This is a genomic window from Marinisporobacter balticus (genome assembly GCF_004345705.1).
GTDB lineage: Bacteria > Bacillota > Clostridia > Peptostreptococcales > Thermotaleaceae > Marinisporobacter > Marinisporobacter balticus.
This window is the reverse complement of record NZ_SLWV01000028.1, coordinates 1-48,291: the sequence shown is the minus strand read 5'-3', so window position 1 is coordinate 48,291 and position 48,291 is coordinate 1. Positions and strand designations below refer to the sequence as shown.

40 protein-coding genes, 1 rRNA gene and 1 riboswitch are annotated in these 48,291 nt (G+C 33.9%); of the genes, 6 read left to right on the top strand and 35 right to left on the bottom strand.

All coding sequences use genetic code 11. The annotated features are described in order from the left end of the window. The 32 genes from EV214_RS15290 to EV214_RS15135 all read right to left on the bottom strand — a co-directional run. Positions 1–91 (bottom strand): 16S ribosomal RNA (locus tag EV214_RS15290); the annotation flags it as partial. 553 nt (positions 92–644) lie between these two features. Further along, a complete protein-coding gene (locus tag EV214_RS15285) occupies positions 645–800 on the bottom strand; it encodes a zinc-ribbon domain-containing protein (RefSeq protein ID WP_132247287.1) in 156 nt (51 codons plus the stop codon). 164 nt (positions 801–964) lie between these two features. After that, a complete protein-coding gene (locus EV214_RS15280) occupies positions 965–1,444 on the bottom strand; it encodes a flavodoxin family protein (RefSeq protein ID WP_132247285.1) in 480 nt (159 codons plus the stop codon). A 268-nt stretch (positions 1,445–1,712) separates the two neighbouring features. After that, entirely contained in the window at positions 1,713–3,860 is a 2,148-nt protein-coding gene (locus EV214_RS15275) for a DNA gyrase/topoisomerase IV subunit A (RefSeq protein WP_132247283.1), read from the bottom strand. A gap of 12 nt (positions 3,861–3,872) precedes the next feature. Next, positions 3,873–5,861, bottom strand: coding sequence for a toprim domain-containing protein (locus EV214_RS15270; protein ID WP_132247281.1), 1,989 nt, complete (start codon positions 5,859–5,861; stop codon positions 3,873–3,875). 252 nt (positions 5,862–6,113) lie between these two features. Continuing rightward, the gene (locus EV214_RS15265) at positions 6,114–8,867 is read right to left on the bottom strand and encodes an EAL domain-containing protein (RefSeq protein WP_132247279.1); all 2,754 of its coding nucleotides are present in this window, start codon (positions 8,865–8,867) and stop codon (positions 6,114–6,116) included. 124 nt (positions 8,868–8,991) lie between these two features. Continuing rightward, positions 8,992–9,077, bottom strand: a riboswitch (cyclic di-GMP riboswitch). 271 nt (positions 9,078–9,348) lie between these two features. Then, the gene (thrC, locus tag EV214_RS15260; protein ID WP_132247299.1) at positions 9,349–10,836 is read right to left on the bottom strand and encodes a threonine synthase; all 1,488 of its coding nucleotides are present in this window, start codon (positions 10,834–10,836) and stop codon (positions 9,349–9,351) included. Between the two features lie 162 nt (positions 10,837–10,998). After that, the gene (locus tag EV214_RS15255) at positions 10,999–13,926 is read right to left on the bottom strand and encodes an EAL domain-containing protein (protein WP_132247277.1); all 2,928 of its coding nucleotides are present in this window, start codon (positions 13,924–13,926) and stop codon (positions 10,999–11,001) included. A 641-nt stretch (positions 13,927–14,567) separates the two neighbouring features. Continuing rightward, positions 14,568–15,575 carry a 5-dehydro-2-deoxygluconokinase gene (gene iolC, locus EV214_RS15250; RefSeq protein WP_132247275.1) on the bottom strand — a complete coding sequence of 336 codons (1,008 nt, stop codon included), beginning with the start codon at positions 15,573–15,575 and terminating at the stop codon, positions 14,568–14,570. 44 nt (positions 15,576–15,619) lie between these two features. Then, complete coding sequence (gene iolG / locus EV214_RS15245) at positions 15,620–16,621, bottom strand: inositol 2-dehydrogenase (protein ID WP_132247273.1); 1,002 nt, start codon at positions 16,619–16,621, stop codon at positions 15,620–15,622. A gap of 33 nt (positions 16,622–16,654) precedes the next feature. Continuing rightward, positions 16,655–17,554 carry a myo-inosose-2 dehydratase gene (iolE, locus tag EV214_RS15240; RefSeq protein ID WP_132247271.1) on the bottom strand — a complete coding sequence of 300 codons (900 nt, stop codon included), beginning with the start codon at positions 17,552–17,554 and terminating at the stop codon, positions 16,655–16,657. 26 nt (positions 17,555–17,580) lie between these two features. Beyond that, on the bottom strand, positions 17,581–19,515 hold the full coding sequence (gene iolD, locus EV214_RS15235; protein ID WP_132247269.1) for a 3D-(3,5/4)-trihydroxycyclohexane-1,2-dione acylhydrolase (decyclizing): 1,935 nt from the start codon (positions 19,513–19,515) through the stop codon (positions 17,581–17,583). Positions 19,516–19,548: 33 nt separating this feature from the next. Next, positions 19,549–20,340, bottom strand: coding sequence for a 5-deoxy-glucuronate isomerase (locus EV214_RS15230; RefSeq protein ID WP_132247267.1), 792 nt, complete (start codon positions 20,338–20,340; stop codon positions 19,549–19,551). A gap of 16 nt (positions 20,341–20,356) precedes the next feature. Further along, the gene (locus EV214_RS15225; protein ID WP_132247265.1) at positions 20,357–21,196 is read right to left on the bottom strand and encodes a class II fructose-bisphosphate aldolase; all 840 of its coding nucleotides are present in this window, start codon (positions 21,194–21,196) and stop codon (positions 20,357–20,359) included. A gap of 9 nt (positions 21,197–21,205) precedes the next feature. Continuing rightward, positions 21,206–22,591 (bottom strand): aldehyde dehydrogenase family protein, encoded by a 1,386-nt coding sequence (locus EV214_RS15220; protein WP_132247263.1) that lies wholly within the window; start codon positions 22,589–22,591, stop codon positions 21,206–21,208. 169 nt (positions 22,592–22,760) lie between these two features. Continuing rightward, a complete protein-coding gene (locus EV214_RS15215) occupies positions 22,761–23,732 on the bottom strand; it encodes an ABC transporter permease (RefSeq protein WP_132247261.1) in 972 nt (323 codons plus the stop codon). 44 nt (positions 23,733–23,776) lie between these two features. Further along, entirely contained in the window at positions 23,777–25,273 is a 1,497-nt protein-coding gene (locus tag EV214_RS15210; RefSeq protein ID WP_132247297.1) for a sugar ABC transporter ATP-binding protein, read from the bottom strand. Between the two features lie 84 nt (positions 25,274–25,357). Next, positions 25,358–26,323, bottom strand: a complete 966-nt coding sequence (locus EV214_RS15205) for a sugar ABC transporter substrate-binding protein (RefSeq protein WP_207669706.1) — start codon at positions 26,321–26,323, stop codon at positions 25,358–25,360. 177 nt (positions 26,324–26,500) lie between these two features. After that, positions 26,501–27,514, bottom strand: coding sequence for an inositol 2-dehydrogenase (iolG, locus tag EV214_RS15200; protein WP_132247259.1), 1,014 nt, complete (start codon positions 27,512–27,514; stop codon positions 26,501–26,503). A 294-nt stretch (positions 27,515–27,808) separates the two neighbouring features. Continuing rightward, positions 27,809–28,801, bottom strand: coding sequence for a LacI family DNA-binding transcriptional regulator (locus EV214_RS15195; protein WP_132247257.1), 993 nt, complete (start codon positions 28,799–28,801; stop codon positions 27,809–27,811). A gap of 348 nt (positions 28,802–29,149) precedes the next feature. After that, positions 29,150–30,328, bottom strand: a complete 1,179-nt coding sequence (locus tag EV214_RS15190) for an NAD(P)-dependent malic enzyme (protein ID WP_132247255.1) — start codon at positions 30,326–30,328, stop codon at positions 29,150–29,152. A gap of 14 nt (positions 30,329–30,342) precedes the next feature. Continuing rightward, on the bottom strand, positions 30,343–30,894 hold the full coding sequence (locus tag EV214_RS15185; RefSeq protein ID WP_132247253.1) for a Fe-S-containing hydro-lyase: 552 nt from the start codon (positions 30,892–30,894) through the stop codon (positions 30,343–30,345). A gap of 12 nt (positions 30,895–30,906) precedes the next feature. After that, positions 30,907–31,749, bottom strand: coding sequence for a fumarate hydratase (locus EV214_RS15180; protein WP_132247251.1), 843 nt, complete (start codon positions 31,747–31,749; stop codon positions 30,907–30,909). Next, a complete protein-coding gene (locus tag EV214_RS15175) occupies positions 31,742–33,382 on the bottom strand; it encodes an FAD-dependent oxidoreductase (protein ID WP_132247249.1) in 1,641 nt (546 codons plus the stop codon). The genes EV214_RS15180 and EV214_RS15175 overlap by 8 nt, the downstream gene beginning before the upstream one ends. Before the next feature lie 28 nt (positions 33,383–33,410). Further along, positions 33,411–34,091 (bottom strand): 4Fe-4S dicluster domain-containing protein, encoded by a 681-nt coding sequence (locus EV214_RS15170; RefSeq protein ID WP_132247247.1) that lies wholly within the window; start codon positions 34,089–34,091, stop codon positions 33,411–33,413. 54 nt (positions 34,092–34,145) lie between these two features. Further along, positions 34,146–34,991 (bottom strand): FAD/NAD(P)-binding protein, encoded by an 846-nt coding sequence (locus EV214_RS15165; protein WP_207669705.1) that lies wholly within the window; start codon positions 34,989–34,991, stop codon positions 34,146–34,148. After that, positions 34,991–36,022, bottom strand: coding sequence for a 4Fe-4S dicluster domain-containing protein (locus tag EV214_RS15160; protein WP_132247243.1), 1,032 nt, complete (start codon positions 36,020–36,022; stop codon positions 34,991–34,993). The genes EV214_RS15165 and EV214_RS15160 overlap by 1 nt, the downstream gene beginning before the upstream one ends. Then, positions 36,022–37,005, bottom strand: a complete 984-nt coding sequence (locus tag EV214_RS15155) for a 4Fe-4S dicluster domain-containing protein (RefSeq protein WP_132247241.1) — start codon at positions 37,003–37,005, stop codon at positions 36,022–36,024. Before EV214_RS15155 ends, EV214_RS15160 begins: the two co-directional genes overlap by 1 nt. Beyond that, on the bottom strand, positions 36,993–37,430 hold the full coding sequence (locus EV214_RS15150; RefSeq protein ID WP_132247293.1) for a hydrogenase iron-sulfur subunit: 438 nt from the start codon (positions 37,428–37,430) through the stop codon (positions 36,993–36,995). Before EV214_RS15150 ends, EV214_RS15155 begins: the two co-directional genes overlap by 13 nt. Before the next feature lie 17 nt (positions 37,431–37,447). After that, positions 37,448–39,433 (bottom strand): CoB--CoM heterodisulfide reductase iron-sulfur subunit A family protein, encoded by a 1,986-nt coding sequence (locus tag EV214_RS15145; protein WP_132247239.1) that lies wholly within the window; start codon positions 39,431–39,433, stop codon positions 37,448–37,450. A gap of 62 nt (positions 39,434–39,495) precedes the next feature. Further along, positions 39,496–39,906 (bottom strand): 4Fe-4S dicluster domain-containing protein, encoded by a 411-nt coding sequence (locus EV214_RS15140; RefSeq protein ID WP_132247237.1) that lies wholly within the window; start codon positions 39,904–39,906, stop codon positions 39,496–39,498. 20 nt (positions 39,907–39,926) lie between these two features. Further along, the gene (locus tag EV214_RS15135) at positions 39,927–40,721 is read right to left on the bottom strand and encodes a CoB--CoM heterodisulfide reductase iron-sulfur subunit B family protein (RefSeq protein ID WP_330571324.1); all 795 of its coding nucleotides are present in this window, start codon (positions 40,719–40,721) and stop codon (positions 39,927–39,929) included. A gap of 322 nt (positions 40,722–41,043) precedes the next feature. On the opposite strand from EV214_RS15135, the gene EV214_RS15130 reads away from it, so the two are divergent. Next, positions 41,044–41,934 (top strand): LysR family transcriptional regulator, encoded by an 891-nt coding sequence (locus tag EV214_RS15130; protein ID WP_132247235.1) that lies wholly within the window; start codon positions 41,044–41,046, stop codon positions 41,932–41,934. A gap of 83 nt (positions 41,935–42,017) precedes the next feature. Here the strand turns inward: EV214_RS15130 and EV214_RS15125 are convergent, their stop codons facing one another. The 3 genes from EV214_RS15125 to EV214_RS15115 form a co-directional block, all read right to left on the bottom strand. Further along, positions 42,018–43,244 carry a dicarboxylate/amino acid:cation symporter gene (locus EV214_RS15125; RefSeq protein WP_132247233.1) on the bottom strand — a complete coding sequence of 409 codons (1,227 nt, stop codon included), beginning with the start codon at positions 43,242–43,244 and terminating at the stop codon, positions 42,018–42,020. 118 nt (positions 43,245–43,362) lie between these two features. After that, on the bottom strand, positions 43,363–44,214 hold the full coding sequence (locus EV214_RS15120; RefSeq protein WP_207669703.1) for a DNA-binding domain-containing protein: 852 nt from the start codon (positions 44,212–44,214) through the stop codon (positions 43,363–43,365). After that, on the bottom strand, positions 44,189–45,481 hold the full coding sequence (locus tag EV214_RS15115) for an ATP-binding protein (RefSeq protein WP_132247231.1): 1,293 nt from the start codon (positions 45,479–45,481) through the stop codon (positions 44,189–44,191). Before EV214_RS15115 ends, EV214_RS15120 begins: the two co-directional genes overlap by 26 nt. A 217-nt stretch (positions 45,482–45,698) precedes the next feature. On the opposite strand from EV214_RS15115, the gene EV214_RS15110 reads away from it, so the two are divergent. From EV214_RS15110 to EV214_RS15090, 5 genes are read left to right on the top strand one after another with little or no spacing between them, the layout of a single operon-like run. Further along, entirely contained in the window at positions 45,699–46,235 is a 537-nt protein-coding gene (locus EV214_RS15110) for a GNAT family N-acetyltransferase (RefSeq protein ID WP_165916406.1), read from the top strand. A gap of 24 nt (positions 46,236–46,259) precedes the next feature. Continuing rightward, on the top strand, positions 46,260–46,565 hold the full coding sequence (locus tag EV214_RS15105; RefSeq protein ID WP_132247227.1) for a DUF6916 family protein: 306 nt from the start codon (positions 46,260–46,262) through the stop codon (positions 46,563–46,565). 18 nt (positions 46,566–46,583) lie between these two features. After that, positions 46,584–47,084, top strand: a complete 501-nt coding sequence (locus EV214_RS15100; protein WP_132247225.1) for a phage tail protein — start codon at positions 46,584–46,586, stop codon at positions 47,082–47,084. 27 nt (positions 47,085–47,111) lie between these two features. Further along, complete coding sequence (locus EV214_RS15095) at positions 47,112–47,630, top strand: phage tail protein (protein ID WP_132247223.1); 519 nt, start codon at positions 47,112–47,114, stop codon at positions 47,628–47,630. A gap of 20 nt (positions 47,631–47,650) precedes the next feature. Next, positions 47,651–48,169 carry a phage tail protein gene (locus EV214_RS15090; RefSeq protein ID WP_132247221.1) on the top strand — a complete coding sequence of 173 codons (519 nt, stop codon included), beginning with the start codon at positions 47,651–47,653 and terminating at the stop codon, positions 48,167–48,169. Positions 48,170–48,291: the final 122 nt, after the last annotated feature.

The following is a 48,291-nucleotide window of genomic DNA, read 5'->3' as shown; positions in this document are numbered from 1 at the left end:
TAAAGCAAGCTCTAAAACAACTTCGCTCGACTTGCATGTGTTAGGCACGCCGCCAGCGTTCATCCTGAGCCAGGATCAAACTCTTAAAATAAAAAGTTTATCAACTTTTTTATCTCGCCAACAAAGTTATTCGCTATCGCTCATAACTTCCGTTGCTCAAAATAAAAAAACTAAAATGCTCATTTTTGTTTCTTATAAGTTCTTAGAACTTATTGTACTTGACTTAAGTCAAGTGCTGGCTTAAATTCTTACACTGTGTAGTTTTCAAAGATCAAAACTTTTTTCATCACCATTTGGCGACTTTATCATCTTATCATTTTTTGTCGAATCTGTCAACTACTTTTTCGAAATAGTTTTTTCAGATTTCTTCAATCTCCTCAGTTTCCACTGAGTTTTAAAAACTATCGCCGTTTAGCGACTTGTCTATCTTACCATGTTTCTTCTTCACTGTCAAACACTTTTTTTATTCTTTCTCTGTATCCTTCAGCGACGACAAATTATCGTTTTCTTAAGCAACGTTTATTATCTTACCATCCATTTCTATGAAAGTCAAGAGTATCTCCACAAAAAAAATCAAAGGTTCCTGATCTATTTATCAGCAACCTTATTCCCCTTACCATTTATGCATCCTTTTATCTATATATCTATCTTGGTTTTTTTTGTTGTCTTCTAGCTTTCCTACATTCCATACATCTTTTGGGCTCACTCTCAAACCCTTTTTCCTTGAAGAATTCCTGTTCCCTTTCTGTGAATACAAATTCTTTCTTGCAATCTTGGCAAACCAATGTTTTATCTGCCATTTTTACACCTCCTAATTCATTTAATTTAAACATGCGCACACAATTTCTTCTACGGATCAGAGGGCATTGTTTTCATATGTTAATTCTGTACAACTTCAATATATCATTTCAAAATAGCTTCGTCAATATATTTAAAATATTTGAAATTGTCTAACTCTTATTTTTTAACCTCTCGTATTTAAAGTATCTATCCACGCCTTTATTCTCTTTATATTCTCTTCTGTTTTGACAGGTTCTTTGCATTCTAGTTCTCCTATGATCTCATTACCTTCTAAATTTTTAGAAAAATTTTTAAAGATACTTCCAAGCCCCCCCCTATGGCAACAAAATAATGCGATTCTTTTATTTTTTAGACTAATAGCAGAAAAAAACGCGTTGACACTTGCTGCAAAACTTCCTGCCCATACAGGACTACCTATGTAAATCACATCATAAGCTGCTGGGTCTTTGTCTAAAGGAAGTAGTTCAGGTTTTTTCTTCAAAACAACTTGTTTTCCTCCCTTTAAATATCTCATAAAACCTTTTGAAGGAATATCTTCTTTTGGTTTTAATACTAAAAGATCCGCACCCATTTCGTTCGCTATTGTCTCTGCAACAAACCTTGTATTTCCTTCTAAAGAATAATAGATTACTAAGCTTTTCATCGTATATACCCCTTTCATAATCATTCTAAGGGATCACAAAAATAAGTTCACGCATCTTGCTCTTTATTTTTTTCTTATCCCTACATACATTTTACCAAATATCCATGTAAAAATATGTAATATTTATTTATTTTATTCTTTGCACACACTTCATTTAATTTTTATAGATTTGCTATTTGAAAATCTACGCTTAAATTTAAGATCATTTAACCTTTTTATCCAATACAAAACCCCTTAAGGAAGTTTCTTTTTCTTAAGGGGTTCAATTTCACTTATCTTTTTTCTTCAAAGAAGTACCTACAGCAGGAATATGATCTCTATAATCATCTAATTTTTTGTATTGTACCTCTGTTAGTGTTTTGATTTCTGTAAGCGTACTCCCTCTTTGGCATATTAGTACCCCTACTCCTTGAGATTTTCTTGTTGTCTTTACTTCTATTTGATCCGTGTTGAATATAAGCACCTTATTTTTACTACTGATTGCAACTAATTCCAAATCCTCTTTTATTTCCATAAGCGTTACCAATTCTTCCGAATCTGCATACGCATTAAGCAGTTGTGTTCTATTCGTCTTTGTTTTATAGCTTGATAATGGGTTTTTTGCACATTTTCCATTTTGAAAGAAAAATAGCATATATCCAGAATAGTCTGCGGTGGCTACCATGTAAATAATTTTTTCATCCTCACTAAGTCCCAAGAGGTTTTTTAAATAATCCCCTAAGCTACTACTTTTACAATCCTCTATTTCATATACCTTTTTTTTGTATACCTTGTGTTGATTGCTAAAGAGTAATATTTCAGACTTATTATTTGCCTCAATTTCCTGTAGGATCCCATCTCCATCCTTTAATTTTTGTTCATTATTTCCTCTTAAGCTTATCATAGAAATCTTTTTCAAATAGCCTTCTTTTGTTAAAAACAGCTTTAAATCATAGTTTTCAATCAAATCTTCATAGCATATCTCTTCTATATGCGTCTCTTTCGTAATTTTTGTCTTTCTTGGTTTCCCATATTTCTTTGAAACATCCAAAAGCTGTTTTACAATCATTCTTTTGATTTTTTTATCACTCTTTAGTGTTTTATCGAGTGCCTCTAATTCTTTCTCAAGATCTTTAATATCCTTTATTTTTCCGAATATATACTCTTGATTAAAATTTCTTAATTTGATCTCTGCAATAAATTCAGCCTGCACCGCATCTACCTCAAAGCCCTTCATCAAGTTCGGAATAACTTCCTTGTCTTTCTTTGTATCTCTCACAATCTGTACTGCCCGATCTAAATCCAACAATATTTTTTCTAAACCTTTTAGTAGATGTAGTTTTTCTAATTTTCGTCCATAATCAAATTGTAGTCCCTTTTTAACACAACCCATTCTAAAGGCAATCCACTCAAGTAATATACTTCTAACCCCTAGTACCTTTGGATAACCTCCTACTAAAATATTAAAGTTACAGCTAAAGCTATCTTGTAGTTTTGTATATTTAAAAATCTTTCGCATCAGTTGTTCAACATCTGTAGATTTTTTAATATCTATGGTAATCTTTAATCCATTTTTATCTGTCTCATCCCTTACATCGGTAATATCCTTTATTTTACCGGATTTCACTAAATCGGTAATTTGATCAATAATGGTTTCTGCATTTGTTGTATATGGAATCTCTAATATATCAATGCACCGATTATCACAATCATAAGTATACCTTCCTCTTAAGTAAAAGGTACCCTTCCCTTCTTCATAAATCTTTTCCATAACCTTTTCGTTATAAATAATTTCTCCACCAGTAGAAAAATCAGGCGCTTTTAAAGAATCCATCAGATTTATATTTTCATCTTCAATCAAACCAATGGTGGCATCACAGATTTCTTTTAGATTAAAACTACAAATATTACTTGCCATCCCTACAGCAATTCCTAGATTTGGATTGACCAAAATATTTGGAAATGTTGTCGGCAATAATGTAGGCTCATCCATTGTATTATCATAGTTTGGTATAAAATTTACGGTATTTTTGCCGATCTCGCTAAAAAATTCTTCGCAGATTTTATCAAGCTTCGCCTCTGTATACCTTGGCGCTGCAAAAGCCATATCCCTCGAATAGCATTTTCCAAAATTCCCTTTACTCTCTACATAAGGGTGTAATAGTGATTCATTTCCCCTTGCAAGCCTTACCATCGTTTGATAGATTGCCATATCTCCATGGGGGTTTAGCCGCATGGTTTGGCCTACAATGTTTGCACTTTTAGTCTTCTGTCCCTTTAATAATCCCATTTTATACATGGTGTATAGCAACTTTCTATGCGATGGCTTTAGTCCATCAATCTCAGGTAATGCTCTTGATACAATTACCGACATAGAATAAGGCATATAATTACTTTCTATAGTGTCAATCACATTCATTTTTTTTACATTCGTCATTATTTTTCTCTCCTAGCTCACATCAGATCGATCTAAATATTTATATCCATATTCTTCTATAAACTGCTTTCTTCCAGCAAGATTCTCCCCTAAAAATAGCTCAAATGCATCCTTTGTAGCTTTTGCATCAACTGGTGTCACTTTTATAAGTCTTCTTGTATTTGGACACATGGTCGTCTCCCACATCATTTCTGGCTCATTTTCTCCAAGTCCCTTAGACCTTTGGATTCTAAAATTTCCTCTTAACTTCTTAATGATCTTGCTTTTCTCTTCTTCTGTATAAGCAAAATGATTATTCCCTTTTCCATCGATGATCTCATACAAAGGCGATTCAGCAATATATACATATCCATCTTCAATCATCGTAGGGGTGAGTACATATAGCATGGTAATGATCAAACACCGAATCTGATACCCGTCCACATCTGCATCTGTACAGATAATCAATTTGTTCCATGACATCTTCTCCATATCAAAATCCATTAAATCCTTTAAATGCTTTGACTTTACTTCTACCCCACAGCCAATCACACGAAGGAGATCTGTAATAATATCATTTTTGAAAATCTTTTCATAATCACTCTTTAAACAGTTTAAAATCTTCCCACGAACCGGCATAATGGCTTGAAAGTTTGCATCCCGGCCCATTTTCGTACTGCCAAGAGCCGAATCCCCTTCTACAATAAAAAGTTCCCGTATATTTTTATCCTTACTTCTACAATCTACAAACTTCTTTACCCGATTGCTAATATTGTCTATTTTTTTACTAAGCTTCTTTCTTATATCAATCCGTGTCTTCTCTGCTTTCTCACGGCTTCTTTTATTGACTAATATTTGCTCTAATACTTTTTCTGTCTCTATTTTGTTTTCAATAAAGTAAATTTCAAGATTTTCCTTTAAGAAATCATTCATCACTTCTTTTATAAATATATTGGTAATCGCCTTTTTGGTTTGATTCTCATAAGAGGTAATGGTACTATACGTATTACTAACCAATATTAAACTGTCCTCAACATCTTGAAAAGTAATTTTCTTTTCGCCCTTATTATATTTTCCAACCTTATTGATCTCTTTATCAATCGCATAAACAAAAGCATTCTTAACCGCCTTATCAGGAGAACCGCCATGCTCTAAGAAAGATGAATTATGATAGTATTCTAAAAGGTTCTTTTCATTATTAAAACAAAAGGCAAGCTCTAACTTCACCTTATACTCCGGTTTATCTTCTCGATCACGACCAGTAGTTTCTAATTCAAAATAAGAAAGGTTTGTAAAACTAGTTTCTTCGCTAAATTCATCTACATAGTCTGAAATCCCATTTTCATAAAAATAGGTGTAAGTTTCTCTACTTTCCTCATCATAAAGTTTAAAAGTAATTCCTTTATTCACAATGGCTTGCCGCTTCAATACTCTTTGAAAAAAATCTAGCGATATATGAATATCATTAAAAACATCTAAATCTGGTTTCCACTTAATATGGGTTCCTGTATGCCCATCGTCAGATTTTGTCTTCCTATATCCATTCTTACGATCTGTTACATTCTCTCCCTTTTGAAAATGTAAATCATATTCGTACCCATCTCTAAAAACAGTTACATCCATATATTCAGAAGCGAATTGGGTTGCAGCCGTACCGAGTCCATTGAGTCCAATACTAAACTGATAATTGCTTCCCCCATTGTTTTCATATTTTCCACCACCATATAAAATACAAAACACAATCTCCCAATTATATTTTTTTTCCTTTGGATTCCACTCAATCGGGATCCCTCGTCCCTGATCTTTTACCTCTATCGATTGGTCCTTAAAACGAATAACCTCTATCAAATCACCAAAACCTTCTGTAGCTTCATCTCGGCTATTTCCTATGATCTCCATCACTGTATGCTGACATCCGTCGATGCCATCGCTACCAAATATTACGCCCGGTCTTAATCTAACCTTATCTTTTTCCTCTAGTGTTGAAAGGCTTTCATTGCCATAATCGTGGTTTTTCTTCATACTGTTCCTCCTGCTAATCTCTTATGTACCTTTTATCAATAGAACAACCGTATTATACCATTTTTAAAAATTTAGTCAAACATTTGTTCTGTTCTATTTTTTATAAAACTTCTTTTTTAAAATTAATTTACAAATAAAAAAAGAAGCATTCGATTAAATCTCACTTTGAATACTTCTTTTTATCTATAAGATATCACATACTTTATTATTTATTCAAGACTATAGTACAAAAATTTCTTACTTGAATTTTCACTATTTTTCTTTTAAACTCTGCAAATGGAGTATTCTCTCAAAGGAATCTTTATCAACAGGAGGACTCAATAAATACCCTTGTCCAAATTCACACGCAAGATCTTTTAGGCATTCTAATTGTTTTTTTGTTTCAATCCCTTCTGCTACAACTTTTATATTTAAACTTTTTGCCATTGCAATAATTGCTGAAGGGATTTGGATGTTTGTGAGTTGATCATCAATATCGCTTATAAAACTTTTATCTATTTTTAGTTTTGAAATCGGTAGCTGTCTAAGCTTCGCTAAAGAAGAATACCCTGTGCCAAAGTCATCAATAGAAAGGCTTATGCCTAACCTTTTTAAATCATATAATATATTTTCAATATTCTCTACATTCTCAGTGGAAATGCTTTCTGTTATTTCTAATTCTAAATACTTTGGATCAAAATTTATTTCATTTAGAATATTTCCAACTAATTGAGGAAATTCTTTTTGTTTTAATTGATTGACAGATATATTCACACAAATGGTTAACGAAGAATACCCCTGATTTTGCCACCTTTTATTTTGTATACATGCATTTTTAAGTACCCACTTACCGATTTCATTAATAAGTCCAGTTTTTTCAGCTACTGGTATAAATTCTTCAGGAGATATTAGTCCAAACTCAGGATGTTTCCATCGAAGTAAAGCTTCTGCCGCAACGATTTTTTCTGTATGTACCTCTACTATTGGTTGGTAATATATATAAAGTTCTTTTTTTTCTATGGCATATCTTAAATGATTCGATAGTAAAAACTCTTGGTTGACTTCTTTATCCATGCTCGGGTGAAATAACATGCTATGCTTTTTATCCGTATTTTTATTTTCTTTTGCTTTATACATGGCAATATCCGCATTTTTTATTAATGTTTCTGCGTCCTTCCCATCCTTAGGATACTGTGATATTCCGATACTAACTGAAATCCGTAATGATTTTTTATCCACGCGAACGGGTTCGTTTAACGCATTTATAATGTAATTTGCTATATCACTAGGCATTGTTTTATTTTGAAGCTGTGACAGGAGGATCATAAATTCATCTCCACCTATTCTAGCAACCCAATCTATTTCTCTAACGCATTTTTTGATTATTACTGAAACTTCCTTTAAAACCTTATCTCCAACAGAATGCCCTAAGGTATCATTGATCCTTTTAAAATCATCTAAATCTAAAAATAAAATGGCTATATTTTCATTTTGAGTTTTTGATATTTCATGATTCAGTTGATTTATAAAAAAGGTTCTATTATAAAGACCTGTAAGCGCATCTCGAAATGCCATATACTCAATTTTTTCTTCCTTTTTCTTCCTTTCAGTAATATCACTAATAATTGCTGTAAAATGCGTGATCTGATTATTTTCATCTTTAATAGAATATATATTTAACCACTGAGTATAAATCTGCCCATTTTTATGCTTATTAAATATTTCGCCCTTCCATTTCCCTTCTTTTAGGATTGCATCCCACATTTGTTTATAAAATTTATTCGTATGTTTATCTGATTTTAATATTCTAGGATTCTTACCGATAACTTCATCAAAGCAATAACCTGTTATTTGCGTAAATGCAACATTAGCCCATGAAATACTTCCTTCTTTATCTGTAATCATGATTCCTTCTGTATTATTCTCTAGTGCTTTTGCAAATAACTTTAGTTCCCTTTCATATTTCATTTTCTCTGTTTTATCCGTATATATAACAAATATCCCTATTCGTTGCCTATTATTAATGATCGGATAGATTAATATATCCACATCTATCATCGTATTATCCTTTTTTTTCCTTTTCCCAGTTCTTCTTACAAAAATTCCTTTCTCCAGCATCTTGCAAAAATTAGTATTATCCACATCTTCATAATATAATACTTCTCGAATCTGCTTACTTTTAACATCGTTCAAATCATATTGAAAAAGCTTTTTAAAATTTTCATTAATATCGATTATCCTATATTTATTATTCAGCATAACGATTGCCAAAGGAGAGTTTTTAAACAGATGCTCAAAAAATGTTTTTTGAAGTCTCATTTCTGTTACATCATAAACAATGGAATACAATAACTGCTTATCTTCTAATTTTATAGGTACACTATAAACTTCTGTATCCCGTATTTCTCCATTCGCTAGTCTATGCGAAAAGTAGAAAAGATTCCTTTCTTCTCTTTTTGCAATTTGCATTTCTTTATAAATTTCATGATCCTCTAGCATATTTATATCTTGAATTTTCATACCTAAAAGTATTTCTTCCTCATATCCATAATATGAAACTGCGCTTTTATTACATTCAATAATACTTCCTGTTTCAGGGTCTATTAAAAGCATCACATCTCTATGGTTTTCAAATAAATATTTATACCTATCTTTCATTTCTCTACTCGTATCCTGTATTTGATCATCTTGATCTATCCGATTCATAACAATATATATGGATGTTCCTTTTGTAAAAACTTTTGTATTCACTAAAAATTTTTCATTGTTCTTACGAAAGTAAGTACATTTAAACGCTTTTGTTATGTTATTTGTTATATTCCTTTTAAATCGTTTTCTATCAAATTCATCAAAAACTAATTGGTAAAACTTTAACCCTATTAGCTCTTCTTTTGAAGTATACTGAAATAAATTTAAAGCTAAATCATTACAGCTTAAAATATACTCATCTTTTAAAATAACAAAAGGATGATCTTCTATATTCATGGGAGGACTTAATACATGATGTAGCTTTGATTTTTTATCCATATCTTTAATTCCCCTTTATAATTTTTCATTTTTTTCACTGTAAGATTTAATGCGTTGAATTATACTAAAAAAGACATCTATTCAATATAGGTGCCTTTAAAAAATTGCAAACATAAATATATTTTTTGGCAACCTGGCTATCATAGAATCATATCCCTTAGATCCGTGGCTTTGCGTCCTTATTTTTCAATAAGTTTGCTATTATCATTTATTTAATTTATCTTCTTTATTAAAATTATAGACTATATTTATTGATACACAATTATATTTTTATAAGCAAACATCTTATCTTTATCATTCTGTATTAATTTCATTATACTGGAAAACCGTAATTATGTCAATATATGTAATTAACTGAAGATTCTTTAACTTTTCTGTATGTTTTTGTTCCACGCTGTAATGCTTCAATCAATAGGTATCGCGCATTGACGCACAAAACAAAACCACTCAATTCGCTAGTAATTCAAGTGGTTTTAAACTACTAAATATTTAAGATCTTCTTTACAATCTCTTTCATGCCATCTTTTTCGCATTTTAGATCATGTAAAATTTCTTTTTTATCTAGATCCTTTATTGATTGTGGGATGTTTAGTCCTGTAAGGGTTGATAAATTCTTTACAAGTTCAAATTCATCATTTTCAGTATTTCCTTCTTTTAAACCCTCAATCACGCTCTTTGTAAACTTATAAGGACTTGCAGTAGATACAATCACTGTTTTGCTTGCATCCTTTGTCTCTTTCTTATATTGTTCATATACATGATAAGCCACTGCCGTATGCGTATCCATCACATAATTTGCATCATTATATACTTTCTTAATCGCTTGTAATGTTTCATCCTCTGTGCTAAACCCTCCATAGAAGTCTTCTAGATTCTTTTTCATGCTAGGGGTAATGGTATATTTCTTCTTCCGCTCAAGATCATGCATCATACTACGAATCAAATCTTCATCATGATCTGAAAGCTCATACAACAGTCTTTCCAAATTGCTCGAAATCAAAATATCCATAGATGGCGAATTTGTAATTAAAAAGTCTCTCTGAATATCATATATGCCCGTTTTTAAAAAATCCGTAAGCACATTGTTTTCATTAGATGCACAGATTAATTTATTGATCGGTAATCCCATTTTCTTCGCATAATAACCTGCCAATATATTTCCAAAATTCCCTGTAGGCACAACAAAATTAATCTTTTCATCTAAGGCTATTTCTCCTTGCTTTAATAACTGTACATAGCTATAAACATAATACACAACCTGCGGGATTAATCTTCCTATATTAATAGAATTTGCAGATGAAAAGACATGATTGTTTGCAGCCATTTCTTCTCCAAATGCATCATCATTAAATATTTCTTTTACACCCCTTTGAGCATGATCAAAGTTTCCGTTTATATCTACAACATGTGTATTTTTCCCTTCTTGGGTGATCATTTGTCTCTTTTGGATTTCACTAACCCCTTTTGCTGGGTAAAATACGATTACTTCCGTATTATTCACATCTGAAAAGCCTTCTAAGGCTGCTTTTCCTGTATCTCCTGAAGTTGCTGCTAAAATAACGATTTTCTTTTGTTCTCCTAATTTTTTTGCAGCCTTCGTTAATAGATGCGGAAGGATAGAAAGTGCCATATCTTTAAAAGCTAAAGTCTTTCCGTGATAAAGTTCTAGAAAATACATACCGCTTTTTTTTACTAAAGGTGCAATTTTCTTATTTTCAAATTTATCATCATAAGCTTTTTCGATGGCATCTTTTAATTCTTCTTCCGTGTAATCACTCAAAAACTTGTTTAAGATATAAAAAGCAACTTCTTTATAATTCATATCCTTTATTGCCTCTAAGTTTTTGTCGATTACTGGAAAATCTTGAGGAACATATAACCCCTTATCCTTTGATAACCCTTTTAAAATGGCTTCTGCTGATGTGATATTCTCATTATTGCCTCTTGTGCTTTTATATTTTACAACCATTACTTCTTCACCCCATACTTTCAACATTATTATATTTAGGTAATAGTATACCAAATAATATTGCCTATGTGTTCTGAAAATTTAAATTTATTGACATTTTTAATATAATTATAGGCTTGCTCTATGATTCGATAAAAACTTTTATTTCTGCTACTACGCTTTTTATGCCTTATCGTTAATCTTCTCTAAAAAATTATCACCATATATTTTCTCTGATTCTAAAGCTTCCACTGGCTTACTAAATAAATATCCTTGAATGTAATTGCACTTAGCCACTTTCAACCGTTTATATTGCTCCATATCCTCGATCCCTTCTGCTGTTACTTCTAAATTTAAACTATGCGCAAGGGAAATAATATTATCCATCACTGCAATATTTTCTATTTCTAAGAACTTATCACATAAAGATTTGTCTAGTTTTATTTTATCCACTGGCAAAAATGTTAAATAACTAAGAGAAGAATAGCCTGTTCCAAAATCATCTAGCGCAATTTTTATCCCCAACTTCTTTAATCGATTCAAAAATACAATCGTTTCTTCTTTTTCATCTAAAAATATACTTTCTGTAATCTCAATTTCAATATACTTCACTTCTACATTCTTTTCTTTTAGTGTATTTTCTAAAAATGCAATATAATTTGTATCCTTTAACTGTTTTGCTGAAAAATTAATGGCAATAGGTTTTACAGGCAAACCCTTATTTTTCCATGTTACAATTTGGCTGATGGCTTCCTTTGTAACCCATCTTCCAATCTCAATAATCATACCATTTTCTTCTGCTGCCTCTATAAACACATCAGGTGAAATATTATGATTTTTTAGCCTTATCAAGGCTTCAAATCCTATAATTTTTCCAGTATATGTACACACTTGCGGCTGGTATACCAATTTAAATCCATCTTCTGTTATGGCCTCTCTTAAAATTTTTCCTATATGAATCTGTTCCTTTAAATTTTCTATCATTTCTTTATTAAAAAACATATAGTTGTTCTTTCCAATATCCTTTACTTTATACATAGCCATATCTGCATTCATAATCAATTGACTCACTTCATTGCTATCAGAAGGATATCGGGTAACCCCTAAACTCGCACTTATATAGATTTCATCGCTTTCTATCATGCATTTATCTTTAAATATCTGGATTATTTTCTTTGCATAATTTTCGATTTCTATAATATCCTCTTCCCCTTCTATCAGAACAAGAAATTCATCTCCACCTAACCTTGATAGAAACATTTTTTCATCTCTTATATGTTTCAAACCTCGTGCCACTTTTTTCAGTACCTTATCCCCATATGTGTGGCCTAAGGTATCATTAATCTCTTTAAAGTTATCTAAATCTAGTAACATAACTGCACCTGATTGATCTTTGTGCAAGGCTTTCTCAAGCTTTTCTAAAAAACTTCTGCGATTAGGTAGCTCTGTTAAAGAATCATTATAAGCAAGCTTTTTTATGTATGCTTCTTGCTCCTTTAACTCTGTTATATCCAGAAGAATGCCACTAATCTTCTTCAAGTTTTGTTGTTCATCATAAATTCCTTTTCCACGCACTAACAGCCATTTTAACCTATCATCCTGATTTTTTATCCTTACTTGGGTATATATTTCTTCGCTATCACCATTTTTATATGCTAAAAATGCTTCCATTAAATTTTGTTGGTCTTCTATTGTAAAAAGCGCTTTAACAATTTGATCGATCTCTACTTTTTCGCTAAAAGTTCTTCCTACGATCTCTTTAAATTCGTGAGAAAAATAAACCGTTTGATCACTTATATCCACTTCCCATACAGCACTATTGGTCCCTTTAATGGCAATGGCATATCTTTGTTTTAAATTTTCTAATTTCTCTGTGTAGCTTTGTATTTCATCATATTGCGCCCTTAGTTCTTCCTCCGATGCGGTTAACTGTTCATAAGCTGCTACAAGTTCTTCATTAGATGCCTCTAATTCTTCTTGATTTTCTTTTAATTGGAACAAATAGCTAGCCATTTTGTCTAGTAGGTTGTTCATAGAAATGGTTAATCCAAAAAAAGTACCCTTCTCTACTAACTGAAGCCTATACGTTATATCTTTCTCCACATCTATTTGATTGATCTTTTGGTTTAACCGATTTACAGGTTTGATAATATTTCTATTTTGTACCCATAAAAACAATAAAAACATAATCAAAGCAATCATGAATGATATGATAAAAATCCTATAAACCGCATCATGAACCCTTTTCATAGAAAGGCCTATGACAAGTACGCCTATAATTTCTCCATTCTTATTCACTGGGGCTAAAATTTCTAGTACTTTCGCATCGATCTTATCATAGCACCACTCAATCATGCTTATTTTCCCTTTTAGTGCTTCCTTCAGCTCTTTTTCTTTATTCGTATCATAGCACATTCTAATTTCTTCCCGGTCTCCATCTGCAATGACTTTTAGATTTTTATCTACAAGGGTTGCATAAACAATATTTTCTTTTTTCATCAATGCTTCAATTGAAGTTTGATAACTGAATGTTTTTGTTAATTTTTGTACATTCTCTGCTAAAATGCCTGCCTGAACCAAATAACCGGCGCTATTCTTCATCGCCCCATATTTCTTAGGAATTCCACTCTTTACATCTGGTCTTATAGCCTCTATCAATTCTCGGTCTTTACTATGTATAAAATCATGTAATGCATGTCCCTCAAAAGGAATCCACCCTCTATACGCTTCAATCGTTGTATATAAAATTTCTCCCTTTTCGTTCATCCAGTTCAATTCATCTATATGTAAATCTTTACTTATTTCCATTAAAAATTCATCACTTAAATTCTTTTCATTTTTTATGATCATTTCCTCAGCTATTTTAATTTTTTCTTCTAATATTTCATTGATTACATCTAAAGCGATATCACTTCCTTCTATTTGATTTGTTACTTGCTTTACAAGATTCACGCCATCCTGTTTCATTTGTGCTAATAATAAATTTCTGCTTATATAAAAACTTGAAATACTCATCGTAAAAGTAGTGAATAAGACAATCAATAAGGGCAAATATATCAATTTGAATTGATTTACTACATTTTCTTTTATAGGCTTTTTTGATTTCTTCATAAAATTCCCCTTATCCCTTATTTTTTTCAATGCACATGCTATATTTTTACAATTAATCCAATCCTATACTTATTCAGTATATCATTTTTCTCCTGTTTTTTCAATGTTTTTTGACAAAATTTGCATGCTACTATCTCACCTTCTCAAAGTAACAAAAAACTTACCCTGTAGGGTGTTTTCATGTATCATACTCTAAATGAGCAAATTATATGGTAAATATTAACACTTCAGGCGATCTAGACGGATATTTAAAGGATATGTTTAAAGATTTAATTTCGGAAGACTAGAAGCGAAGACAGAGGACTAAAAGATCTGATGAGTCCTTGGAGAATATGCTATATCTAGCAACTATGGAAGTATGAAGAAAGGCTTACACCGTATATTATATAACGGTAAACACCTTAATATATCAAAGATTAATGGCAACATAGTGGATCTAAAATCTTTTATATTGCGATTTAGGGTAAAATATAGCCCAATTTATATGAAAGTACGTATACTTTCATATAAATTGGACGAATATACTAATAGATACAACTATTTTATAGCTTTCATCATCTAGCTAATTCTTATCAGATAGGAATATTATTTTTCTTAAAGCACAAAGCCATTTATACCCTCTTCTTATGAATCATTCAGGTTTATTCTATCGCTTTATATTTTCCATAATTTAAAATAAATTCTTCTATTTGTGTTGTAGTTGGCATAGCATCTGAACAACTATGGCTTGAAACTACAATAGCTGCTGATCCTGCACCAAATTTCATTGCTTCTCCTATATCCCACCCTTGCATTAATCCATAAATGAAGGCTCCTGCATATGAATCTCCTGCTCCAAATGTCTTAAGTGGTGTTACAGGGAATACGTCGCCTACAATTTCTTCCCCTTTTTTTGTATAAGCAATTGAACCTTCTTTTCCATGCTTGATAACTACAATCTTTGCATTAAAATTAAACCATTTTTGTGCTGTAGCATGATCATCTTTATTTCCTTTCATTGTTAACATTTCCATCATGTCAAATTCTTCTCGGGTTCCCACAATCACATCACATTTTTCTGCTACAAGATTATAATAAACACTTATTTCTTCTACTGATTTCCAAGTATATGGACGATAATCTATATCAAAGAATACTACCGTATTATGCTTTCTAGCATAATCTAATGCTAAGAAAACAGCCTCTCTTGATGGACTAGCAGCTAACGCTGTACCTGAAACTAAAATGGCTTTTGCATTTTTGATATATTCTTCATTCACATCTGTTGGCTGAAGCTTTAAATCTGCCACATTGTCTCTATACATTAAAATACTACAATCTGTGGGGCTTTTAATTTCTGTAAAAGCAAGCCCTGTTACACTACCTGATTTGTCGGTGATCACATTCGATATATCAATATTGCTTTTTTTTAGGTAATCTACAATATATCTACCCATTTGGTCATCTGCTACACGGCCGATAAAGCCTGTGTTCATTCCAAGCTTTGACATTGCTATTGCTATATTTGCAGGAGAGCCCCCAAGATATTTTGTAAATGTCAATGTTTCTTCCATAGGTCTATTGATTTCATTGGCATTTAGGTCTATGCACAATCTACCGATAGCAATAAAATCAATAAGTCTTTGATTATCAAATTTAAGATTATTCAATTGACTACCTCCTTTATGGAACTAATATATTCCGAAATCAGTTTTTATAGCTTAATAGTTCTTCCTTCTTCTACTGATTTTTTTGCAGCTACGCCGATTAGTACTGGTTTTAATCCATCTATCCCGGTAACAGGGACTGGTTTATCATTTAATACTGCATCCATAAAGTCTTTCATTTCATCAACAAAAGAATCCATATATCTTTCTAGGAAGAAATATTTTGGCTTATCACTAAATACACCTTCTTCTGTACTTAACATCGCAGTAGATGGTGTATCATTAGCTACTTCAACTTTTCCTTTTGAACCAAATACTTCTACTCTTTGGTCATAGCCATATGCCGCTTTTCTACTATTATCAATGACACAAATGGTACCATCCGTAAATTTCAAATTAATAACAGCTGTATCTACATCTCCTGCTTCTCCAATTGCTGGATCTACTCTTACTGCTGCAGATACAAAAACTTGCTCTACTTCACTTCCTATTAAAAATCTTGCCATGTCAAAGTCGTGGATGGTCATATCTAAAAACATTCCGCCAGAAACCTTAACATATTCTGCTGGTGGTGGTGCAGGGTCTCTTGAAGTAATCTTTACGATATGAAGATCTCCTACCTTACCTGTATCAATGATTTCTTTTACTTTTCTGAAGTTATGATCAAATCTTCTATTGAATCCTACTTGAAATTTCACACCAGCTTCTTTTACTGCTTCAAGTACAGCTTCTACCTTTTCAACTGATAAATCAACTGGCTTTTCACAGAAAATATGCTTTCCTGCTTGTGCAGCTTCTACTGAAATTTGTGCATGTGTATCTGTGGAAGAACAAATTAATACTGCATCGATTTCTGGATCATTTAAAATCTCTTTATAATCACTTGTTGCTTCTTTGATATCCATTTTTTTTGCCCATTCTTTTGCAACATCTATGTAAACGTCTGATATTGTTTTGATTTCAACTTCTGGAATATGGTTCATAATACTTTGAGAATGCACCTTACCAATTCTACCAGCACCAATAATACCCACTTTCATTTTTCCCATCGCTCATTTCTCCTCTTTTTTTATTTGTCCTTCTTATAATCCAGTTTTTTCTGCGATAAATTTTCTTGCTTTCATTGCATATTCTAGTGGATTTGCTTTCGCTGGATCTTGCTCTGCTTCTACAACCATCCAACCTTCATAATTGATATTTTCTAATACCCTAAAAGTATGATCAAAACTTACTATGCCATCTCCAGGTACTGTAAATATCCCTTCTTTAACACCCTTTAAGAAAGACCATTTTTCTTCCTTTAGTGTTTTTAATACATCTTCTCTTACATCTTTTAAGTGTACGTGTACAATTTTATCAGCATATTTTTCAATGATTGCATCCACTGCATCTTGGTTTCCTTCTGAGAAATACATATGTCCTGTATCAAATAATAGATATACCTCATCATTTGTCATTTCCATAAATCGATCCACCTCTGCAAGTGTTTGAACCCCTGTTCCCATATGATGATGCAAACTAACCTTCATTCCCTTTTCAGCAGCAAGAACAGCTAATTTGTTCATCCCTTTTGCAAGTTTTTCCCATTCTTCATCCGTAAATACTGGTTTTTCATCACAGATTGGTTTGTCTAATCCTTGGATGCTTTTCCCTTGTTCAGAACACCCTATTACCTTAGCACCCACTTCATATAAAAAATCTCTGTGCTTCATAAATGCTTCTATTGTTTCTTCTTCAGGCTTTGTTGTAAAGAAACAGCTAAACCATGCATTACAGATTTGAACACCTCTTAAGTCTAGTGCTTTTTTTAATTCCTTTGGATCCTTTGGATATTTGTTTCCTACTTCACTTCCTTTAAATCCTGCAAGTGCCATTTCACTTATACATTGCTCAAAAGTATTTTCCGATCCTAACTCTGGAAGATCATCATTTGTCCATGCAATTGGTGCGATTCCTAATTTTATTTTTGCTTTGCTTAACATACTTATCCCCCCTCATTGTTATATGATTAATATTGCCTTATTTTTTCTACAGTTTCTTCTATTTCTTTTGCAGCTTCTTCTATAGCGTGTTTACTAGAAACTTGTGCTGTTCCTACTCTCCACCAGCTTTCATATCCATCAGTCATTGTCTTTGGCAGTATTTTGATATCAATTAATGTAGATACCGTTTGTTTTTTCGCTTCTCCAATGGCTCCTCTTAATTCTTCTATCGTTTTTACTGTATATGTTTTTACACCATATCCTGCTGCACTCATGGCATAATCAATAGGGATTAGTTTTCCATCAAGCTTTTTAGTCTCTTCATTTCTGAATCTGAATTCTGTTCCAAAAGTTCCCATTCCTTGACTCATTTGAAGGTTGTTGATACAACCAAATGACATATTATCAAATAACACGACATTGATTTTCTTTTTCTCTTGAATACTTGTCACAAGTTCAGAATGTAGCATTAAATAACTACCATCACCTATAAATGTATATACTTCTTGATTGGGTGCTGCTATTTTTACACCTAGTGCTGCAGCAACCTCATAGCCCATACAAGAATATCCATATTCCATATGATACGTGTTTGGCTTTTTAGGACACCATACTCTTTGAAGATCTCCTGGTAAACTTCCTGATGCACCTACAACGATTGCATCAGCATCTAATAGTTTATCTAATTCACCGAGCACATTTGTTTGTGTTAAACAAGAACCTGTTTGTTCATAAAACTCAGGCAGTACATGATCAAGATGTCCTGCAACTTCTGGCTTATAGTCTTCATCATTGTATGCTACACCAAATAATCTATTCAATTCTTTTAGCCATGCATCCTTTGCAGCTTTTATTTCTTCTTTATAGGATGATTTATATCCAATCTTTTTAAGTTCTTTGGCGATTGCCTCTAATCCTACTTTTGCATCTGAAACTACTTTTGTAGCATCCATTTTATATGCATGATACGCTGAAATATTAATGGTTAAGATATCTACTTCCGGGTTTTTAAATTGGCTCTTAGATGCGGTCGTAAAGTCTGTAAATCTTGTTCCTACACCAATAACCAAATCTGCCTCTTTTGCAATAAGGTTTGCAGCTAGATTACCTGTTGTACCTACGCCACCTAAATTTAATGGATGTGTCCACTCTATTGCACTTTTCCCTGCTTGTGTTTCTGCAAATGGAATGTTAAATTCTTCTGCAAATGCTTTCAAGCTTTCAGCAGCTTCTGAATATCTTACCCCTCCACCACAAACAATGAGTGGCTTTTCCTTTCTACTGATTAATGTAACAGCATCCTTTATCGCTTCAGCTGTTGCCGGTATTCTTTCTATTCTATGAACGCGTCTTTGAAAGAAATACTCAGGATAATCATAAGCTTCACCTTGTACATCTTGTGGCAAACATATGGTTACTGCTCCTGTATTTGCTGGATCTGTAAGTACTCTCATTGCATTGATCATAGCCGTCATTAATTGTTCTGGTCTGCTTACACGATCCCAATATTTACTTACAGCTTTGAATGCATCATTTGTGCTGATGGTTAAATCATGGGACTGCTCAACCTGTTGTAGTACTGGATCTGGCTGACGCGTAGCAAAAATATCTCCAGGTAGTAACAATACTGGAATATTATTTGCTGTTGCTGTTGCAGCAGCTGTTACCATATTTGCAGCTCCTGGCCCTACAGATGATGTCGCTGCACAAATTTGTTTTCTATGCTTTTGTTTTGCAAAAGCAGTTGCTACATGTGCCATTCCTTGTTCATTTCTTCCTTGGTATACAACTAACGCTCCAGCATCTTCTTCTAATGCTTGACCAAGACCTAAAACATTACCATGCCCAAATATTGTAAATATCCCATGAACAAATTTTTGTTCTTTTCCGTCAAACGCTACATATTGATTATCAAGAAATTTTACTAAAGCTTGCGCCACAGTCATTCTGATTGTTTTCATTGTCCTTGACCTCCTTTATTTTTTCCTAAATCATTACTTAGCAGGCCATATTTTTGCATCATGATCTAATAACCATTTATGTTCATCAACAAAAATACGTTCATCAAATGGATTGTTTTCTAAATGTCTGATCATCCAAACATAATACATCGCATATCCTGGTGCTGCTGTTTGAGGATGAACCAAGCCTCCTGGAATTGCAACTGTATCCATATTTTTCACTACATATGCATTATCTCCTACAGTTGAAAGACCATAACCTTGTTCTGGATAGAAACGGTAATGATAGATTTCAGGCTGTGGATGATGATGCGGCGGATAACTTGAATATTTTCCTGGATGATTAATCACTTCTCCTATTACCAGGTTTGCATCTGGTGAATTCGCATGATCAAAAATAGTTCTTACTGTTCTTGTAGCTGTTTCGTTTAGTGTTCCTGCGCCAAATTGTTCACTTCTACATTCTTCTTGTGTATATAATTTTGAAGGAAAAGCCTTTTCATTATCTGTCTTTTGGACAGCTAATTCTGTATCATCTTTTAGCGCTGTTAATTTTACTTCTACATGCTGTGGCACATGAAGACAATATGGATCTTCTGAAAAACAGTCTTCTCTCTTTACTATTACCTTGTCTCCTTCCCATTCAAAAGTGACTTCTCCTTGAATCAATAGATACGCTCTTTCTAAATTTTCACAATTTGTTTCTACATCATCTTTTTTCATTTTTAATATGCCAAAATCCATTAGCATATCACGATGCTTACCATTCATTTCTGTAATACTGTTATACCCATAAGCAAAAGGTTCTGCTTGTCTAATTTTCATGTCATAACTCCTTCCTTTACTTTTTTCCTAAACCTAATAATTCCATCTTCTTTTTGGCTTCTTTTTGTACCTCAAGCATTGGTTTTTGAAAAAAGGCGATTCTATCAGATTCCTTTGGATTATTCTTTATCTCTTCTCTCATTGTATTTCCAAATACCCTTCGAAGGGCTGTTCCAATGTTTACCTTTGCTACATTATATTTTGAAAGTTTCGTTAAATCTTCATCTTTTATTCCTGTAGAACCATGGATCACAAGTGATACATCTGTTAACTTTTCAATTGTTTCTAAACGATCATATTGTATAACAGCTTCTTGGGTTTCCATTCTATGAAGGGTACCAATTGCTACTGCTAGGGCATCTACCCTTGTACTTTCAGCAAATATTTTTGCTTCCTCTGGTTCTGTATATCTAGCTGCTACCTTTAGAGAAGGATCACTATATCCTACTGCTCCAATTTCACCTTCTACAGATACACCACATGCATGGGCCAATCTTACAACCTCTTTTGTATTTCGAATATTTTCTTCAAAAGGAAGTTGTGAACCATCGTACATAACAGATGTATATCCAGCTTTAATTGCTTTAGCTATTAATTCATATTCAGTTGCATGATCTAGGTGAACACATACAGATACCTTTGCATTTTCAGCAACTCCACACAATATTTTTGCCAAAATTTCTATTGACATATGAGAAACTGCTACTTTATTTGTCATAAGGATTACAGGAGCATTTAGTTCTTCTGCTGCACGTACTACAGCGATTGCATCTTCATATCCAAATACATTAAATCCAGGAATGGCAGAATCAGATTTTGCCACTCCATTTAATATTTCTTTTAAATTAACGAGCATTATTCTCTCCTAGTCATTCATAATTTCGCCGAATAATTCTTCATCACTTGGCTGTGTTGATGGGATTGGCGCTGATACCCACGTCACATTTATTAAATGTTTCCAAGTTACATTTTCAGATGCTATATTTCCACCCCAAGTACCGCATCCTAAAGTCAATGTCATTGGCATGCCATTTGTCCATGCGCCACTATTTGCTAGACATTGTGGCTGTCTTACCATTACACGGCTTGTTTTTGTATTTAAAGCTAACGCTAAAACTTTCTCTTCATCATGTGTATGGATGCCGCAAGAGTGTCCACTTCCATGGTATGCTGTAATTGCATTTACTGTATCAATTGCTTCTTGGAACTCTCCATATTTAAATATTGTAGTTACAACAGATAATTTTTCTCCTGAGAATAGATAATCGGGTCCAATTCCAGTTTCTTCTACCATAAAAAATGTTTTTCCTTCTGTGAGAGTAATACCAGCTTCAGCAGCTATTGCTTCTGGTGCTTGTGCTACGATTGCACTACTTAAATGTCCATCATGCCACATAGCATTTTGTAGTTTTTCTTTTTCTTCACCCTTTACTAAATATCCCCCTTCAGCTTCCATCGCTTTTATAAAGTCATCATATATAGAATCTTTTACTACACATGAATTTTCTGTAGAACAGGTTGTTGCAAAGTCAAAGGTTTTACTTCTCATGATTTTATTTGCAGTTTCTTTTAAATCTACTGTTTCATCTACTACTGTGACAGCATTTCCTTGCCCTACTCCATAAGCTGGCGTACCTGAACTATAAGCTGCTTTTACCATACCTCCGCCACCAGTGGCCAATACCAGATCAGCTTGTGCCATTAATTCTCCACTTACTTCCATTGATACTTGTTCAACTGGAATGATTAAATCTTCTGGTGCACCATATTTTTTAAGGATTTGGCGCATAATATTTACAATATAAGTATTTGTATTTTTGGTTCTTGGATGTGGTGCTAGTATAATTGCATTTCTACCTTTGATTGTAAACATTGCTTTTAGTACGGGTGTTGCTTCTGGATTTGTACAAGGAACTAATGCTGCCACTACGCCTACTGGCTTTGCAACCTTTATGATTTGTTTTTCATCATCACGTTCAATGACCCCCACTGATTTTTTACCTTTCATATCACGAAGACCACCACGAATCTTTGTCATTAATTTTGCGTATTTTCCATCATAGTTCCCTAGATTTGATTCTTCAACTGCCATTGTTGCAATTTTATCTGCTACATCATGTTTTACAATATTCCATGCAATAGCTGTACATAACTTATCTACCTTCTCTTGTGTGAAAGTATCTGCTATAGCTTGTGCTTTTCTTGCTCTTTCAATCAAGCTTGCTACATATTCCTTTGCATTTTGACTCATTTTAACGCCCCCTCGTATTCGCTATTACTGATTTATCATTATTTTCGCAAACGTTTGCTATAATTTCAAAAAAAATTTTTGAATAATTATGTAATCTCTTCTCAAACATTTGCTTTTTTGTATGAAAACGATTAAAATCCTTTCCTTGCATTAATTCATAAATATTTTTCTATTTTTTTGTATTTTTTCTTTCATCTAATATAACTGCTCCAACGATGATGATCCCTTTTACAATTTGTTGCCAGTATGCAGATACATTTAATAAATCCAATCCATTATTTAAAACACCTATGATTAAAGCGCCGATAATCGTTCCTGTAATTTTACCGATTCCACCATTTAAGCTGGTTCCACCAATAACAGCAGAAGCGATCGCATCTAACTCATAAGATACGCCAAGACCTGGTTGACCAGAACTGATTCTTGATGATAATACAATCCCTGCCATACCTGATAGCATACCTGCGTAAGTATAAATTAAAACCTTATACTTATCTACATTGATGCCTGAAACAACAGCTGCATTTTCATTCCCACCAATTGCATATACATACTTACCAAATTTAGTATTGTTTAATAATATATGTGTAATCACTGCCATAACCATTAAAACGATGATTGGAAATGGTATTCCTAAAACTTTTCCTTGCCCAATAAAATTATATGAATCCTTCAAGCTACTAATAGGTCTACCATCACTATATAAAAGTGCTAAACCTCTTGCTATAATCATCATCCCTAATGTTGAAATAAATGGAGGAATCTTTGTTTTCGCAATGATAATCCCAACAACAGCACCACATAGAATTCCTACTAATATCCCCATTATGATCGGTACAATGACAGGTACATCAATATTTGGATACATTTTTGACGCCCAATCAGCTCTTTGTGCAAAGCTTGCTGCCACAACAGCTGATAATGCAAGTACAGATCCTGATGATAAGTCAATTCCTGTCGTAATAATGACCATCGTTACCCCAAATGCAATAAGTCCAATAACAGAAATTTGTCTTACAACATTTAGTATGTTGCCTACTTTTAAGAATGCTGGAGAAAGTATAGACATCAATACAACCATACCGATAAAAATTAAGAATATGCCATATTTTTTAAACATCTGCTCTGTTCTTTCTTTCATATGATCTTACTCCTTTCTATTTGTCCCCATCCCTTTAAAAACTTTTAATGCTCCTTACCTGTTGCTAAATACATAATATTTTCTTGTGTTGCATCTCCTCTCATAATCTCTCCTGTTTTTCTACCTTCATACATAACCATAATACGATCACTCATTCCTAATACCTCTGGAAGCTCTGAAGAAATCATAATAACTGCTTTTCCTTGCTGTGCAAGCTTTGACATTAATTTGTGAATTTCAGCTTTTGCCCCTACATCGATGCCTCTTGTAGGTTCATCTAGAATCAATATATCAGGTTGTGTAAGCAACCATCTTGAAATTAAAACCTTTTGCTGATTTCCTCCACTTAAATTTCCAATAATTTGTTCTTTGCTTGGTGTTTTAATAGAAAGCTTTTCTATTTCTTCCTCACAAACCTTAGCAATTTTCTTTTTATCTAATAAGAATCCATTCAAATAGTCTTTAACATTTGCAACAACCATATTATCTTGAACAGAAAGCATTAAATAAATCCCTGTTAATTTTCTATCTTCAGTTAGTAGTGCCATCTTATGCTTAATAGCATCTTCAGGTGTGTTAATTTCCACCCTTTGTCCTTTAATATAAATCTCTCCTGAATCTCTTTTTGTAATCCCAAATACATTTTCCATTACTTCTGTTCTTCCAGCACCCATAAGCCCTGCTATACCAAAAATCTCTCCTCTTCTTACCTCAAAGCTTACATCTTTAAAATATCCTTTTCTTGTTAGATTCTTAACCGCTAGAATAACTTCTCCAATTTTAGCCTTTTCTTTATGGAAAACTTGTTTTAATTCTCTACCTACCATCAATTGAACCAATTTATCATGATCTAGCTCTTTTGCAGGTTTAGTATCAATATATTTACCATCTCTAAAAACAGTTATATCATCTGAAATTTTGAATACTTCATCCATTTTATGGGTAATATAGATAATAGCGACCCCTTTGCTTATTAATTTTTCTATAATTTTAAAAAGATTTGCTACTTCTTTTTCTGTAATGGCTGATGTTGGCTCATCCATAATAATTAAATCTGAATTATACGATATTGCCTTTGCAATCTCTACCATTTGTGTATTGGCAATACTTAAATTAGCCATTATTTCTTTAGGGTTAATGTCGATTTCTAAGTTATTTAATAATTCCTTTGTGTCTTTTTCCATTTTTTTATGGTCTACTAATCCAAATCTTCCTACAGGTTCACGTCCTAAAAATATATTTTCAGCAACCGTCATATATGGTATAGGACTTAATTCTTGGTGAATCATAGAAATACCTAGACTTAATGCATGATTTGTATTTTCTATGACCATCTCTTGTCCTTTCCATTTGATTTTGCCTTTCGTTGGTTGATGGATACCGATGATTGTTTTCATTAGTGTAGATTTTCCCGCACCATTTTCACCCATTAATGAATGTACTTTTCCTTTTTTAACCTTTAGTTGCACATCATCTAATGCCACAACCCCTGGAAATTCCTTCGTTATATTTTCCATTTCTAAAATATAATCATTGTCCATCATTTTCACCTCTTTTTCATTATTTTTCTTCATATTTTTACATAAAGGATATCAACGCATATTGATATCCTTTATGTTTTTATATTACTTCATAAATTCTTTGTAGTTTTCTGGTGTTACTAATTGGAATGGAATCCATACTCTATTTTCTATTTGCTCACCTTTTGCTTTTTTAATAGCAGCTTCCATCGCTCCGCCACCTTGTCCTTCAGCATCTTGGAATACTGTAGCATTTAATCTACCTTTTTCGAGTTCTGCTAAAGCATCTGGTGTAGCATCTACGCCAGCTACTATTATATCATCAAGTTTCCCTTGTGCCTCAATTGCCATTAATGCACCTAATGCCATATCATCATTATTAGATGCTACTGCATCGATTTGATCTCCACTTGCTAGCCAGTTTTCCATAACTGTCATTCCTTTTGCTCTTGACCATTCACCTGTTTGTTCTTTGATTACTTTAATATCAGGATATTTTTCTTCTATAACCTTTTTAACCCCTTCTGTTCTCTTAATTGCAGCTTCATTATCTAATTTACCTATTAAAACTACCACATTACCTGTTCCACCCATTTGTTCAGCTAAGTATTCCATTTGGAAAATACCAGCGTCAATTGATTGAGAGCCAACGAAGATAATATCTTCAGGTAAGTTATCTGGTAATCTGTTTACATATACTAGTGCAACGTTTGCTTCTTGGCAAGCTTGTGTGATCGGGCCAGTAGCTTCAGTATTAACTGGAACAACAATGATCGCATTAACACCTTGTGCTATAAAGTTTTCAACTTGCCCTAATTGCTTGATTGCATCTTCCTTTGCATCCACATAAGTCGTTTCAACTTCTTCGCCTAATTTTTTTGCATATGCATCCATCCCATCCTTCATGTACATTAAGAAAGTATCATCAAAGCTAGAAATAGAAATTCCTATGTTCAATTTTCCTTCTGCTTTGCCTTCGCCACTAGCTGGAGCCTCCTCTTTCGCAGCACATCCTGCAAATAAAGAAACACTCATCACAACAATTAATAATAGTGCAAACAACCTTTTCACAATATATTCCTCCCTTTTTTATTTATATAACTCAAATTCCTGATTTTCTGAATTTGAGCTTATATTCGGATTGTTCTTGTCAAAAACTAGTCTGCTCCACCCTGTCATTTAAACCCAAGATTTCATTTTTTGTCGGATTTTGTGTCTGAATATTCAGATAATTTCACATAAAAAAAATTATAGTCTAACCAATTTATTTTCTTTGAATGCTTCTGTTGCTGCATAAGCAATGATTGTTGATTTTGTACCATCATATACAGTTACAGCTGGCTTTCTGTTTTCTATGATACAATTTACAAATTCTTGTACCTCCTCTACATAAGCTTGATCAAATCTTTCTAAGAAATCTTGTGAACACTCTTTTCTTACACCATGTTCATCTAATATTTCTACTAAATTCTTTTGTGGTACGGTTGCAATTCTTAGTATTCCTTTTGTTCCGATGATTTCTGTTTCTACGTTGTATCCATGTGGTGCTGTTCTTCCTGCAAATAAAAATGCCATTGTACCATTTTTAAATTGCATTAATGCTGAAACGTTGTCTCCATCATCATATTGACCAAACTCTGGATGTGCATAGCATCCACCGATTGCATAAATAGATTCTGCTTCTGAATCTAAAAGCCATCTTGCTAAGTCAATATCATGTACTGCCATATCGATAAATTGTCCCCCACTATGATCTGCATACTTGATTGCTCCTTCTATTGCATGCTCTGGATCTTGGCTATATCCTCTAAAAAGAATAGGTCTTCCTATTTTTCCTGTTTCTATTTTTTTCTTTGCATATGCATAAGATGGATCATATCTTCTCATAAAACCTAGCATAAATACTTTATCTTGGTGCTTCTCTACTGCTGCTTCTGCTAATTTGCATTCTTCTAATGTTGTTCCTAGTGGCTTTTCACTAAAAACATGAAATCCTGCTTCTAATGCATCTGAGATCTGCTGACAATGAAGTGCCGATGGAGATGAAATAAAGATTGCATCTAACGCTTTATTTCTTAACATTTCGTTATAGTCTGTATAGCCATATTCAATTCCCCAGTTCTTTTGTACTTCATCTACTTCTTCTTGATTTATGCTACATACAGCTAATAATTCAGCATTCGGTATTCTAAAGGCAATATTTTTAGCATGCTGTCTTCCTAATCTTCCTAAACCTACAGCACCTATTTTTATTTTCTTCATAAATCCTTCTACTCCTCTAAAATAAAGTTTTTTATAATTCCAATGCAAACGTTTGCGTTTAATTTAAGATAATCTTACTATACTCTTTATTTTATGTCAATAAAGAATTTTCAGAATATACTTGTTATATATTTATCAGTTTTTTCTCTGTTGCTGTCATATTTTTTTAAAATATTCATCTGTTAGCGCAAACGTTTGTATTATCAAGACCATAATATCGTTAATTATTTTACAATATTAGGTATTTTATTGAAAATTTTATGATTTTCTCACTGGTTTTTCAAAAATTCTTTTTTATCTTTTTTGGGTTGTTTTTCGAATAATCAATTCTGGTTCTAAAACGATTTTTTTAATAATCCGTTCTTCTTTGTTCCTAATTTCTTCTATCAACATTTCAAAAGCCAGTTTACCAATATAATATTTAGGTTGATCTATCGTCGTTAACTGAATTTGTGGAAGTTCAGAAAATTGAACATTATCAAAACCAACTACACCAAAAGCATCTGGCATATTCAATCCATAATCCTGTGCACAATGCAATACTCCAAGGGCAATAACATCATTCCCTGCAAAAACTGCATCCGGTGGATTTTCTAATTTTAACATTTTTTCCATTATAGTATAACCACTTTTAGTTTTAAAGCTGCCATGAACAATCATTGATTCATCTATTAGCTGATTATACTTCATCAATGCTTGTTTATAACCTTCTAATCTTTTGTTATTTGAATAAGAAACTACATCTCCACCAATAAAACTAATCCTTTTATATCCTGATTGAATCAAATGCTCAGTAGCTAAAAATCCCCCTCTTTCATTATCCACTTCTATTGTACTCGTCTTTCCACCATGAGAAGGACGATTAATTAAAATCATTGGCGTTTGCAAATCATATATACTTGGCAAGTCATCTTTTGCAGGATGTATGATAATCCCATCAACTCTTTGCTCTTGAAGGGTTTTCAAATAACTTTTTTCATTGTCTTTATCATAATTTGTGTTGCATAAAAATACATTATATCCAATTTTTCTTGCAGCATCCTCAACTCCTCGAGCAATAGAAGGATAATAGGGATTTGTAATATCTGCAATAACCAGTCCGACTGTATTTGTATACTTTTTTACCAATCCTCTTGCGATAGCATTTGGTTGATAACCCATTTTTTCTGCTTCTTTTAAAACTTTTTTCACTGTCTTTGGGCTTACCCCAGATTTTCCATTTAATGCACGTGAAACTGTCGTATAGGATATACCTATTTCCTTAGCAATATCTTTGATTGTAATCATACATTTTCACCAATTTCTTTTTGATTATAATTATAGCAAACGTTTTCGTATTTTTCAAACAATACTTTCTGTACTTTTCAAACAACTGGTGCTCTATAGGCTACCTTATTCTTCATCATGCCATAAATGATGTGAAAATTCACCTTTTATCCTTGAATAATCTCCTCATCAATATCTTTCCAATATTCAGTTCATAGAATGTTTTAATTTTTTCATCTAAATTAATCCTTATACACCTACATTGAGATTGGTGAACTACGGATAAAAAAAACAGGCATATACACACCTGTTTTTTTTTAAATCATCTACTTCCCTTACACACCCTATTTAAACCCCATACGCTAACTTCTATTTAATCCTGGCGATGCCACTCTCTATCGCCACTTTTGCAACCGCTTTTGCAACAACTTTTGAGATTTCTTTATTTAATGCATTTGGAATTACGCAATCTGGACTTAACTCTTCTTCTTTTAAAACATTTGCAATCGCATAAGCTGCTGCTACTTTCATTTCCTCTGTAATTTCACTTGCACGAACATCAAGTGCCCCTCTAAATATACCTGGGAATGCCAAAACATTGTTCACTTGATTTGGAAAATCTGATCTTCCTGTTCCTACAACAAATGCACCTGCTTCTTTTGCATCATCTGGCATAATTTCAGGAGTAGGATTTGCCATAGCAAATATAATTGCTTTTTCATTCATAGATTTTACCATTTCTTTTGTTACGCTATTTGGTGCTGAAACGCCGATAAATACATCTTTATTCTTGATTGCATCAGCAAGTGTTCCTTTTAATTTCTTTTTGTTTGTTATTTTTGCTATTTCTTCTTTTGCCCAATTTAAGTTTTCTAATCCTTCATAAATAATTCCCTTACTATCACATATAACTATATCTTTAACCCCTACACTTAAAAGTATTTTTGCAATAGCAATCCCTGCTGAACCTGATCCATTAATCACTACTTCTATATCTTCCATCTTTTTATTTGCTAATTTTAACGCATTCGTTAATCCAGCAAGTGTAACAATTGCTGTTCCATGCTGATCATCATGAAAAACAGGAATATCTAATTCTTTCTTTAATCTTGCTTCTATTTCAAAACATCTCGGTGCAGAAATATCTTCTAAATTGATCCCACCAAAAACGGGCTCCAATAATTTTACAGTATTTACAATTTCGTCTACATCTTTTGTTTTTAAACAGATTGGAAAAGCATCTACATCAGCAAAAGTCTTAAACAAAATCGACTTTCCTTCCATTACAGGAATCGATGCTTCAGGTCCTATATCTCCAAGCCCTAATACAGCTGTTCCATCACTCACAACAGCAACTAAATTTCCTTTTGAAGTATAATCGTAAACAGCTTCTGGGTTTTTATGAATCACTCTACAAGGTTCTGCTACTCCTGGTGTATATGCTGTAGAAAGATCATCCCTCGTTTCTACTGCCACCTTACTTTCTACCGTTATTTTCCCTTTATGTTTGATATGTAAGTCGATTGCCATTTTATTATAATCTTTCATTTTGTACGCCTCCTCTATTTTTGATATTTCTTTCTTTCTGTTTCATAAAGATTATTGCCTTCACTGTCTATTACCACAACAGCTGGAAAATCTTCTACTGTTAATTTTCGAACCGCTTCTGGGCCTAAGTCTTCATAAGCAATAATTTCAGCTTCTTTGATTGAATCAGCAATTAATGCTGCTGCACCACCGATTGCAGCAAAATAGATTGCGTTATTTTTTTTCATGCCATCTATTACCGTTTGATTTCTTACACCTTTTCCTATCATGCCAGTCAACCCTTTTTCTAACAATGGAACCGTCAAATCATCCATACGGTAGCTCGTAGTAGGTCCTGCTGATCCAATTGGCTTACCTGGTTTAGCTGGTGAAGGCCCTACATAGTAGATAATCGCATCTTTTGCATCAAAAGGTAATTCTTCTCCTTTATTGAGTGTATCGATTAATCTCTTATGCGCTGCATCTCTTCCTGTATAAATGGTTCCTGTTATCAAAACCGTATCTCCTGCTTTTAAATCCTTCACCTTCTCCTGTGTTAAAGGCGTAGACATCCTTTTATTTTCCATTTCTTTCCCTCCCTATATAATAACTTCTTCATGTCTTGATGCATGACAGTTAATATTTATCGCTACTGGCAATCCAGCAATATGGGTTGCGAAAGCTTCAACATTTACAGCAAGTGCAGTCGTATTTCCTCCTAGTCCTTGAGGTCCTATTCCTAAATTATTTATTTTTTCTAATAGTTCTTTTTCAATCTCTCTTAAATGTTCTGTTTCATTATGTAGCCCAATATTTCTTGTAAGTGCTTTCTTTGAAAGATAAGTGGCTTTATCTACAGTTCCTCCTATTCCTACCCCTACAACAATCGGTGGACATGGATTAGGTCCTGCAATTGAAACACTCTCTACAACAAAATCTATAACCCCTTTTACCCCATCAGATGGCTTAAGCATTTTGATTCTGCTCATATTTTCACTTCCGAAACCTTTTGGTGCTAGCGTGATTTTTACCTGATCTCCTGGTACAATATCATAGTAAATAACAGCTGGTGTATTATCCCCTGTATTTTTTCTGATTAATGGATCAGAAACAACCGATTTCCTTAAATATCCATCTTTATATCCGCGTCTAACCCCTTCATTGATGGCATCTGTAATATTTCCTCCAACTAATTCTACCTCTTGCCCTACTTCTACAAACACAACAGCCATCCCTGTATCCTGACAAATTGGCATTTCTTCTGTTCTAGCAATTTCAGCATTTTTTATTAATTTACCTATAATATCTCTTCCTACAGCAGAAGTTTCTTTTTTTTCTGATTCTTCAAAAGCATTCAATACATCTTTTCCTACGTAAAGATTCGCTTTTATACTCATATCCCTTAAAGCATCCTCAATCTGTTTTACATTTATTTTACGCATGTAATTTTTCACTCCTTTCTTTTTTTACATGATCTTCTCTACCATGAGTATAGTGAGGTAACATCATTGGCGCAACCCGATCTGTCTCTACCCCATTTTCCTTAAGGCTTTGATGATATACTTTCACATGCTCAAGGCTAAGCTTCTTTAATTCGACATCTTTACTCTTTTCTCCTGCATGAGATCCTGCTCTACGTCCAAAGACAATAATATCTAACAATGAATTTCCCATAAGTCTATTTCTACCGTGTACGCCTCCTGAAGCTTCTCCTGCTACATATAGATTCTCTACTTTTGTTTGACCGCTTTCATTGATCAAAAGTCCTCCGTTTTGGTAGTGAAGCGTTGGATATACAAGGATTGGTTCTTTCCTCATATCAATCCCAAATTTCTTATACATTCTTAACATTCCAGGAAGTCGCTTCTCAATCGTACCCTCTCCATGGATCATCTCGATAAGTGGAGAATCTAGCCATACCCCTTTTCCGCCTGTAGGTGTATCAATTCCTTTATCTCTAACTAAGCATTCTCTGATAACTGCTGATGCCTCTACATCCCTTGTTTCAAGGTGAAAAACAAATTGTTCTCCATCAATATTAAGCGGTGTTGCACCTAAGCTACGGACTTTTTCAGTAACAAGTGCCCCAAAGATTTGTGGTGGAAAAGCTACCCCTGTAGGGTGATACTGAATCGTATCTGCAAAAGCAAGTTCTGCACCTGCTCTATATCCAAGTACAAGACCATCTGCTGTAGCCCCATAATGATTTGACGTAGGAAATCCTTGATAGTGAAGTCTTCCTGCCCCCCCTGTAGTTATGATAACCGTTTTTGCTCTCGCGATTAAATATTCTTGTGTTTCTAAATTGTATAATACAGCTCCTGCTGCTTTCCCTTCCTGATCCAATATAATCTCAACCGCTGGAGAAAAATCTACCACTTCAATTCCTTTATTAATTACCTCATCTCTAAGCACACGCATAATCTCTGCCCCAGTATAATCAGCAGCTGCATGCATTCTTTTTCTTGAAGTTCCTCCTCCATGCGTAGTAACCATTGTTCCATCTTCTTGTTTATCAAACATAACACCCATATCATTTAACCATTTTATAGCTTTTGGTGCATCACCTACAAGCGCATTCACAAGATTTGGTACATTTGTATAGTGCCCCCCCCCCATTACATCCATATAGTGTTTTGATGGAGAATCCTCAGGTTTATCCGCAGCCTGAATACCTCCTTCAGCCATCATTGTATTGGCATCACCAAAACGTAATTTTGTCGTGATTAATACATTCGCACCTTTATTATATGCTTCAAGTGCTGCTGAAGCACCTGCTCCGCCTCCTCCTATGATCAATACGTCTACATCATAACTTATATGATCTAAATCAATGGCTACATTGTCAAGTCTACTTTTTGCTTCAATAAGATTCGCAAGCTCTAGTGGTACTTTCAATCCTTTGTTTACGCCTAATCTTATATTTCTAAATCCTTCTTCCTTATAATCAGGATGACATTGATTTAAGACTTCTTCACGCTCTTGCGGTGTCATTCTTGGATGCTGAATACCAAATCTTCTAGGGCGTGTCGCCTCTACTTTTTTAATCAATTCTCTCATTTTCGCTGTATACATTTAAATACCTCCCCCCTAAAAAATATCATTACTTTTCAATATCACGTGCATTGTATATCGCTTTTAATTCATCCGTATTTTTTTTCATTAATTCCTTTAAATCGCTGTCATACTTACCTTCTTGAATCTCTTTTACTCTTTCTTTCAAATGCTTTGTTTCAGGCGCAATATATTTCCCATTAAGACGACGTGCAAGCAGTCCTACTTGATAATGCGTAATATTTGCCGGACACCTTGATGCACATATTCCACAACTCACACAATCAAAAGATTCTTCAGCACATTTTTCAAATTCTCCTCTTTGCGCATAGGCAATATACTGCATTACATTTAGTTCTTGTGGACATCCTTTCGTACAGGAGTTACATCCAATACAACTATATATTTCAGGATAAAGCTGCATCATGGTATCCGCCGTTGGCTTTAATTGACTCATATCATATGTTTTTTTATCTCCAGGGAAAAATGGCAACTGCGTAAGATACATCCCCTCTTCAACCTTTGTTTGACAGGCTAAGCATACCTTTAATTCTTTTTCACCTTTGATTCTATAGATCGTCGCACATGCTCCGCAAAATCCAGATCTACATCCGCACCCTCTCGTTAATTGATACCCTGCATATTCCATTGAGTCCATAATTGTCAAAGTAGAAGGAACTGTGTACTTTTTACCTAATATATATATATCGACCATTTCATTTTTAGCCATTTTATACGCCTCCTTTATCTCTAAATTCTATTTTTAACACCTTATTTCTATCTATTAATATTCATCAGGAAGTTCTTGAATTTCATCACATCTAAATACAGGACCGTCTTTGCATACATATTTGTCTCCTATATTACAACGTCCGCATTTTCCAACGCCACATTTCATCTTTAATTCAAGTGTCGTATAAACTTGTTCTTTCTTAAATCCTATTTCTTCTAACCCTTGCAGTACAAATTTAATCATAATAGGGGGTCCACAAACCAAAGCGACTTTGTTTGTGTCAAACCCAATGTCTTTTATATATTGAGGAACAAAACCCACGTGTCCGTCCCATCCTTCACATTCTTTATCTACAGTCAGATAAACATCTGTATTTTGGCTTTTGGGCCAGTTTTCAAAAATATCTTTTCTATGTACAAGATCCTGTGGGCTCCGTGCACCGTATACAATATCGATCTTTCCATAATCTTCCCGTTTATCCATTACATAGTTTATAACAGAACGAAGTGGCGCTAATCCAATTCCTCCACCAATGAAAAGCAAGTCTTTTCCTTTCAATGCATCATCTACTGGAAAATTATTTCCATAAGGGCCTCTGATACCAATTTCATCTCCCACTTCAAGTCCATGCAAATAGTCCGTAACCTTACCACATCTTTTGATACTAAACTCCATAAAATTTGTCTCTGTAGGGGAAGAGGTGATTGAAAAAAATGCTTCTCCAACGAGTGGCACAGAAACCATTGCACATTGCCCAGGCATAGATTCAAAAGGCTTTCCCCCTTCAGGTTTTACAACTCTAAAAGTAGTCACATCATCTGTGTCTATTCTAATATCCTCTATGACTACACTTTGTGGTACAAGTGGATCTACATGATCATGACAGCTACAACTCATTATAATTCACCCCCTAATTTTTTAATCACTTTGACCATATCTATATGAACAGGACATCTTTCTATACATCTTCCACATCCTACACAGGCATAAGTCCCATGATTATTTGGATAGTAAACAAGTTTATGCATAAATCTTTGTCTAAATCTTTCCTTTTGGGTCTTTCTAGGATTGCCATGCGCCATAAGGGTAAAATCTGAAAACATACAAGAATCCCAACAACGAAATCTTTCTCCAGATTTTCCACCGTCAAAATCCTGAATATCATAACAATGACAAGTCGGACATACATAAGTACATGAACCGCACCCTAAACATTGTGCACTAAAGTCTTCCCAAATGCTTGATTCAAATAGATCTTTCATGCTTTTATCTATTTTTTTCATATCTATATTTGATAAAGGAAGATTTTTCACCTTTTCCTTTATATTGTTTTTTAATTGCACACATGCTTCTTCATCTTCTTCTGTAGCCTCTTTTAAAAGATCTTTAAGACTTTGTGTAAACATTTTTCCTTTTTCAGTTTGTGCCATCCAAAGTATTTTATCCCCCATATCCCAAGTCGCTACATCCACACCTTCTACTGCATTTTCGGGATCAATCCCAAATGCACTACAAAAGCAAGTTTCCTCAGGATCCGAACAAGCCATAGAAATAACAATGCCTTTATTTCTTCTTTCCTCATAAAAACGATCTACTGGCTCTCTCAAAAATACATTATCTAAAAGATTAAAGCTTACTACGTCACAAGGTCTTACCCCAAAGAGTACATACGCCTCTTTTTTGCCTCCAACACTTTCCATGTTTATTTTTTTACCGTTCTTTTCAAACTGTAAATACGTTTCAGTTTGAGGAAAAATAATGTTTTTAGGAGAACTATTGGTTTTTAATATTTCTAAGTTTACTTGATCCCCTTCTTGCCACATAGAAAAATTTACTTTGTTATCCTTTTCAATCGGTATAAATAGTTCATACGATTGATTGATCCTCTTCCACAACTGAGAAATTTGACTTTTTAATATCTTTTTCATCATTTCCCTCCCTTTCCATGCTCTGTAAAGGAATCTGCATCATCTAGTTTGTACGTCACAAGCGGCGCATCTTGTGAAACATCCACCCCTGCATCATATTTACCATAGAGTTCATTGATGTCTTTCATTATTTTATGGTTTAATTGATCAAGTGGAATTCCTGCAGGACATACTCTAGTGCATTCACCACAATCCACACAACGACCTGCTACATGATAAGCTCTTGTTATATGGAAAAATTGTTCTTCACTATCCACACTCGCTTTACTTGATACCCCTGCATTTACATTGTCAAAAACACATTTTTCACAACTACATGCAGGACATATATTTCTGCAAGCATTACATCTTATACATTTTGAAAATTGATTTGACCAGTACTCAAAACGCTCAGTTATAGACATTTTTTCTATTGCTTCTACATCTTTAAAGCGATCCATTTCACTAACTTCTCTAGCAATTTCAGTATCTAGTAGTTCATCATAAACAACAGGATTTGGGTATCTACAGGCAAGACATTTATCATAGTCAAACTGTCGTCCTAAGATCTTCTTTTCTCCCTCTTTGGTTACAAAAGTGATTTCATCTTTCGATCTTTTTATTTCTAAAAGCCCTTTATTTAATCCTTCTTTTTTTACTTTCTCAGGATCAACCATCCCTACGCAAGGCAACCCATAAATCACGACTTGATCTCTATCGATTCTATTATCTTTAAGGAGTTGATTAAAACCAAGAGAATCGCACCCCTTTAAAAACACCCCTACTTTTTTATTCTCTTTTTGCTTTTGGATTAAATATTTACTTAGATTGTTTACACAAAAGGCATCCCAAATTAAATCATCTGCCTCATTTGCCTCTGTAATAAATACAGGATAAACGTCATACCAAAATTCTCCCTTTTTCCAACCCATCACTTCATCTACTTCTCTATTTTCAAGTGCCTCTTTGGCACGTGCGCGTACTTTTAGTCCTATCTTTTCCATCTTGCATCCCTCAGCTTTCTGTTCGGACCAAGTCTATGAACCTTTTCTAAAACATCATTCATCACCGTTGCAAACTTATTTCCTTCTGCTGCTGAAATCCAATCCACTTTAAACCGTTCCTGTTCGATTCCCACATATTCAAGGAAATTGGTCAAAAGTGAAAACCGACGTCTTGTGTAATAGTTCCCCGTTGAATAATGACAATCCCCCGGATGACACCCAGCAATCACTACCCCATCCGCGCCACGTTGAAAAGCACGTAATACGAAATTTGCATTGACCCTACACGAACAAGGTACTCTGATAATCTTCACATTTGCAGGATAACTCAACCTACTTGTTCCAGCTAAATCTGCACCTGCATAGCTACACCAATTACAGCAAAATGCAACAATTAACGGCTCAAATTCATTTTTATTTCCCATTACAGTTTCTTTAGCTTCTACCGACATAGTGCATCTACCTCCGCTAAAATCTGTTTGTTTGTAAATCCTTTGATATCAATCGCACCAGGTCTACAAGCAACTGTACATCCGCCACATCCTTGACAAAGTGCTTTATTTACTTGTGCAACGACTCTTTTCGTTATTTTTCCATGATCATTAAACGTGATCACCTTTGAAGTAATCGCATCATACGGACAAATCTTTGTACATGCGAGACATCCACTACATATTTTTTCATCTACCTCTGAAATACAAGGATTATTCACCAATTTATCCTTACTCAATAATCCGATTGCTTTTGCAGCTGCCCCACTCGCTTGTGCTACTGTTTCTGGAATATCTTTTGGGCCTTGACAAGCCCCTGCCAAATAAATTCCTGCACAGTGGGTTTCTACAGGTTTAAGCTTTGGATGTGCTTCTGTAAAGAAATTATTCGTATCTGTACTGATACTTAGTTTTCTTCCAAGATCTTCTGCATCCTCTTTTGCCTTCGTAGCTGCTGCTAAAACAACCATATCTGCATCAATCTTAATCGTATCCCCTGTTAACGCATCTACCCCATGTACTTGAAGTTTTTCCCCATCTGGAAAAATCTTTCCAACCATCCCTTTTATATAATTCACACCGTATTCTTCAACAGCTCTTCTATGAAACTCATCAAAGTTTTTCCCTGGCGTACGCACATCTATATAAAAGACATACGTTTCTATATCAGGATATTTATCTCGAATCAACATAGCATGTTTTGCTGTATACATACAACAAATTTTAGAACAATACGTTTTTCCACGTTCTGTTTTATCTCTTGATCCAACACACTGAACAAATACAACCTTTTTAGGTTTTTTATGGTCAGATGGGCGTACAAGCTTCCCTCCTGTAGGCCCTGCTGCATTTGTTAATCTCTCAAACTCAAGCGATGTGATGACATCTTGATGGTTCGTATACGCATACTCACCAAATTTATCTAACGCTATAATGTCATAACCTATAGCGACAACAATCGCACCATATTTTTTTGTTATTTTTGTATCTTCTTGTGAAAACTCTATCGCCCCAGCAGGACATACTGTTTCACAAAGACCACACTTTCCTGTTTTAAACTTGATACAGGCTTCCCGATCTATCACCGGTACATTTGGAATGGCCTGTGGAAAAGGTGTATAGATCGCACTTCTATTTCTTAGGCCTTCCTCAAACTCACTTTTTGCTTTTTTCGAAGGACATTTATCAGTACATATGCCACATCCGATACATTTTTCCATATTTACACTACGTGCTCTTTGATTCATCGTAACTTCAAAATTTCCTACATACCCCTTCACATTTTCTAATTCACTATATGTATAAATGTTAATATTAGGATGTGTTGATACATCTACCATTTTAGGTGTCAGAATACAGGCCGAACAATCTAGTGTAGGAAATGTCTTATCGATTTGCGCCATTTTACCACCAATACTTGGGCTTTTCTCAATAATATCTACTTCGTAACCTGCCTCTGCAATATCCAGTGCAGTCTGAATACCTGCAATGCCACCACCAATAACCAATGCGCGTGATTCTACCCCTATTTCACCAGCTATAAGTGCAGTGTTTAAAGCGACTTTCGCTACGGCTGCTCTTGTAAGAGCAATGGCTTTTTTCGTTGCTTCTTCTTTATTCTTATGGATCCACGAACAATGTTCTCTTATATTTGCAACCTCTACTAAATATGGATTTAATCCAGCTACCTTTGCAGTTTTTCTGAATGTAGCCTCATGCATTCTAGGCGAACATGACGCGATGACCACACGATCTAACTTTTGTTCTTTAATCGTATTTTTTACTAGATTTTGCCCGACTGCTGAACACATATATTGATAATCTTTCGCATATACAACACCCGGCATTTCTCCAGCTGCTGCTATGACCTTCTCTATATTTACGGTACCTGCTATATTGGTTCCACACCAACAAACAAAAACGCCAATCCTTTGCAATATGATCCCTCCTTTTAAAATACAAATTTCTCTACTTATTTATTTTATACCATCTATAAAAATCATTTATTATACTTACGAAATCCACTTACAATTGCCTGCTGCGGCATTTTGCAATCTACTTTACTTGGTACATCATCCGCTTTTAATCTACTATTTCCTACACATCTTATAATCGTAAGACGTATGGCTTCCATTATATTGGCAATATCTATATTTCTAGGACAACGCTGTGCACAGGTAAAACATGAAGCACAATTCCAAATACTTTTGCTTTCTACGATTCTATCTATTTGACCTAATTGTAATAATCTAATCACTTGATGGGGTAATAGATCCATACCGTCACTAGCAGGGCAGCCTGCTGAGCATTTTCCACACTGCATACAATCCCTTATATTCTCTCCACTCATTTCAATAATTTTGTCTATTATATTCTTTTTATTTTCAGGAATAACCTTAACTCTTGTCATTGCTTCACCCCTCTCCTATCTTATTTAACGCCTAAAGCTTCCGCTAAAAGCTCAGTGAAATAGCTTATAGATATATTATTTTCATCTCCAAATCCACTGATTTCTAAATTATATTTACAAAGAGGGCATGCAGTAACAATCTCTTCTACCCCATACTTTGAAGCTGATTCAAAGATATTTTGTGTCATTTTTTCTACAACATCCTTTTGATCTATAGCAAGATAGCCTCCACAACACTCGGTTCTATAAGGATATATGATGGGTGTAGCCCCAAGTGCTTTTATAAAATCTTCTATAATAGAAGGATTTTCTGGATCATCAAACTTCATCACTTTACTAGGTCTAAGAAGTAAACATCCATAATAAGCGCCTATTTTACGATTCTTAAGAGGCTTTTTCACCTTTTGTGCCAAACTTTCAAACCCTATTTCATCTCTAAGCATTTCAAGGTAGTGAATCACTTCACATTCCCCTTCATAATCATTGGGTAACTGTAGATAATTGTTTACTTTTTTTCTAATATCCTCTTTATGCTTCATATCTTCATTTACTCTTTTAATGACATGATGACATGCTGCACATAATGTAACCAATTTTTCACCCTTTTGATATGCTTCTGCTAAACTTCTTACTGACGATAATTTCGTCGCTATTTCATCCGTTGCAAGTGGATAAACAGCCCCGCAACATTGCCACTCCTTTTGTTCTTGTAGCGCAACCCCTAAAGTTTTTGCAGAATCAAGGGCAAACTTTTCTAAGTCCTGTGCTTTTGTCTTTAACGTACAACCTGGATAATAACTATACTTCATATTCATTTATCTAGACTTTTTTTTAAACGAACAAGCCTAGACTTACACCTCCTTTCAAATTTGTTTATTTTTTAACATCTACATCTAAAAATATTACTTCCTTATTGCTTTATATTTATATTTTAAAAATTTATTGGTTTTAAACAATCTTTTTGTGCGCAATTTTTACATATTTTTTTCTTCCTGATAAACAATTAAATCTAAATCCATTCATTTAATCTAGAATTTTCTTTACCATCATGTTAAAATTATAACAAACAAACATCTATATTAAAAATATTATTTAACTATGATATAATAGTTTTAACTTATGATTAGGAGATAATTTATGGAATTCAGACAATTAAAATATTTTCAAATGGTTTGTCAATTAAAGAATATTACAAAAGCAGCTGAAAGACTTTATGTATCGCAACCTTCCATCACCAATTCTATTAAAAATCTAGAAAAAGAGCTTTCCATTCAACTCTTTGACCGATCTAAAAAGCAATTTAAACTTACTACTGAAGGAAAAATTTTTCTAGAAAGGGTAGATGTAATTTTAAAGCAACTAGACGATGTGATTTCAGAAATGAAGGATTATAAAAACCTAAAAAAAGGTCTCTTATCACTAGGGGTTCCCCCAATTATAGGCACTATTTTATTCCCAAAATTATTCGCAAACTTCAAAAAAATTTATCCAAATATTGAACTACAGATTGCTGAAAATGGTTCTGTTACCTCAAAAGAAATGCTCGAAAAAGGAGAAATTGATTTAAGTATTATGATCGTTGACCAATCCTGTAAGTTATTAGATACAATGCCCATTTTAGATAGTGAAATCTTTGTTTGTTTAAATAAAAAGCACCCTTTAAGCACAAAGAAAAAACTCAAATTAGAAGATCTTAAAAATGAACCTATTATCATGCTCAAAGAAGGATTCTACCATAGAAAAAAAATTTTTGAACATTTCAAGAAATCAAATATAGAGCCAAACATTATTTTATCATCCAATCAGTTAGACACGATTAAAAGCCTTGTCATCAATGGGATTGGCATTTCTTTTTTACTGAAAGAAACGGTTGAAAATAATGAGCATATAGCAAGCATCCCATTAGATCAATCGATGCCCATAAAAATAGCCCTTGCATGGAAAAAAGATAACTTCCTATCAATGGCTTCAAAAACATTTATCGATTTCGTAAAGACTAGTCCGTTAAATCAAAACACTAAAAGCTGAAATGGTTTTAATCAAGTATACAAAAGAAAAAGCATGCAAAATCCGATGAAAACTCGAATTTTACATGCTTTATTTATCTTATTTTAATTAGTAGCCTTGCTCTCTACCTCAATTTCACCTTCAGTTGCTGCAACTACGATTGCACAAGATGCATCTCCAATAACATTTACAGAAGTTCTTGCCATATCAAGGATTCTATCTACCCCAGCGATTAACACCAATCCTTCTAGTGGCAATCCCACAGATTGTAAAACAAGTGTAAGCATAATAAATCCAGCTCCTGGTACGCCTGCTGTACCAATAGATCCAAGCGTTGCAGTTAATATAATTGTCATGATTTGTCCCATTGTCAAATCAATCCCATAAACTTGTGCTAAGAACAATGCGCACACCCCTTGATAAAGTGCTGTACCATCCATATTGATCGTCGCACCTAAAGGTAATACAAAACTTGAAATTTTCTCAGATACACCTAAATTTTCTCTTGTAGATCGAATCGTTACAGGTAAAGTACCTGAAGAGCTTGTCGTACTAAAAGCAGTAATCGCAGCTGGAGCGATTCCTTTGAAAAACTTCATTGGACTGATTTTAGCAAAAATTTTAACGGCTGTTGAATAAACAATGACTGCGTGTAATGCACAACCAATATATACAGCTAAGATCACCATACTTAAAGGTTTTAACACATCCATACCATACTCTGATACCACAGGTACGATCAAAGCGAAAACACCGAAAGGCGCAAGTTCCATAATAAAAGCTGTAATCTTATACATAATCTCTGCAACACTATCGAAGAAATTTACAAAAGGTGCTGCTTTTTCTTTAGGAAGTGCAGTACATCCTACCCCTAAGAACAATGCAAAAGCAATTACTTGTAAAATATTACCTTCTACCAATCCGTTTAATGGGTTTTTCGGGATAATATTTAGTAACGTATCTACGATAGATGGTGCTTCTACTGCTTTTGCCGCTGCATCTACAGGTATTGTAAGTCCTGCACCTGGATTCATTACTTTCCCTAATACCAAACCAATTGCAACTGCAACCGCTGTAGTTGCCATATAATAAACAACCGTTTTCCCACCAATTCTTCCTAGAGATTTAGGATCTCCAATACTCGCTGCCCCTACAATTAATGAAGAAAACACTAATGGTACAATCACCATTTTAATCATATTCAAAAATAATGTACCAAATGGCTTCACATAAGTTTTAGCAATTTCTGGTGCACTTTGTAAAAATAGTCCAACTACAATACCCAGTATAAGTCCGATAAAAATCTTTGTTGTTAATTTTAACTTTTTCATAAAGTCCCTCCTCATTTAATTTATTAAATATTTTTTAATTATTCTTTAATAGATTAAACCACGCGAGACATCAAAAGACTAAAAAAGACACTTTTGCCAGAAGGAATATTTCGAATTTTTAGTCTGTTGTTAATAAAATACTACTTTCAATAAATTGTTTCACATTGATTTTCCCTTGTTTACTCCATTCTCCTCTTATATATTTCATTTCCTTTCTTAATTCGACAAAATCAAACAATTGACTCCCATAATTTTCAAAAGTAAAATGCATCGGATCTTCCACCCCTAATGCTGCCATGATTTTAAATGCTCTGACAACGATTCTCCTTATTCGTTTTTCCACCGCATAGATCTGATTTTCATCATTTGGATCTATAACGATTGACTTATACACTTCTGCTAAATTGTAATGTCCCTTTCTTGATTTAGCAAAGCACACCGCTTTAATCAATTCATCACACCCACTACTTCCAATAATTCCTAACTTCCCATAAAGTTTTTTCAGCTTATAAAGCAGATCCTGGCCATCATCTTTTTTAAAATCTGATATTTTTTTAATAGAAGAAATTGCATTTTCAAACTGATGGATGGTTTTTTTCATCATCAAATATTCATTTACTTTTTCTATTACAGATAATATTTCAATGACATTAATAGGTTTGTTAATAAAAAATTCAATTTTTTCTTTATATGCTTTTGCGATCATCCTTTTATCAGATACTTCTGAAATCATTACAATCACAGGTGTATATACGGCTCTAATCCCTCTGATGATTTCGAGTCCATCTTTATCAGGCAATAAATAATCAAGTAACACAATCTCAGGCTTTAAATCTATAATTTCTTTCATCGCATCTTTTCCACAAACAGCCGATCCCAATAAGCATCCGTCAAAATTTTTTTCTATAATATCTTTTAAAATATTTACGATACTCAAATCATCATCAACGATATAGATGGAACTCATCATTGCCCATTCCTCCAATCATTCTTTTTTTAGGTATACGTATACTTATTTTTGTTCCTTTATTGATTTCAGATTCAACAGAAATTTCTCCTTGCAGATACCCCGTAACAAGCTCTTTGACATGTGATAATCCAATTCCTGTTGACATTTGACCCGTTTTTTCATCATATTTCGTAGAATACCCCTTGCTAAAGATGATCTCTAACTTCTCCTTCTGGATTCCCTCCCCATCATCTTCAACCGTAAATAAAACATTTTCATCACATATTTTCACCATGATTTCTATTTTACCATAAATATCAATCGCCTCTATACTATTGATGGTTAAGTTGTTCAAAATAGACACCACTGTATAATATTCATTTGTCGTAAAAATTTCATCATACGCAGTCGTAACCGTAATTTTTTTATCCATGCTTTCAATGACCTTCATCATATTGTCCTTCGTCATATGTAGTATATCCTTAATACTCATATAATGAGCGCTACGCTTTGTATCAAATATGCTATCCATCCCAGCAATCACTCTCAGATAATCTTTCTTTATTTCGTGCATATCCTTTGCGATTTTTAACAAAGGTGCTTTTAGTACTTCCTCTTCTATTCTATTATAATAACCATGTACATATGAAACCATCTTTTCAATGTCATTTCTAGATTTTTTAAGTAGAAAAAGTTCTGTTCTTAATCTAGAGATGAACACAATTAATTCTCGATAATATTTGTCCCTTTCATTTCTCTTAAATCGCCCCATATAATATTTCCCAATGTAATAACATAGTAAAGTAAGTATCGACCGAATTCCTCCAATGATAATAATCGAAACAATGACTTTATCAAAAGCACCAATCGTCCACACACGTCTTATGGATGCTTCGATAATATTCGGAAGTGCATCACATACCCATAAACTCATCACAAAATTAAAAGGTTTATCTAAATAATCTCGTACACCTAAAAATTCAAATAAGATCCCATAGAAAATATAAAAAGAAACCACTGGAAAATAATAGTTTGCTGCGTCATAAAATGTCAATCCATCTCCTACATAAGCCACAGACGCTCTAAATAAAAACATAAAAAAAGCAATCAAAGAAGTAACAATCATCACATTATAGTCTTCAAAATAAAGTAAAAATAATGCCATAAAAAAAACAGCTAAAGACAATCTAAATCCAAAATGAACCGGACTCAAATAAAACTGTCCCGTTAAAACTGTCACAATACAAATAATAAATAAATTCCTAGCCTTTTGTTTACTCCACTTCATCTTTCAATACGCACCCCCTTTCATCACTAAAAATACATAGCTATATTATATCTTAAAATGGATACAAACAAAAACATATCCGTATCCAACCTTTAATTATTCCATTTTTATTCAAAATATGTTTTATTTTTCTTTTATTGTTCATTATTATTTTTTCTGCTAAAATATTCATAAGCACGATGATTTTTTTGTCTACATGCCTATACTAGATCATTCATTGAAAAATACAAAATACGACTTTGAAGGGGGGTGTCATCCTTACAAAATGAGTAAAGTCAATCTATCTCTTATAAATTTTCGTTCCTTTTCAGAGGAAGATCTTCCTTTTTTATATCAGGTATACCGTTCTACGCGCTGGGAAGAAATGCAACTTTCTGGCTGGACGCATGAAGAAATTGAAGATTTTTTAAAAATACAATTTCAACTTCAGCATACACAGTACCTAGCAAATTATAAAAATGCTTCTTTTGATATTATACTTCTTGAAAGCAAACCGATTGGGCGATTATATATAGATCGCCAGAAAGAAGAAATACGTATTATGGACATCGCGCTGCTTGATTTTTATCGCAAAAAAGGCATTGGTTCAAAAATCCTAAAAGATCTCATTGCTGAATCCGAAAACAAAAAAATGCCTATTACGCTTCATGTAGAATACAATAACCCTGCTAAAGCATTCTATCTAAACTTAGGATTTATCCAAGAAAAAGATTTAGGCGTCTATCATTTTATGAAAAGAACGCCTTCATCATAAATAAACTGTAGAGGAGGTATTGTTTTGATTGATTTGCAAACTTTAGCAAAAGCGCATTTTGAAGAACATCTCCATACCTATTTTAAAATGCATGTTGCTGAAGATGTTTGTGTGGATTTGGAGTTGATTGAATCAGAAGATCACAGCAACGATCATATTGACAGCTTTTCTCTTATTTTTAAAGCGCCATTAAAGCATGCTTTTCCACAAGGTACCTACAAGCTAGAGCACCTAAAGGTGGGTACACTCCATCTATTTCTTGTCCCTATAAAAAAAGATGCAGATGGTTTGTATTATCAAGCTATTTCTACACGTTTAAAAAAATCATAAAAAGAATGGAGAGATATTATGGGTGAACCGTTTTTAGGTGAAATTCGAATATTTGGATTCAATTTTCCTCCAAGGAATTGGGCTTGCTGTAATGGACAACTACTTCCTATGAATCAGAATCAGGCTTTGTTTGCATTGCTAGGAACTGCATATGGCGGGGATGGACATACCACTTTTGCGCTTCCTGATTTAAGAGGCAGAGTCCCTATTCATAGGGGAGATGATTATTCTCGCGGTGAACGCGGAGGTTTAGAAGAAGTTACACTTTCAGTCAGTGAATTACCTGCGCATACCCATACCTTTATTGCACAAGAGCAAACAAAGAATACTATGTCTCCTACAGGTGCATTCTTAGGTATTCAAGGTAGTGATTTATATGCAAATCCAAATCATTTGGTGACTATGGCTATGAATACTGTAACAAATACTGGTGATGGTGCATCTCACTATAATATGCAACCCGCATTGGTTTTGAATTTTTGTATTGCTTTAACTGGCGTTTTTCCCCCTAGAAATTAAATATTTTTGTAGAAAGGAGGTTCTATCATGTGCGAATCTTATATCGGTGAAATTCGAATGTTTGCTGGAAATTATGCACCACGGAATTGGGCTTTTTGTGATGGTCAACTCTTACCCATATCAAACTTTAATGCTTTATATTCACTTCTTGGAACTACGTATGGTGGAGATGGCTATACTACTTTTGCTTTACCAGACATGCGTGGACGAATTCCCTTGCATTTTGGATATGGCGCGGGGCTCTCTAATCGTTTGATCGGGCAGAAGTTTGGACAAGAACAAGCGTCGCTGACTTTAAGCCAAATTCCTTCGCATAACCATCCGATGCAAGCTAGTAGCGATGTTGCAACGGCAACTAGTCCAAATGAAACGATCCTTGCAACAGCTCAAAAAGATTTTTATATAAGTGCTGGCACCAATCAACAAAATCTACATCCGCAAACCATTGAAGAAAGTGGGAGTTCACAAGCCCATTATAATATGCAACCCTCTTTATGTGTAAACTTTATTATCAGCTTAAGAGGAGAATATCCGCCGAGACATTAATTTTAATAGGAGGTGAAAATATGTCAGAACCTTTTATAGGTGAAATCAAAATATTTGGATTTAATTTTGCGCCAAGGGATTGGGCTTTTTGCGATGGGCAGCTCCTTCCCATTTCTCAAAATACAGCTTTATTTTCTATACTTAGTACGATGTATGGTGGTAATGGTCGAACGGACTTTGGGCTTCCTAATTTAATGGGACGTGTACCCATTCACCCAGGCACTGCCCCTGGATTACAAACAAGACGTCTTGGGCAAATGATTGGTTGTGAAAGTGTTACGCTTACGGAAGAACAAATTCCTTCTCATACCCATCAAGCAATCGCCATGCGTAGCGGAGATAAAGATACCAACCCTCAAAATAAATTGCTGGGTACTGGTGGAGGTTATGGCTATGTAACTACAGACGATCATCCAGTAAATATGTCTAGCGCTGCTCTTCAAACAACTGGAAATAGTCATCCTCATGAAAATAGACAACCCTTCCTTGCAATGAATTTTTGCATTGCTTTAACGGGCATCTATCCTCAAAGAAGTTAAATATATTTCTAAAAAAAATCCAGATAGGATTAAAATGTACCCTTTGTCAAGGACAATTTAAAAAAGCCTATGCTACATTAAGAAGATGATTTCTGTATTGAACAGGAGTCATCTTTTTTAGA

Bases quoted from the DNA above. Each gene is read 5' to 3' on its own strand.
- EV214_RS15215 (WP_132247261.1), bottom strand. From the start codon at position 23,732: ATGAAAGAAAGAACAGAGCAGATGTTTAAAAAATATGGCATATTCTTA.
- EV214_RS15100 (WP_132247225.1), top strand. From the start codon at position 46,584: ATGGGTGAACCGTTTTTAGGTGAAATTCGAATATTTGGATTCAATTTT.
- EV214_RS15225 (WP_132247265.1), bottom strand. From the start codon at position 21,196: ATGCTCGTTAATTTAAAAGAAATATTAAATGGAGTGGCAAAATCTGAT.
- EV214_RS15270 (WP_132247281.1), bottom strand. From the start codon at position 5,861: ATGAAGAAAAACCACGATTATGGCAATGAAAGCCTTTCAACACTAGAG.
- EV214_RS15285 (WP_132247287.1), bottom strand. From the start codon at position 800: ATGGCAGATAAAACATTGGTTTGCCAAGATTGCAAGAAAGAATTTGTA.
- EV214_RS15275 (WP_132247283.1), bottom strand. From the start codon at position 3,860: ATGACGAATGTAAAAAAAATGAATGTGATTGACACTATAGAAAGTAAT.
- EV214_RS15195 (WP_132247257.1), bottom strand. From the start codon at position 28,801: ATGATTACAATCAAAGATATTGCTAAGGAAATAGGTATATCCTATACG.
- EV214_RS15170 (WP_132247247.1), bottom strand. From the start codon at position 34,091: ATGGCTAAAAATGAAATGGTCGATATATATATATTAGGTAAAAAGTAC.
- EV214_RS15125 (WP_132247233.1), bottom strand. From the start codon at position 43,244: ATGAAAAAGTTAAAATTAACAACAAAGATTTTTATCGGACTTATACTG.
- EV214_RS15090 (WP_132247221.1), top strand. From the start codon at position 47,651: ATGTCAGAACCTTTTATAGGTGAAATCAAAATATTTGGATTTAATTTT.
- EV214_RS15255 (WP_132247277.1), bottom strand. From the start codon at position 13,926: ATGAAGAAATCAAAAAAGCCTATAAAAGAAAATGTAGTAAATCAATTC.
- EV214_RS15130 (WP_132247235.1), top strand. From the start codon at position 41,044: ATGGAATTCAGACAATTAAAATATTTTCAAATGGTTTGTCAATTAAAG.
- EV214_RS15135 (WP_330571324.1), bottom strand. From the start codon at position 40,721: ATGAATATGAAGTATAGTTATTATCCAGGTTGTACGTTAAAGACAAAA.
- iolG (WP_132247259.1), bottom strand. From the start codon at position 27,514: ATGAAGAAAATAAAAATAGGTGCTGTAGGTTTAGGAAGATTAGGAAGA.
- EV214_RS15160 (WP_132247243.1), bottom strand. From the start codon at position 36,022: ATGAAAAAGATATTAAAAAGTCAAATTTCTCAGTTGTGGAAGAGGATC.
- EV214_RS15140 (WP_132247237.1), bottom strand. From the start codon at position 39,906: ATGACAAGAGTTAAGGTTATTCCTGAAAATAAAAAGAATATAATAGAC.
- EV214_RS15220 (WP_132247263.1), bottom strand. From the start codon at position 22,591: ATGAGTCAAAATGCAAAGGAATATGTAGCAAGCTTGATTGAAAGAGCA.
- EV214_RS15095 (WP_132247223.1), top strand. From the start codon at position 47,112: ATGTGCGAATCTTATATCGGTGAAATTCGAATGTTTGCTGGAAATTAT.
- iolE (WP_132247271.1), bottom strand. From the start codon at position 17,554: ATGTTAAGCAAAGCAAAAATAAAATTAGGAATCGCACCAATTGCATGG.
- EV214_RS15165 (WP_207669705.1), bottom strand. From the start codon at position 34,991: ATGAGTTGTAGCTGTCATGATCATGTAGATCCACTTGTACCACAAAGT.
- EV214_RS15190 (WP_132247255.1), bottom strand. From the start codon at position 30,328: ATGAAAGATTATAATAAAATGGCAATCGACTTACATATCAAACATAAA.
- EV214_RS15210 (WP_132247297.1), bottom strand. From the start codon at position 25,273: ATGGACAATGATTATATTTTAGAAATGGAAAATATAACGAAGGAATTT.
- EV214_RS15155 (WP_132247241.1), bottom strand. From the start codon at position 37,005: ATGGAAAAGATAGGACTAAAAGTACGCGCACGTGCCAAAGAGGCACTT.
- EV214_RS15185 (WP_132247253.1), bottom strand. From the start codon at position 30,894: ATGGAAAATAAAAGGATGTCTACGCCTTTAACACAGGAGAAGGTGAAG.
- EV214_RS15280 (WP_132247285.1), bottom strand. From the start codon at position 1,444: ATGAAAAGCTTAGTAATCTATTATTCTTTAGAAGGAAATACAAGGTTT.
- EV214_RS15230 (WP_132247267.1), bottom strand. From the start codon at position 20,340: ATGAAAATTAGACAAGCAGAACCTTTTGCTTATGGGTATAACAGTATT.
- EV214_RS15265 (WP_132247279.1), bottom strand. From the start codon at position 8,867: ATGGATAAAAAATCAAAGCTACATCATGTATTAAGTCCTCCCATGAAT.
- iolG (WP_132247273.1), bottom strand. From the start codon at position 16,621: ATGGGAAAAATGAAAGTGGGTATTATTGGTGCTGGTAGAATTGGTAAG.
- EV214_RS15180 (WP_132247251.1), bottom strand. From the start codon at position 31,749: ATGCGTAAAATAAATGTAAAACAGATTGAGGATGCTTTAAGGGATATG.
- thrC (WP_132247299.1), bottom strand. From the start codon at position 10,836: ATGGTTGTAAAATATAAAAGCACAAGAGGCAATAATGAGAATATCACA.
- EV214_RS15150 (WP_132247293.1), bottom strand. From the start codon at position 37,430: ATGGGAAATAAAAATGAATTTGAGCCGTTAATTGTTGCATTTTGCTGT.
- EV214_RS15115 (WP_132247231.1), bottom strand. From the start codon at position 45,481: ATGAAGTGGAGTAAACAAAAGGCTAGGAATTTATTTATTATTTGTATT.
- iolD (WP_132247269.1), bottom strand. From the start codon at position 19,515: ATGAAAACAATCAGAATGACTGTGGCGCAAGCTTTAGTAAAATTTCTT.
- EV214_RS15120 (WP_207669703.1), bottom strand. From the start codon at position 44,214: ATGATGAGTTCCATCTATATCGTTGATGATGATTTGAGTATCGTAAAT.
- EV214_RS15175 (WP_132247249.1), bottom strand. From the start codon at position 33,382: ATGTATACAGCGAAAATGAGAGAATTGATTAAAAAAGTAGAGGCGACA.